Raw genomic sequence first — 57671 nt, forward strand, 5'->3', positions numbered from 1 at the left:
CTTTGGATTAGTCAAAGCCAGGCGTAAGCGCTATCGAGAGATTGACGCTTACACTCAACAAATTTGGGCTTTACCTTCTTAAGTTGACACCAATGAGCATTGCTGTGCCCCTACAGCGCGGGTAACAATTAATAAAGGCCTAAAAGACCTATTTTCGTGAATACATACCATGATTAACAGCGAATCATCTAGTTGCATTTTTCTCAATTCCTAGTGCCTTATAGCTCTGTGCTAACTGCTGCCAGAGCAACTCAATCTCCTCGTAGCACTCCTGTAAAGAAAGTTTTTCTCTACTCTGTAGATTGAAGATGTAACAAACGCTTTGAGAAAATTCCTGAAGATTAGCATTGAATACAAGGTTCTGGGGTGTCAATTCACCCAGGTATCGATGGCGGTGGTAAAGGAATTTGTTTTTGTCTACCTGCTTGTAGTCACCCATATAAAAATCCTGATAGCGAAAATCCAGCTTTTTGACATATAAACTTGGTATTGTTTGATTTTGTGAATGAGTTGATTAACTTCAACACAAAATGTAGTCAAAATCATTTTTGCAATTCAAACCTCTTTGAGGAATTAACCAAAAAAATTAAGCTAATGCGCTTACAATTGAGAGTGCAATTTAAATGCGTAACAGCTTATTGCCATTCCCTGTCCTCAAGTTCTTTTATCGGCAACAATAAGGTGGCTTCAATTTCCTGTCTGATAGCTGGCGTTACTTCCAAATTGCTATGCAGGCAATCGAGTAATAACTGATTGGCATCATAGTAGCGTTGCAGCACTTGCTGTTGTTCAGAGCTAAACTGCCACTGATGGTTAATGTTGCGATAATTAGTCACCGTTATCTTTAACTGTTCAGCCCAGGCTGAATAGTTCGTCTGCCACCATAGCTCAAATCGTTCTTGACTTTGACGAGAATTTGGAAATTGGTCAGAGAGTAGTTGCAGGGATTTATAGAGTCCAACATCTACAACAATGCCCAGAATGTTCGAGAGAGAATCTCCACAGGCGTGGATATGGGCGAAGTCCTGGCTCCCATCAATTGCACACTCCAGCAGCAGGTCATCTAATGCCGCATCCAGAAACATCCCCTGGTCGAGGCTGGCGGCTAGGGCAAAGTGAGGAGCTACATAAGGAGTCCGACTCAAGGCAAGGTAAAATGCTCTAACTGTCGCATCTTTTGGTTGGGTGGGAATAGTGCGAGATTTTTGGCTAGCCCACGTCAAAAACTCTTGTAAATAAGGGTCTTCGGCAACCAGTGCATCAATCTGTTGCTTCATCAACTGTACTAGAGAGTCTGCACTCCGAAGCATGGTAGCGGTTAACAAGAAGATTTCGCGCCAGCTCGGGTCGGTGATATGACTGACCAGTCCTTCCAGAGCTTGCTCAAATGCCTGTAGGCTATGGCTAGCAACGATTTTTCTCGCTGTGAAATATTCTTGAAAGACCAGATAGGAAAAGGAAAAAATTCCCCGTGCCCGTTCTGCCAGTAGCCCATGTTGAGCCTCGATTGACTTCAGCGCTGCTTCGCTTTCTATTTCCAGTTCCTCTGCATCTATTGGCACGTTGCTTAGATTCTGAATATAGTTACCAATGTATTGCTCAATGATGCGTTGTTCAAAAAAGTACTGACCCTGCTCAAATGCCGCTGCTGCAATTTGACTCAATAACTTGAGCTTTTGTGGTAGTAAAAACCCTCGATAAACGTTATCCCGTTCTATGCCTCTGGCTTCATCCCATTTGCCCAACAGAAGGTCTAAACCTTGCTTATAAAAGTCAGTCCGCTTAGTTGGAAATTTTTCTTGACCGTGAAACAGCCAGCAGGCAAGGTGCAGAAATAAGGGTGTGACGACAAGTTGGCGAAATTGCCAGTTTTCAGGTAAGTCTAGCTTTTGAATAAACTCAACGGACTGCGCTTGACCATCTAGAATGTTGGTCTTGGTAAAGGCCACAAACCATTTTTGAGCGAAGGCTCGGATTTGTTCTGAGGTAAATGGGGCAATTTCAACATCGGTAAAACCTCGGAGTCTAAGTCTTTGAGCTGCTGTTCGACAAGTGGCCACTAATTGATTTTTGTGATACTTGTCTAAAAATCTGCGAATTTCGCTTAAGACAGTATTGCTTTGTTCGTTAAGAACTTCATCCATCCCATCAAGCAACAATAATACTCTGCCTGCATTCAGCAAGGTTTCGATGACTGAGGGATCTGAAATTCCAGATGTAATAAACTCCTGACGGATGTACTTTAATAAGCTGAACTCGTTGCTGACTTTAGATTCTTGGGCAAAATTTCTCAGTGTGATGAAGATTGGCACCTGCTTCGGCGCAAATGTGTCTTGGTTACACTGAATGGCGAGATGCTGCAAAAAGGTGGTTTTACCTACTCCTGGTTTGCCTAGCACCCTGAGCTTGGAGTATGTTTCAACTGCCTGTATACCAGGTATCTGTCTCTGGTCAATCTCACCTAAGCCAAAACGGTCAAATTCTTCTCGCTCAAGGTTTTGCAGTTCAGTGATTTCTAGCCACTGTTGACTGGCAATTTTCTCCAAAATATTTACATCTATATATATGTCATCGATCGCAACGGGACGGCTGATATCCAATAACTGCAAAATACCACACTGGTCTTGAATTTTGTCGAAGCGTTGCGATCGCACTTGTTGCACTAATGTATGAATATCCACCACAGAAGACTGGGTGTATTCTTCTCGTTCCAAGAATTCTGCCGGAGGATTGGTAGCAATCTCCCGCCAATTCAGTTCCAAAACCAAGCAAATTTCAATAAAGGTATGACGTTCAACCGGACGACCACTGAAAAACCGCCAAATTGGTTGTCTAGTCTTGAGGTTGACTTCTGCTGCTAGATTGTCTTGTGTCCATCCCTTATAAGCAAATACTCTTTTAGCCTCTTGAATTCCAGTGAGTGATGCTTGGAGCGATCGCTTGGCCATAGGACAAAAACCCTGCTCCTCAAATCATGAACTTTAACTTTTATAAATATCTGCAATCTTATAGCTTTTTCTGTGATAGTAACATTCTACTCATTTAAAGTTATACAAAACCCAAGAACTACTCTCAAGTTTTTAAATTTTTATCACAAACTCAAACGTTATACGTTCATCTTATACATTTCAAGCTTTTGACAAGACTTGAATTTAAACACGTGTTTGTAATACTTAAGTAAGATCGCAAGATTTACTTAGTAATTACTTGCTAAATTCTAAATTTAGAATTTAATAATATAGATATTCTCTCAGTATCTCTTAGTACTGAGAAAGCTTTAGTATAAAATAGCTAAGTTATCTTGATTATTTGATTTGTGCTTATTGCCTCCAACCTTAATATAAAAATATGAATTACTTATCAATCAACAAAATAAATAACGTTATTAAAATTGCTCAATTAGTTTATGGATCAATAGGATATTGGAGAAAAAACCAACTAGAAATATTTGTTGTAGATCAATTATCTAATGATTTAGAGGATTTTAATATAGCAAAAAGATATTCAGTAAATATATTACACAAATATATAGACAAATTTTCCCAGGAAGAAAAAGCAGAGTTAATAGCTCTGATGTGGCTTGGTCGAGGTATATCAGATGGACGGTTGGAAAGCTTCCAAAAACTGCTTAAACAAGTAGTAGAGTTTATACCTAAAAATTATGCCACCAGTTATATTATTGAAAGACCCCTTTTAGCAAAATACTTGCGAGACGGACTTCAAAAACTAAATGTTTGCACTTCTGCTTTATCTTAAAAAATTGTTATAACAACAGAGAATTAGAGTTAAGTTACTTCAAATATATTTAGACGAATAATGAGGTAGTGACTATAAATAGTTTCTACCCCAACTCACATAAGCCGTTTTATATATTTTATTTACCGAGGAATCAACAATGATGTGGATGACACTGTTATCATCAGCAGCATCGGGTTTTGAGTCTGTGGGGCATAATCTACCTTAACATTATGGAAAGGGTCAATTTTCAAAATTGAACCTTGAGTCGGCTTTATGGGCATCACCTTGCCGGAAACGACATGATAGGTCAGGAGTTCTTGGATCTTATTAATATTCTGAAGCAACGTCTCTACAGTACCTGGTGGAAGCTTGGCAAAAGCTTGATCTGTAGATGCAGAGGCGATAAACGAGTCAACACCTTTGAGAGTATCTATCAAATTGGCAGCCTTGATAGCATCAACCAGGGTGCTAAAAGAACCAGCGGTAACGGCAGGATCAAGAGTATCAGCCATTTATTTTACTTGATTTTACTTAATTTGGCAATTATTGTTAGAATGACATCCTAGTGTTAGAAATCATGGTTGAGTAACGTATAAGTTGTATGATATAAGCTAAAAAACTTAAATATTAAGTAAAATACAGCAGAATTTAGGAGTTAGGAGTCAACCCTTTCCCTACGGGACGCTACGCGAACGGGGAATTCAAAATTCACGCATTCAAAATTCTTGCATTATTATCCCCATAAATAAATTTAGTTAGGGGCTTGAAATAAGGACACATTATTTCTCGTGCTTCGCATCTCGAAATAAATCTTTTTTATTGTCCATAAATTAATTTAGTTGCTCTGTATTATGAGTCTGTTTTGGTCAATTGAAAAATCTTGTTAGCGACAATCCAAAATTGTTTACCCGGTTTGCAGTGCATTGCATAAACCGGAACAGATTATACATTCTCTGCAATTATTTTCGCCTAACTACTTCTCATATCATGTCCGCTTGATTACTTATCAAACCCGAATCAGCCCACCCCGCCAAAGCTACGCTTTGTCTCCCCTCCTGAAGAGTGGGGAGGGGATTAAGGGGAGCCAGCGCGGTCTTCTCCCAAAGGGAGAGGCTAGTGCCAAGGGGGTTTCCCCCATGAGCGACTGGCGTATGGGGTGCAATGACTGTGGGAATCATAACTAATTATGCAGACATGATATTAGCCCTGCAATTGATTGCAAGGCTAATTTAGTAGAGGTTTTAGTTATTTCATTTTTTCAAAACCACATGGAAGGAATTTAAATACCCAGTGATGGTTTTAGCTAATATCTTCTGCTGTTTTTTTGTAGTTACTGCCATTACTTGATATAATCTTCCTTCGGCAACATACATTCTACTTCTAGTGATTTTCCCTCCAGAATTGATATACTCAATTTCTTTGCCAGGATGATTATTGGAACTACGAATATTCCTTTGACTGATTAAATTGCTTTTCGTAGTTTTTAAAGCCATATCCCGTGCATTATTAAGTACAGCTTGGGGGTCAGTTATTTGACCATAACTATAAGGAAAATCATTGTAAGCAACTAGATAAGCTACTTGCTGTTTTGGTGGTTGAGCAACAAATATTTCTAAGGTGATTTCTCCCATGTAAGTTTTTTGATATTGAGTATTTCTGTTGGGGTTTCCCGGCATTAAAATACTAAAGCGTCCATCTGGAGCGGTGAATAACTTCCATTGTGGCTGCACGGGTTGAGAAACCTTTGGTTTGACAACAGCCGCTGGAGGTTTGGGTTGACGCGCTTCCACAAAAACAGAACCACCACAGACAAATATGGCGGCAATTAATGGCAACAGACTTTTAATTGTCATATTTTTTGCCTTTTGAGATGCTGATCTCACTGATGATGCTAGCTGTTATAACCTAGCAGCACATAAAGCAGCACCTATTAGCCCCACTTGTGGGTTGAGGATAACATACACGGGGATCTCTTCAAGCAGGCGGCGCATCCTGCCTTTTTGGGTGAAGTTTAATAAGAAACCGTTGTTTTGAATTAAGGGCAGGATTTTGGGCGCAATTCCACCAGCAATGTATAAACCACCATAAGGTAGGAGTTTAAGGGCAAGATTGCCAGCTTCTGCACCGTAAGCCTCTATAAATAATTGCAAAGTTTGTTCACAGAGGCGATCGCGTTTTTCTAGTGCAGCTGTACCAATAACAGCACCAGGATCAACACTTTTCTCTTCTTGTCCGGCTTCTTGTTCCCAAGTTCTGACGACTTGGGCAATATCTGGTGATTCGGCGGCAAATTTGCGATCGCGCAGAAATTGGTAAATTGCCACAATTCCCATTCCAGAAACCACACGTTCCACAGAAAGGCGCTGGATATCATGTTTACCCAGCAGGTATTTTAACAGTTGAAACTCGATCTCGTTCCGAGGAGCAAAGTCAGCGTGTCCTCCTTCTGAAGAAAAGACTTGATAATCGTTTCCTTGTCTAATTAAAAATCCTTGGCCTAAACCAGTACCAGCACCAATAATTGCAATCGGGGCTTCGGGTTGAGATTTGCCAACTTGCAACGTTAGCAAGTCTTGTTTTTGTAAACCTAAAATGCCGTAACCAATGGCGGCAAAGTCGTTAATCAAAGAAATGTGCGGGATACCCAATTCTTCTTGTAGACGTTCGGTATCCAGAAACCAGACTAAATTGGTTAGTTTGGCAGTATTTTTGACAATGGGACCTGCGATCGCAAAACAAGCTTTTTCTGGTATTGGTGTATTAGCTTTGAGCAGAAACTGCTGCACTATGGGTACTAAATCGGGAAAATCAGCACTGTGGTAACTTTCCTGATAAATAGTATGTATTGCTGATAAATCTGATGTTTCAACCAATTGCAGAATAGTTTTCGTCCCACCAATGTCTCCTGCTAGTAATAAAGTCATAGAATTTATTCGCGAATTAATTACTTTTTTTGTAGGATATACCCAACGTACCAGAAGCCATGAACGTAAATCTCTATCAGAGGTTTAAGCAAATCGAATAACTTCTTCTATATGGGTTAGATGGGAAGTATCTCCCGTTAGTTCTAATAACCATTCTGGGTCTTCGCGTACCACTTTTACTAGAGAACATAAAGAAGCTTTAACTTCTGTTTTGGCAATTTCCCCCACTAGCCCCATTGCTCCCCCCAACACAGATGCACCATGTGCTACTAGCAGGATATCCTCTGGAAGGAACTCAGTAGCTAAACATCTAGCAGTTTGTCCAGAACGTTCTCGCACTTTTTCGCGAGTTTCAGGATAATTGGCGGCGATGCGCGAAGTATAGCTGGTGTCAATCCTGGGAAATAACTCTGCTAATGCTGGAGTTGAGAGTCTTTCGGGTTCTTCTGTCATCCAAACTGGATTTAGCCATTCACTCAAGCCTGTTTCAAGTTTAATTGGCAAGTTGAGCACTTCTGCAACTGCGTTTGCCGTTTGTACGGTTCGCAGGAAAGGAGAAGCGAAAATATGGGCAATATTTTCTCCTTCAAATCGTTTAGCTAACTGTTGTGCCTGCACCATACCATCATCAGACAAAGGTGGATCGTAGCGTCGTTCGGCGGTGAGAAACCAATCAGGGTTTACGAAGTCGAGGCGGTTGGCGTGTCTTGCGATCCAGACTATTTGACTCATGGGTTTAATTATTCCGGTGAATAGAATTCGCCGCTAAACAAATATATAGATATCTGCAAGGAGGGCTACAAATATTAATATATGACAAAAATCGTAATAATATTTAATAATACTAATAATTAGGCAAAGTTATAAATGCTGTCAATGTAGCTTTTCTTAAAGCCTTTTTAGCCAAGTTTCTAAAGCAATATCGACTAGTTCATTCAAAGTTTTTTGAGATTTAATGGCATTTTGATACTCTTGATGTCGTCTTTTATCTTCGTTGATATATTCCGCTTCACTGACTTCTTTACTACCTATTTTGTACCTTATACCTCCTGAATGACTCCATAATATTTTCATTTCAACTCCCCTTTGACGCTGTTTTTCAGTTTTACTAATTGCTTTTGTACGAATTCCTTTTGGTACATGGCCTTCAATTAAAGTATGATTTTCCCAATCTGTCCAAATTTTCATTCTGCCAATCTTTTTACTATCAGAATAATTTAAAGGCAACCGTAAAAATAATACTGGCTGTCCCTTACTATCGGAGCAAATTTCAGCACAGAAACAACTTGTTGCTTTTCCATATTTAATGCTTCCAGGCACAGAAAATTCTTGCATACGTCTATCAAATATAAGAACTTTCTCCCGGATATTTATTAACTGTTATTGTTGCTGAAGATTACAAAAACTCAAAATTTTATCAAGTACTTTTGGTTGCTGAGGAAGATCCTCAATAGAAATATTCTTTTCTTTATAATGAATTTCTACCTCTGAAATTTTTTGATTATCAATATTTCTTAAATATAGATAAAATCTTTCATCATCTGTCAAAATTTCAAAACGTAAAAACTCAATAGAAAGAGAGTTATACTTTCTATCTGTAAAATTATCTCGATGAAATCTGGCTGTAATCGCTATTAAATCAATGGGTTGTCCATAATCAACCTCTTCCTGAAAGGGTTTATTCTCAAGTAAAGCTTCATAATATCGAGTTAGTTGCTGAACAATATATCTGTCTTCACCGTTTTTCAATTCCAGCACTACTAACTGTCTCTTCTCATTCAAGGCTAAAATGTCGCAAATTTGACCTTTAATATAATATTGTCGCTTTAGTGGAATTAACCCGAAAAGTTCCTTTAAATTCGCCCAGACAAAATCTTCTAAATCAGCTTCAGTCGCAAATCTCCAACTATTACCTGTTTTTATTAAATTCACAAAATCCATTATCTGGCTCTAACTTGAGTAAATTACTACCTTTAGTATTCCCAAAGCTAGATATGAATTTATACAATTGCTTACAACTTCAACCATTCAAATAGTTGCCCTACAGTTAATTGAAAGCCGCTAACTAAATCTGGAACTGGTAATATTTCTTGTGATTCTTGTAAAAGTTCCGGTTGCTGCTTTGGTGGATAAACTAAAACAGAACGCTCATCTGGATCAATCAGCCAACCAAAGCGACTACCATGCTTTAGACAATGCAAAATATTTCCGGTTACTTTAGTCTGGCTTTGATCTGGCGAAAGAATCTCAATTGTCCAGTCTGGATGTGTCTTGAAGACATTAGCGACATCTCCACGCTCATCTAAGGGAATCCGTTCCCAAGCAAACACCGCTACATCTGGCACAATTGAACGTCCGCCAAAAGTACACCGCAGTTCTGGGAATGCAAGGGCAATTCTTTGAGGTTTAGCTACAGAATTGATATTAGTGACTAGTTCACCCTGAAGAATACTATGTTTTCCCTGTGGCATTGGCTTTTGAATAATTTGACCATTGATGTATTCTGAGCTAGGCTTTGTTTCTGGTAGTTTCAAAAACTCTTCTAAAGTTAGGGGTTTAGTTGGTGATTTTACCATATGCTTGTACCTTCCTAGTTTTCATTTAATTAATTACCCTAAATAAGCTTTTTTAACTCGCTCATCACTAATTAATTCTGATGCTGTGCCTGTTAAGGTAATAGAACCAGCTTCCAAAACATAACCGCGATCAGCAATTTTTAGTGCCAGATTAGCGTTTTGTTCAACTAACAGAATAGTCACACCTGTAGCACGGAGATTTTCAATAATAGAGAAGATTTCCCGGACGATCGCAGGTGCTAAACCTAAGCTAGGCTCGTCTAAAAGTAACAGTTGTGGTTTACTCATGACAGCACGAGCGATCGCTAACATTTGTTGTTCACCACCGCTGAGGGTTCCTGCTAGTTGATTGCGTCTTTGGGACAAGCGGGGAAATAGCTCAAATTGGCGCTGAATGTCTGCCTTTATCTCAGCTTGATTGGAGCGAATATAAGCACCCAAAAGTAAATTATCGAATACAGTTTGCCGCGCTAATACTCTGCGTCCTTCTGGACAATGGGCAATACCAAGTTGTACAACTTCGTGAGTTTGGCGGCGGGTAATATTATGTCCATTATAGATAATTACACCACTCTTAGGATTAACTACTTTAGATATGGCGCGGAGTGTGGTAGTTTTACCAGCACCATTAGCACCAATTAGAGTAACTACCTCGCCTTTTTGAATAATTAAATTAATCTTTTTCAGAGCTTGGATACCGCCATAATTAATATCAAGTTCTTGAACTTCTAAAATTGTATAGTTTGGCTTACTATCGGCTTTCATGGGCGGTTTACATCCAGAAATGTTGATTCAAAACCTAAGATACATCAATCATACATTTCTTAAAACAGTGCGTAGACATTGCTTAAACTTAAAAATTAACGCCAGAATACTGCAATCTTTATGATGTACTATTAATTACTGATAAAGATATCAAGCGTCCTGTGGGAAAAGTAGCAGATATTGGTAGCAAGCGACTAATTAATTTAGCTCCCGATGCGTGGGTAAAGTGGGTGACACAGCGTCCTGAAGTCGTGGCGAAAGAAATTCTCGGCTCTGAGTTTCATTGGATTAGCCGCGAAACAGATGTGTTGGTGAAAGCATACAGTGCTACTCACGGAGATTTTCTGGTACTTAACGAACTACAGTTGCGTTACACGGCACAGATGCCTCTACGGATGAGAGCATATACTGCCTTAGCACAAGAACGCTACCGATTGCCAACTTACCCAGTACTGATCAACATTTTACCGCCTCCATCCACCTTAACTATTGTCAGTAGTTACGAGCAGGAATTTTTGGGATTACGTGCCATCCAAGATTATCGTGTGATTAATTTGTGGGAAATCGATGCTGAGATAGTATTTCAGCAACCATTACCATCGTTGTTACCCTTTGTGCCAATCCTCCGAGGAGGGGGAGAGGTATCAGTTGTGCAACGCGCATTACAGGCCCTACGAGAAGATGTACAGTTGAACCAATTAGAATCATTGCTGGCATTTTTTGCTAGCTTTGTGTTAGATACGCCTTTAGTACAACAAATCATGAGGTGGGATATGGCAGTATTACGAGAATCGCCTTGGTATCAAGAAATTGAGCAAAGAGGTATTCAGCAGGGTGCGCGACGGCAGCTAATCCGGGTACTAGAACAACGTTTTGGCGAAATTCCCCATGAAGTGGAAGTCAGGTTTGAGGGCGAGAGTGTGGAAAAATTAGAAAGCTTAATGGATAGTGCGATCGCAGTGAATTCTTTAGAGGAATTTGTGGTGATTTTGTCTGCTTAAATTTTACAGGTGCGATCGCCTAAAGCCATTGTGCTATCTTAAAAGCAGGATTATCCTGCTGATGGCACTGCCTCAAATAAATATGACAAAAGTGGAAGCAGATCAAGCACAAGAAAAGTTTTCTGAACTTCTTGCCCTTGTGGAAGAAAAACAGGAACGTATTGTGATTGAATCACAAGGACAAGTTATTGCAGCAGTCATCAGCTATGCCGACTTAAAACGATTGGAAGCATTGGAAGATTCAAGAGATGTCGCAGATTTTAAACGTGCAATAACTGAGAGTGACGGTGAATCTTATTCACTAGAAGAAGTGATTACTGACTACAACGAACTTCATGGGACTAATTTCACAGTTGAAAATATTTTGAATGGCTGAATCTGGACTGCTTGCTCTACGTATTACAAAATCAGCCCGGAAAGATTTAGTCGATTTGCAGCCAAAGTTTTTTAAGCAGGTGATGACTAAAATTTTGCTGCTACCGGAAAATTCTAGACCTCAAGATTGTAAGCACCTTAAGGGATATTCAGGTGTTTATCGAGTTGATCAAGGTGAGTATCGTATTCTTTATACAATTTCATAAGATGTAATCGAAGTTTTTCGAGTTGGCAAGCGCAATGATGATGAGGTATACGAAAATCTATAATGCCATTAGAATCCCGAAATTAATTTTTTTGTAACTCATTCTCAATCACTTATTCATTTCCCAAATAAGCTTCAATGACAGCCGGATCATTTCTAACTACAGATGGTTTGCCCAAAGCAATCAATTGACCAAAATCTAACACAGCAATGCGATCGCACAAACCCATAACCAATGGTACATGGTGTTCTATAAGAACGATCGTCAAATTGAAATCATTGCGAAGGCTGCGAATAAATGCACTGAGTTGCTGCTTTTCGTTGGGGTTCATTCCCGCCGCCGGTTCATCGAGAAGTAAAATTTGCGGTTCTAATGCTAAAGCGCGGGCAATTTCTAAACGACGCTGATCGCCGTAAGCAAAGTTTTTGGCTTTTTCGTCAGCGCGATCGCTTAATCCCACCAAATCCAATAAATCTAAAGCTTTTTGCTTAGTCTTCAATTCTTCACTAGGGGCTGGTGGTAATCCTAAAACTCCTGTAATCATATTACTTTTAGTGTGTAAATGTCGGGCAATTATCACATTTTCTAACGCCGATAATTCCCCGAACAACCGGATATTTTGGAAGGTACGAGCGATACCTAAAGCCGCAATTTGATGAGGACGCAGTTGAGAAACTTTTGCACCTTGATAAATTAATTGACCGCTAGAAGGTGGAATGAAGGCAGTAATCAAATTAAACAGTGTTGTTTTGCCAGCACCATTAGGGCCAATCAGTCCAAAAATCTCATGTTTATTTACACTAAAAGATACATTATTTACCGCCACCAGACCACCAAAGCGGCGAGTTAATGCTCTTGCTTCTAAAACAATATTGCTGTTAGCTGCTGGAATACTATGTGCCATTTCTGCATATTATGAATAATAACACTTATGCAATAACTCTCTGAAACTTTTATTCCTTTGCGCCCTTGGCGTACTTGGCGGTTCGTTTTTTCCTTTGAAAAATATCTGGAGTAATTAGTCCTTGGGGGAAAAAGATTGTACCTATTACTATGAGGAAGCCAAAAATAATTAATCTACCATCTTGCAAAAATTGTGCTAACCAATTAGGTAAACCACCAGTATCAGCGAGGCTTCGCAGAATCTCTGGTAAGGCTGTAAATACCATACCTCCGACTACCGGGCCTAAAAAAGTTCTCGAACCACCAATTAAAACAAAAGTTAAGTATATAATACTGGCATCAAAAGTACCTTGACGAGCATTCCAGGTATTGAGGAAGTGAGCGCTAATTGCACCTACAACCCCTGCAAGTATAGCCCCTAGTGTAAATGCTAAAACTTTGTAATAAGTGGGAGCGATTCCCATTGCACTCGCAGCTAATTCATCTTCGCGGATAGCAATGAAAGCCCTTCCGACGCGGATGCGTTCTAAACGATAAAGTAGCACCATACTAATTAATAGTAAAGGTAGAGCAATCCATAAATATTCAAGTTGTGTTTGAAAAGGTTGAGGAATACCAAAAATTCCGACAGCACCGCCTGTAATATCTAGATTCAGGGAGATGACGCGCAGAACTTCCACAAAAGCAATAGTTGCGATCGCTAAATAAATTCCTCGCAATCTCAACGCTGGAATTCCCACTATTACACCCAATAAACCAGAAATTACACCAGCAATTAACATCTCTAATAACAATAAGGGAATAGGAAACAAACCACTACTAGATGTAAAAACTTTCGTAGATAAAATTGCTGCAATATATCCACCTAAAGCATAAAATCCTGGACTAGCTAAAGACAATTGCCCTGTCATTAGCGGTAAGTAAAGCGATAATCCTATTAGCGCCCCTAATACCATAGAGACAATTAAAGAAGCGTAAGTAGCGAAAAAATCAGTCATTTTAAAAATTTTGATTAAACTTAATCAAACTATCGCTTTTATCACCTATTAAGCTGTTAATATTTGCTCTGCCGTCAGCGCCAGTTCAGGAAAAGTTTGTGACACAATTCGTTCTGAACCTCTAAACAGTGTCCATTGGTATTTTCCCTCAGCATCTAATAAAAAAACAAATACAGCCGGAACTTTTGGATTTCCTAAATACTCTCTTAGTCCAATTGCTAAATAATCTACAATCCAATATTCTGTAATACCTAAACGTTGATATTCATCTAATTTATCAATGTAGTCATCTTCCCAATTAGTTGATGTTACCTCTACAGCTAACTGGATAGGTTCTTCAAGTGCAGCATAAGCAGAACGATTTGAGCGCCACTTATCTTTATCTATGACACTTACATCAGGCTTACGCCCTTGCTCTATGCTATTAGCAGTTATAGTTTTAAAGACTGCTGTATTTTTTACTACGTAATTAAGATTTAGACGTTTAATTTCATCTTTGAAAGAGTCAGCCGTAAAGTCAGCGACATCATCATGATTTCTGGTTGCACGCACTTCTACAATTTCTCCATCCACAAGTTCATATAAACCTGACTCTGGACACTGTTCTAAAAATTGGTCAAAAGTTAACTTTTGTTTAGTGTATATTTTCATAGCGCTACGTCTCTTTAAACTTTCTGAATAAACCGCCGCCCTAGCAAACCTTGGGGTCTAACTAATAGCATGATAAACAAAATTGCAAAGGCTACTGCGTCTTTATATCCAGAATAATCAGCAGGGACAAACGCCTCTACTAATCCAATTACTAAGCCTCCCAGCACTGCACCAGGAATACTACCTAAACCACCTAAGACAATTACTGCTAAACCCCGCAAACCAAAAGCAATGCCGAAATATGGCCCAGCAATACTAACACTAGAGGCGACTAAAGTTCCTGCTAATCCTGCTAAAAAACTGCTGATGAAGAATGTTAGGATGATAAAGCGATCGCTATTAATTCCTAACAAACTAGCTGTAGTTGGATCTTCTGCGATCGCCTGCATTGCCTTACCATATTTAGTTCTATTGATAAAATAGGTAAGAATTGCCACAATCACCACTGATACAGTAAAAATTACCACCTGAACAGTGCGAATCGGAATTGGGTTTTCTGGACTACCAAAGTTAATCGCAGGTGGCAAATTACCGTAAGTATCTGCGGGATATGTGTAACTTTCTGCACCTACTAAATACTGGATTAAGTTCACAATTACCACTGCTACTCCCAAGCTGGAAACAACAGTTAGTAAAGGGTCAGATCCTTGACGGCGCAAAGGTTGAAAAGCAACGCGTTCCATCACTACCCCGACTAATCCCGCCAAGGTGCTTCCTAAAATCAAGGATATAGCAAATGGTAATTTTATCGGCAAAGCTGCATTAGCTAGCAAGCCGTTAAATCCAAAGTTTCCACCCATGAGTGCATAAGTGAAATATGCACCCAAGGCAAAAATCGCACCATGAGCTAAATTAATGATGCCCAAAATAGAATAAACTAAGGTGTATCCCAATGCAAAAATTGCATAAATACTACCTATAGATAATCCGTTCAAAAATTGTTGCAGAAATAGAGTTATATCCATGTTGCAACTATTTTATAAATACGAACTTTCCAGTGTTTCCATCTTTATCCATCTTAATTTGGGCGACGTAAAATTCTTTTTGAACCACATCACCTGCTGGTGTAAAAGCAATCTCGCCTAAAGGAGTATTATACTTTCCCGCGAGTAATTGCTTGTTCAATTCTGTACGCAGTTTATCAAGAGATAATGTGCTGATTTTAGACTTTTTATCCAACTCTTTAAGAGCTTCAACATACACCTGCACCGCAGCAAAAGATTGACCAGTGAATTGGGCTGGTTCTTTCTTATATTGCTCAATATAGGTTTGGCGAAATACCTTATTAATCTCACCAGGATATTCAGGACTGTAAGCTTGAGCAATCAGCACACCATCGCAAAGTGCTTTACACACTGATAAAACATTTGGTGTATTTAGACCATTGCCACCAATAATTATACCTTTATAACCTAGTTCTCGCATTTGTCGCACTAAGTTACCACCATCAGCAGCTAGTCCCGAAATAATTACCAAATCTGGTTTTAAGTTAATTGCATTGGTAGCTTGGGCTTGAAAGTCTGTATCAGTAGTTTGGAACTTTTGAACTGTTAATAATTCTAGCCCTTGATCTTTAACTGTTTGTTGAAAAATCTCCGTTTCTGATTTGTTAAATGCATCATTTTGGGCGTAAAAAACTGCCACTTTTTTAATTTTAGGATTCTGCTTAAGTGCAGCTTTCACCGAATTAGGGGCAACAATAGAGACGGGGGCAGATACACGAGCTACATAATCACCAATTTCTGGAATTCCTTTTGCAGTATTTGATGCTCCAATAACTGGCACTTTAGCACGTTCGGCGATAGGGTCAGCACTAAAAGCTTGCTGTGACAAAGTAGGGCCAACAATACCGACAACTTTATCTTTATTAATTAAAGTTTGAAAAGCGTTAATTGCTCCAGCTTCATCACCGCTAGTATCTTGGTTTACCAATTTAATCGGAGTACCATTAATACCACCTTTACTATTGAAATACTTCTCGGCAATTCTGGCTCCAACAAATCCCTCTTGACCAAGTAATGCGACGTTGCTGGTTTGTGCTAAGGCAATACCAATGGGAATAGCACTTGATGTAGTCGTTGTCTGGGTAGTGTTAGTTGTAGTAGTATTTGGAGAATTTGTCACAGTTACAGATCCACCGCCGCCACCACAGCCTGTTAGTAGCAAAGCACAAGTTGATAATAATGCTGTTGTCTGAGTGATCGCGTTGTTCATCGTTGGATAATCATCTAGTTATGAGATATTCGGCAAGAGTTAATAGTAAAGTTCATAATCTGCAAACAAAATGATGCAGATTTACACTTTTGCACGAATTCTATTAAATCATTCTTATTTCACCATGCAAAGAGAAATATTCAAAGTGCTTGTAAATACAAATTATTATAATTAGTAATGATTTTATCATTCCCTGGTTTTAGTGCTATGAAGTTGCTGGAAAATTATCTGCATCAGAGCGTCTGTGTTAACCAGGTAATTTTAGGTGGGTTAAGTATTGAGTCAGGAATCTTAAGTGCTTTTTTCATTACCAGTTAATTCTCTAGGTTCGTAGTGACGGCAACCGTTACATGGGCCTTCGGGATTGATAGCACAGCGGATATAGCCAGATCGAGCATTAAACTTGCAGCTGATATCGCCAATTAAATAACCCACCCCTTCTAAATAATAGCGATCGCCTTCCACAGGTCTGACGTTTTGCCGTCCCTGTACCACTGAAAAATTCATGGCTGCTTGCCTCATCCGCAAGCGCGATCGCTGGGTTCTACGGATCATCCACAGGGAAAACAGGGACGGTAAAAAACCAACGGCAATCACTAAAAGTGTCTTTAACACCTTCTTTTTACCTCTTCTGGGCGCTGATTGATTGTCCCTGATGTTACACTCTGGTTTTACGGAAGTGCAAATATTAGGGCGGCTTTGTTTCTTTGTCACCAACTATGGTTGCAAAGAAATAATGGCAGTGTGGTATCTAGCAATTTTGAGGAATAAGTTCCTTCTGCCACTTCAATCAGCATAACTGTTACAACCTCAAGGGTGAGATGCCGTTGAATGTTGATAATTTTAAGATTTGTTGACTAATACCTTTTTGAAGAAGCGTTTTGTGTCAGCTTCAGCCCCATTCTTGTTTTTTCTGTGTCGCTGCGATGCTAATCTTTTTTTGGTTTGCTGACGAAGTTGCTGTGCTAGCAGTGCAGCTTCCCTTTCGGCTCGCAATAAATCAACTTTTCGCCTTGTCAAAATAAATGATTCGTCAGACTTTCGTTTTACCCAAGGGATGCTAACTGCAAAATACTGACAAATATTTTTGCATAGCTCCTTTATCAAGAGTGGGTAACGTTTTTGAGTATTCATTTTGTTAGCGATCACTTTCAACTCTAATATCGCTGCTTCTAACTCTTCCGCCATCTGATTGATGCGTTCAACTTGTGTTATAAAACGCTCTCCTTCGCTGATGATTTTTTTCTCTTGGGGTCGTAGTGGCACTATAGCAGTAGTTACTAATGTAGGCTGGAACAGCAAAATGGGCTTTTTGTCCGTGTCTGGGATTTTTTTCATAATACCTCAAGCAAGGCTAGCTGACTTTTAAAGCATTTTAGCAGCTAGTTAGTATATTTGTACTATACAATGATGATGCCTAAGAGAATAAATGTAACCAAAAAAGTCCCTTAATATGGAGTGCTAGTGCCTTCAATGAACTCTAAAGGCAACACATCACTAAACAATAATTGCTGTAACTCGACGCCTTCGGGACGGCTCCAATCCTTAAGCAACTCAGCAATCAAAGTGATCGTAGCAGTTAGCACAACCTCAGAATCACGCATCCGTTGCCGTGCTAAATCTTCCGAAAGATGGAATGGTGAACCAGAAGCATCCATAACTGCTTGAACGCTGTAGCTTTCGTGCACTGCACTGATAGCCGGATAAACTAAGCAAACGTCCGTAGTTATGCCAGCCATAATTAAATTAGTACGATTTGCAAAAATTAAATAGCAGTTCTATATTGCAATCAGGCGAGAAGCGCGATATTGAATTCGGGCAATCGTTTCTTGAATTCGGGCGGTCGTTTATTGGATTCAGGCAATCGTTCCTTGAATTCGGGCGATCATTTCTTGAATTCGGGCGGTTGTTTCTTAAATTTGGATAACTATCAATAAATTCACGTAAAAAATATAATAGTTTTTGTATTAAATACTTTAAAAAATGCTGAATATTGCGGGTGTTAATCACCCCGATTTTGTTTATCCTAATGGTGTAAAGACAAGGATACAAGTCAGTTTTTATCCTAGTGCATGATTAAAAAAAAGAAAGTTATTTATGTCACGCCCAAAACGTGGATCTAAAGTACTTGATAGAGCACACCGTCGGATTGCGGGTTTGAAATCAATTAGTCCTACCTTAGATTTAGGTAATGGAGTCACTATTGACACCTTTGCCGCCGCCATCAAAAAAACACAAGACAAGTTGGAAGCTTATAACTCCAGCCTCTCCACCGTGGATCTAACTCAGGGAGCTTTAGAATTAACCGAAAAGTCGCTGATGGAACTAACAGAACATATGTTAGTCAGCGTAGCTGCAAAGTATGGCAAGAATAGCGATGAGTACAAAATGGCAGGCGGCGTTCGTCGCAGCGAACGCAAGCGTCCAGTGCGGAAGCCTAAGCAAGAGGTTGTTACTTTATAAAGACAATACATTTGGGTTTTTTGACACTCTCCCGAATTCAATTCGGGAGATTCTTGGTTAGATGGTGAACCAATAGAAAAAAGATAACATTTAAATAGCGATCGCTTGAGTTTTAGAGAAATATGGTGTAGACAGACGCATAGCAGGTTGTCGTCAGACATCGCTCGGCGTTAAACCGGAAGCTATAAATGGAAAAATGACCCGTACTTTTAATCCAGAATCTTATGGTAAATTCCTAGCCGAGTATCAGCCAAAAATTATTACTACGGATGCAGAAAACGAACAAGTGATGTCAAAGACAAGCCGCTTTGCGTCTACGCACTCGCATTAACCTTAGAACATCGTCCCCATCGTACACCAGAAGCAGAAATGCTGTTGCAACTGTTGGTGACTTTAATTGAGCAGTTTGAAGAAACCCATTACCCAATTCTCCAAGGTACACCCAATTCGATGTTAGTACATCTAATGGACGCACGCGATACTACAACCGAAGCATTAGCTGAGGTAATTGGTTCATTGGAAATTGCCTTGCAAATTGTTAATGGCGATTCTCCTTCCCTTCGAGACGCTGCACGAACGGAGACGCTTCGTGAACGCACCATTAGTAAAACTCAAGCAGAAGCGTTGGCAGACTATTTTAATGTAGATATCAGTTTATTTACCTAGCTTATCTTCCATAACAACGCTCTTAAAACCAGCGCTTGGTATTGAGCCGGAAATTTAATATTTTGCTATGAGGTTAAAGGTGCATAGATGCGTAGCAGCTTGTTGTTAGACATCGCTTTTCTACTCGATACAACAGCTACAAAATCTTTTGTCATTTAGCTTCTAGAGCTTGAGTAAGCTATGAACCTATCCCACTAATAATATATGTGCTACAAAGCTTAAGCTTATTAAGAACTGAAAACGAAAAACCAAGGTTTTCAAGCGCATTTTACGAAAAGAAGTAGGGATTATTAGAATAGTGGGATAGGTTCACGGAAACTTTCCGTATAATAAATAGTTGGGCGGCACGGAACGAATGAACGACTATAAAGACTCAATGCAGAACTCCCTGAAGCTCGGATTCTTCATCCAGCCCGTCCACCCGCCGTCCCGTTCCTATGGGGACGTTCTGGGCGAGGATCGCGAAGCGGTTATGCTCGCCGACCGGCTCGGCTACCGCGAGGCCTTCATCGGCGAGCATCTCGTCGACTCGGCCGAGACGATCACCTCGAGCCTCGCTTTCATTGCGAATCTCGCCGATGCGTGCCCGTCGATCACCTTCGGTACCGGCGTGCTTCCGCTCGCCAACTACCACCCGGCGATGGCGGCGGCGCAGGTCGCGATGGTCGACCATCTGGTGCAGGGTCGATTGATCCTGGGAGTCGGACCCGGCGTTCGCGGCGACGCAGAAGCCATCGGAGATTTGGGCTCGAACCGCAACCGCAAGACCCAGGAGGCGCTCGAACACATGTGCCGGATCTGGAGCGAAGAGCCGCCGTACCGGATCGAAGGCGAGTTCTACCGGACCACCACGGAGCACTCGCTTGATCGGCAAATCGGAGTGGGTGTCGCTGTCCGACCGCTGCAAGAGCCCCATCCGCCCATCGCCATCACCTCGATCCGAGCGGATGCCCAGGGACCACACGCCGCGGGAGCGCGCGGCTGGTCCGGAATCTCGTCGACCTACGTGGGTGCGTACGTCGTCCAGGCCCACATTAAGAACTACCTGGAAGGTCGGCGATCGGCGGGCCTCTGTGCCGATGCTTCCGGGTGGCGCGTGGCGCGCAGCGTTTTCGTGGCCGATGACGAGGCCACGGCACATCGCTACGTGCATCGCAAGGACGGCGCGCACGACTTCTACTTCCACGTTATGAGAACCAAGCTTGCGAAGGCCGGCGCGCTAGACGTCATGCGCGACTTTCCCGACCAGCCGGATTCCGAACTCTCTACGAAGCGGTGCATCGAGCGTCTCGTAATCGCGGGAACCCCTGAGAGCGTCGCGGACCAGATTCTTGCATTCCGCAACGAGGTCGGTGCGTTCGGCACACTGCTCTACACGGGCCACGACTGGATCGATCCAGCGCTCGCCCGGCGCTCCATGGAGCTCATGGCGAACGAAGTCTGGCCCCGGATTGATCGGGCCGCGCATGGGACGACACCAAAAGGTCAAACTGACGGTAAGGCATTTTCAGTCTGATGGATAGCCCAACCATTGCGTGCAGCCGACGCCTGTCAGCGGGCGCGGCTGATGCAGGCGTTAGACCGCTTCGCGTGACGCAAGATGTTCGCGCCTGATTGTATGAACACGTTAGCAATGCCGTTTCGCTCATTTGTATGATACCAAAATTCACCATCACCGTCCGCCATGAACGATCCGCAGACTTCGCCGCCACGGAAGCCATCGCCACCGCAGCCTTCGCCCACAACACCTGCGTCACCGAACTCGTCCGCCGCTTGCGCTCATCGCCCTCGCTCATCATAGGAGTAACTTTCTCTACATGAATTAGCTTCTGGCGATAAGTATCATTACCCGTTAGTTGGGCGATCGCACCAGCAATAAATCGAGCGCAGCGATCGCCATTCTGATTTTTCACCAAATAAGTAATGCCAAAGCGTCCTCTTCACAACTCTTTTTCAATGGTGTATTTTCCACCTTGCAAGCGATCGCCAGCTACCCAAGCCATCTTTGCAACTCCTAAAATGCTTAGATTAATTCTCACACAAGAGAGCCTTAATAACTTGAGCCTAGCTTTGTAGAAAGACTGCGATCGCTTTTCTCTCATCCATAATGATGGCTCTCTCTAACCTACAAAAAATGAAATTCCGATTCTTTTTACAGTGATGTGTACTTAGTCAATTTACTTCTTGACTAAGTATAGCGTGGAATGAGGTTAAAACTGTTAGAGGTGCAGCGTCTTGTTGTCAGATATTGCTCGGATTTTACCAGAGGCGATCGCTCGGCATTGAGCCAGAAGCATAATATTGATCAAAAATCAACTACTTATTCACATCCATCAACCGCGAAGTTTGTAACCTACTCATCCACTTCTCTAAATAAACTCGATTACCTTTTTGCTTGGTGAATTGCATAGAGAAATTGAAAACGTCTTACAACGAATGCTAACTCGTACTCTGCGTGATTTAGAGAGATGGTCTTGTGAAGCGTAAAGTTTATCCTACTAATCCTCCCACTGTAGAGTATTCCTTGACAGCATTGGAAGAAACGTTAGTTGAGCCACTTCGGCTACTATGCCACTGGTCAATAAATCATTTTCATGAAGTAGAAACTGCCGGAGAAAGTAAAGACAATCATATAGACAGATAAATTGTTATTGTTCGATTCCTCAAGCACTTTTGGGAAAGCCTTCACCATTAAGAAATTCTTCATTGATCGGCAACATAATTTTATATGTATCTTTTTCTTTATTGGCTAATATTTATAGTAAAGTTATTTGTGATTAATTACCTTCTTTATGAGATTAAGAATATACGAAATAGCTGATAGCGAAGAAGTTATGAAATTGTTCTACGACACTATTCATGAAGTGAATATTCATGATTACATACAAGAACAAGTAGATGCTTGGGCACCAGCAAATATGGATATTGAAGTTTGGATTAAAAGTTTAGGAAGTAAGTTTACTTATGTAGCAGAAGAACAAGACAAAATTATTGGTTTTGGAGAATTAGAGGCTAATGGTCATATCGATCGTTTCTATTGTCATAAAGATTTTCAAAGGAAAGGTGTTGGTAAGAACATCTTAGAACAGATTGAATTAAAAGCAAACTCTTTAGGGGTGGAAAAGTTATTTACAGAAGCCAGTATTACAGCTAAACCTTTTTTTGAAAGTCAGGGATTTCTTGTTATCAAAAAGCAAGAAGTAGAGCGTAGAGGGCAAAAGCTGATAAATTTTGTCATGGAAAAATACTTCAAAAATTATTAAATTCAAAAGTTGTTCTAGCTATATGGTTTGTAAGCTAGAGTCAGCATCACAGAAGCGGGAATTTCCACACCCTTTTCTGTGACATACTTTGAGGCTCCCTCGATAATTGCATTTTCAATATTGCGCCGTTGCTCATCGCTTTGCATTGCCAATATCGACCCCAGACGCACCGAACTTACAACAATCTTTGGCATCACATCTTCAGGTGTAGAGAAAGTCCACTTGATGGGCAGTTCGGTGACAGATACCTGAGTGAATCCCTCGGCGCTTAAAACCATTTTGCATTCAGTGGGGTTGCCAAAGCGAAACAGGGGTGGCCCAGAAGGTAGATCCACATCCATGCTGCCATAAGTCTGCACCGAACCCAGTATCAGAGCCATAAATGGATTATGCGTTGGCGGTGTCCAGCAGGTGAAAGCGTAGCGCCCTCCCGGTTTGAGTACACGAAAGGATTCAGCGATCGCTTTTTCTGGGTTTGGGAAATGGAGAATACCCAAGCTACAAACCACTGCCTCAAACTGGCCAGACTCGAAAGTTAGGTTCTCAGCATCCCCATGATGGAATGACCCTTGAGGACATCGCACTCTGGCAATGGCCACCATATTCTCTGCAAAGTCTAATCCTGTGACTATAGCCTGCCGCTTTTGTGCTGCGGTACTAAGCCAGCCAGTGCCGCAAGCTACGTCTAACAATCGAGTACCAGACTTAGCTCCGACCACATCCAATATGGCTTCATCTACCTGAGAAGTCACAACAGCGATACCTCCGGTGAGCTTCGCTAACGCGCGATCATATTCTTGAGCTACAAGAGAAAATTTGTTGCGCTCGAATTGCTTGAATGCCTCGTGAGTAATGGTGGAATCATCTGTCATTTATTCACATCCAGCAACCGCGAAGTTTGTAACCGACTCATCCACTTCTCTAAATAAACTCGATTATCTTTTTGCTCATTTGGATCTTTAGTATCTAAAGGATAAGGCATCAGTCCCAAAATCGTTGCTGTCGTCACGCAAAACATCGATTTTTGGAAACTCATGCAAATTTGGACTCGCAAATCATCTTCACCCCGAAGACTGCGACGATAAATTTCGTGCAAATATTCTGGAAGATAATGACGCATATCTTGCATCAACAAGGTAGGAGGAATACCCGCACCACCGATGGGTAAAGGATCGGCATACAATGCACCATATTGAAATCGACTTTGATCTGGGGGAATTTGATATCCTTGGGCATTATATGAAACTGTGCCGTGGAAAGGAGTTCCCCGGAAGAATACTGCTTCTACATAAGGTATTGCTGTATCAGCTAAGAAGGTCAAGCCAACGCTTTTGGGAATGATTTCATAGACCTTACCTCGAATTTTAACAGCGTAGGTAATTGGGTTTGATGCATTTGCCACTAACCCGGCTTTAATGTGGTCTACAACTTGGGGAATCGATTTGATTTCGCCTCGGTCATAGCGGTCTGATAAGTTGAGGAACATATCAGCCATGACTCGCCAGAATTGACCTAAACCAGTGTAGTAAGCAGAGACGCGCAACTGTTCTGTTAAGAAATCTGGAAACAGTTGGTTAATAGCCAGAATCAAGGGATTATTTTGAAATTTTGCAGCGATAACGGCTTGCACTCTTTCTTGAAATTCTTGTGTATCTAAATACGTATCTAGTCCACCACCACCGTGCCACATCATGCCTTTCATGCAATACTCAGCATATTCAAAATTAATTCGGTCATGCCACCAGTGACGGAGTAATTTCTGAAAAGAAACCTTTCCATTAAAGTATTTAAAAAATGGGAAAAATACTAAAAACTGATGTTCAGCAATATAGTTAAGATTTTTTGAGTAAGCATCTAAAACTACCCCATAGCTTTTAAGAATACCAACAACTTCCAGCACATTCTCTGGACTATCGGGGAGCAATGCATCTCCTTTTTGTAGACGTTCAATATACTCAGCTAAGGGATTGTGAATAGCTCTTTTTTTAATAGTTACCATTGCCATCTCTCCAAAAAGTTTAGTCATTAGTCATTTGTCATTTATCATTTGTCATTGGGCATGGTTATTCTCCTTGTCCCCTTGTCCCTAATCCCTAGTACAGCACGGCGGAAGTAAACCACCCCTTCGGGTTCGGCAGTTCCTCATGGGGGGAACCCCCATCGCCCTTGGCGTCTCCCTTTGGGAGAAGACCGGACTGCCTCACCATTTCAAATCTATGAAACGCTTATGCTGTATTCATTTTTAATTTTTAATTCCGCCTTGTGGTACTAGTCCCCATTGCTTTATCTAAGGACACTACTACTACGTTTTGGGTATTTACCATTGCTGTAATTGTTGGTTCAGTCCAACGCACTAACCAACCAGGTTGAATACCGAAAATCACAATCAACACAGCTAAAATTGCAGCTGGGATACGATCGCTCCAATACACACGCGGTAAGTTGGTAACTGATGCAGACAGGCGTCCAAAAAAGGCGCGGTTGACAAGAATTAAGAAGTAAACTGCTGTTAAACCTGTACCAAGCATACATAACAGGGTTTGTACTGGAAAAACTGGAAAACTTCCCCGATAAACTACGAATTCGGAAATAAACCCTAGCATTCCCGGTATACCAGCGCTGGCCATGACTCCGACAATCATCAAGCTACCGATTACTGGCATCCCCCGTTCTGGGTTCAGTAATCCTTGAATAATTGCTAAATCACGGCTACCGGCTTTTTTATACACAACTCCTACTAGCAAAAACAGCATTGCCGAAATCAAGCCGTGGCTAATCATTTGCATCACAGCACCCAATACACTTAAAGGTGTGGCCGCTGCTGCCGCTAAAAGCACGTAACCCATGTGTCCAATGGAGCTGTATGCTACCATTTTTTTCATATCGGTTTGAGCGATCGCACAAGATGAACCATACAGTACACTCACTACTGCCCAAGTCGCCAACCAAGGAGCCAGATAATTCCAAGCTTCTGGTAACAAGTTCATGCCAAACCGCAGTAAGCCGTAAGTTCCCAACTTCAACAGCACCCCAGCCAATAGCACGGAAATCGGTGTGGAAGCTTCAACGTGAGCATCTGGCAACCAAGTATGGAAGGGAACCAAGGGAATTTTAATCCCAAAACCGACCAAAATTCCCGCTAGCAATAAAAGCTGTGTTGCTAGAGGTAAAGTTGTCGTGTTCAAGGTTGCTAGTGCAAAGTTAGAGGAACCACTCAGCCAAACCATGCCGAGAAAACTTGCTAAAATCAGAATTCCCGAAACGGCTGTATAAATGAGAAATTTAGTCGCAGCATAACCCCGTTTGGCGCCACCCCAAATAGCTATCAGCAAATACAGCGGAATCAGTTCCAATTCGTAAAACAGGAAAAATAGCAGTAAATCCTGTGCTAGAAAGGCTCCTGTCACCCCAGCGCTTAATAATAGTATCAAAGAGTAATAAAATTTAGGACGCTGTAGCGATTCATCGCTGCTGTAGATGGCAATGGAAGTTAACAATCCATTTAAAACCAGCAACGGCAAAGATAAACCATCTATCCCAAGGTTATAGTTCAAGCCTAAAGCATCTACCCAAGGGAGAGACTCGGCAAACTGTTGAGTAATTTCCCCTGGATGAAACTGAATCGCTAGTACGATTGTCCACAACAAAGCGATACTGGCAAAGAGCAAAGCCACCCTACGGGCAAATTTCCCACTGATGCCAGAGGGTGAGAAACCAATTAAAGCTGCGCCGATTAACGGCACTAGAATTAAAACACTAAGCATAGACTTTAGGTAAGGGGAGCAGGGTAAGCAGGGGAAGCAGGGGAGAAATAATAACTCCTGTACAGACAAGGGTTAACCCTTGTCTGTACTTCTAACTCCTTTAAAAAGGCAATTTATCTAGTAAACCCAATGACCAACTGATGAAAAAACCCAGGACGCTGACAACTGCTAGGATGGTCAACATATAGCCCTGAGATTGCCCAGAAATGCTGTACTTTAAAGTTTGTCCGCCGAGAATGGTCGCAAACCCAACCAAGTTTACTAAACCGTCAACCAAGTAGCGATCGCTCCAAGCAGAAATTTTAGATAGCAGTCCTACTACACTTACCACGGTTACATAATAAACTCGGTCAATATAAAAATCATAACCTAACAGGTCTTGCAGAAATCTCCACGCCAAGATTCTGGATCTGGACCAAGCTTTGTGCAGATAAACTGTACACCCTATACCTACCCCCACTACGGTAGAACTAAACAAGGCTAAGGCCACATACCAATTAATACTTTCCCAATCTGGTAGTAAGTACCATTGCTGTAGCATTAGAGGTAGAAGCAGAGTCAGCACTGTGAGAAACACCATTGGTAAGGCCATCTGCCAACCAACTTCTGGGGTGCGACGGGTCTTTTGTTGCGGTTTCCCCCAGAAGACTAATCTAAATACTCTCGTCAAATTCAATGCTGTCAAACCATTGACTAATATTAAAACCCCAATTACCCAAGGGCTAATATTCACGAAACCGTCAGCCCATGCTAACATTGCCCAGAAACTTCCTAGTGGTAGCAGTGTTACCATCCCGGCTGAACCGACCACAAAGGCCGTGGTGGTAGCTGGCATTCGTGACCACAAACCGCCCATTTCTGTTAAGTCCTGGCTTTGGGTAGTCAAGATGACTGAACCTGAACTCATAAATAATAATGCTTTGGCGATCGCATGAGCTAACAGCAATATCAAGGCTACGCCCCCTTGCTGTAACCCCACCGCCAAAAACACTAACCCCATGTATGCACTGGTAGAATGAGATAGCGATCGCTTAATGTCAATTTGAGCGATGGAGACTAATGTCGCCCCAATCGCTGTCACCGTACCCATGACTACCAAGGCATTCAAGGCAACTGGCGATAGCGCTAATAATGGTTGAAATCTATACAGTAAATAAGCACCACCAGCTACTACCAGAGAGTTCCGCATTACCGAGGCGGGATTGGGCCCTTCCATTGCCTCATCTAACCACAGGTGCAGTGGAAATTGGGCACATTTCCCAGCAGGCCCAGCAATTAATGCCAACCCTAGTAATGTCGATGTTATTGGACTTAAATTAGCTGTTTGCGCCCACTCATATAAATCCGAAAAGTTCAAACTCCCGGCTAAGGTAGAAAGTGTCACTACAGCCATCAGCAGCAACAAGTCTCCTACCCGTTTAGTCCAAAAAGCATCCCGCGCCGCCGTTACTACTAGTGGTTGAGCATACCAGAACCCCACCAGCAAGTAAGTCGAAAGCGTCAATACTTCCAAAAGCGCATAGCTGAGAAACAAAGAATCACTGATTGCTAGACCACATAGCGCTGCTTCAAAAAATCCCAGTAGCCCAAAAAAACGCGCCAACGACCAGTCCTTTTCCATGTAACCCAGAGCGTAAACTTGTGCCAGTAAGCTTAACCCTGTAATTAAAACTGTTGCCCCAATGCTGACTGGGGACAGTTCTAAGGAAAAAGATAAGTCTAAATCTGCTGCTTTGAACCAATTGATTAGTAAGTTTTCTGGTTCTCTATCCCAGATATTTTTAAATACAAACAGGCTATGGACAAAAGCTAAAACGGTCGTCAACAAGTTCAAGTATGCCGCAGGTCTTGGCCCTGTTCGCCGAATTATTCCTATTCCCCACGGCAATGTCAAAATTGCGCCCAATAAGCTATACAAAGGCACAAACCAACTTGTTGAAAATAGAAATTGATCCATTTAAATTTCCCTTGATGACTCAGCCTTGATTTTAAAAAAATTCAAACCAATTTTTATTTAATAAAATTAATTTATCAAAATATCGATGTTTTTTTACTATTATTTTAACTAAACTTCCAGAAGTACTTTTACTTAAAGTTACCCTATTAATTATAAGTAAAATATAACTTTACATAAGCAAAAGCATTTACTTGCCTTAACATCACCGACCTTTTTACATTTGTATTTCTACTTTGACCAGAGTAATTTATACGATATATTTGAAAAAATTATATATGTTTCACCTAGTCCTTGTACACTTAGGAATATTTGAGGAAAGATAGATACAGCAAAACATACAGCCGCTGCTTACCGCTCATCAGATAGGATTAGCCTTGGTTATGAATGTCGTTTTGTAAATGTGATAAAGAAATTATAAAGCATAAGTGCCTGCTCAAGGAATTAGTAAACTTTAATTGATCAAAAGCCTATATAAATTTATGTTAAGTTTTTTAAAACTTTCTTATCATAAACTATTATAGTAATTTATATTGCCAGGAACGCCAAGCTTTCCTATGCTTAAATTGGAAGTGTTTTCTTAGCTATAAGATCAGGCTCTCCCCGTCAAAAAATTCAAACGACAGTACAGATTGCATTAATTTTGTAGGAGTTCTGCGATGCCAATTGCAGTTGGAATGATTGAAACGAAGGGCTTTCCAGCAGTGGTGGAAGCTGCTGATGCGATGGTGAAAGCCGCCCGTGTCACCTTAGTAGGGTACGAAAAAATTGGTAGCGCTCGCGTCACCGTGATAGTTAGGGGAGATGTATCGGAAGTGCAAGCTTCTGTAGCAGCTGGAGTTGAAGCGGCAAAAAGAGTCTTTGGTGGTGAAGTGTTATCCACTCACATCATTGCTCGTCCTCACGAAAACCTGGAATACGTCTTGCCGATACGTTACACAGAAGCGGTCGAACAATTCCGTACTTAAAAGCTGTTTAAACAAAGTAATTAACGCTCTTTGCCTGAAAAGAGCATGACTTTTGTCCAAGACTAAAAACTTTGAAATAGGGATTAAAACTAATGTCAATTGCAGTGGGAATGGTTGAAACGCTAGGCTTTCCAGCAGTGGTGGAAGCTGCTGATGCAATGGTGAAAGCTGCCCGCGTCACTCTGGTAGGTTATGAAAAAATCGGTAGTGGTCGGGTGACGGTAATTGTTCGGGGTGACGTTTCGGAAGTGCAAGCTTCTGTGGCTGCAGGAGTTGAATCTGTAAAGCGAGTCAATGGTGGGCAAGTGCTGTCTACTCATATCATTGCTCGTCCTCACGAAAATTTGGAATACGTCCTTCCAATTCGTTATACCGAAGACGTAGAGCAATTCCGGGAAAATGTGAATGCAATTCGTCCTTTTGGTAGAAGACCGTAATTTGTAATGCAAGTTGCCAAAGTTCGCGGCACAGTAGTTAGCACCCAAAAAGATCCAAGTCTTAGAGGTGTAAAACTACTGTTGTTACAATTAGTGGATGAAGACGGAAACATCCTGCCACAATATGAGGTAGCAGCAGATAGCGTGGGAGCAGGAGTAGATGAGTGGGTACTTGTCAGTCGTGGCAGTGCTGCTCGTCAAGTCCTTGGAAATGAACAACGTCCATTAGATGCAGTAGTGGTGGCGATCATAGATACCATTCACGTTGAAGATCGCCTCATTTACAGCAAAAAAGATCAATATCGGTAGTCATTGGTCATTTAGTCATTGGTCATTAGTCATTAGTCATTAGCTCTCGACAAATGACAAATGACAACTGATAAATGACAACTGACAAATGACAATACAGGAGGAATCTCGCGATGGCAGTCCGCAGCACGGCGGCACCCCCAACCCCGTGGTCAAGGAATTTAGCTGAACCCAAAGTCCATGAAACTGCCTTTGTACATTCATTCTCCAATGTAATTGGAGATGTACGAATAGGTGCAAATGTAATCGTTGCTCCGGGGACTACGATTAGAGCGGATGAAGGCACACCTTTTTATCTGGGTGAAAACACCAATATTCAAGATGGTGTTGTCATTCATGGGTTGGAGCAAGGCCGAGTAATTGGCGATGACCAAAATAAATACTCAGTATGGATTGGTAAAAACGCTTGCATTACCCACATGGCTCTAATTCACGGGCCAGCTTATGTAGGTGATAATTCCTTCATTGGCTTTCGCTCTACGGTGTTTAATGCCAGGGTGGGTGCAGGTTGCATCGTAATGATGCACGCTTTGATTCAAGACGTAGAGATTCCCTCTGGTAAGTATGTACCTTCGGGAGCAATAATTACCAGCCAGCAGCAAGCTGACCGTTTGCCAGATGTGCAAGATCAGGATAAAGAATTTGCTCATCATGTGGTTGGGATTAATCAGGCATTACGAGCTGGTTATCTCTGTGCTGCGGATACTAAATGTATAGCACCCATCCGGGATGAGAATGCTAAATCTTATACAGGTAATGGTATTACTGTTTTAGAGTTGGAAAGGAGTAGTGAAGTGTCGAGCAATAGCTTGGGTGGAGAAACAATAGATCAGTTGCGGTATCTATTGGGGCAAGGGTATAAAATTGGTACGGAACATGTAGACCAAAGACGTTTCCGCACGGGTTCTTGGACTAGTTGCCAACCAATCGAAACAAGATCGCTCGGTGAAGCGATCGCAGCATTAGAAAGCTGTCTACAAGAGCATAGCGGCGAGTATGTCCGACTGTTTGGCATTGACAAAGGTAGACGGCGTGTGCTAGAAAACATCATCCAACGTCCGGATGATGATGTAAAACCAGCTACCAGCTTTAAAGCGCCGGCTAGTCGTGGCAATAGCAGTTACAGCAGCTACAGCAGCAGTAATGGTAATGGTAACGGTTCTAGCAGTGGCAAAGTCAGTGGCGAAACTTTAGAGCAAATCCGCCAACTATTGGCAGGTGGTTATAAAATTGGCATGGAACACGTAGATGAGCGTCGTTTCCGCACTGGTTCCTGGACTAGTTGCAAGCCAATTGAAGCAACTTCCACAAATCAAGTAATCTCCGCCTTGGAAGAATGTATAGCAAGCCATCAAGGCGAGTATGTGCGTTTAATCGGCATTGATACCAAAGCTAAACGGCGGGTATTAGAGACCATTATCCAACGTCCAAATGGTCAAGTAGGTTCCTCTGGTGGTCAGAAATCATTTACTACTAGTGCAGCACCCTCTGGTACGGGAACAGCTAGCAGTAACCGCTTGAGTTCTGAAGTAGTAGACCAACTCCGGCACTTATTGGCTGGCGGGTCTAAAATTAGCCTTGAACACGTGGATGAGCGCCGCTTCCGTACAGGTTCCTGGACTAGTACAGGTCAAATTCAAGCCTCCTCAGAAAGAGAAGCGATCGCAGCCGTAGAAGCACAACTCGGCGAATACCAAGGGGAATATGTACGCTTAATTGGTATTGACCCCAAAGCCAAACGGCGGGTATTAGAAACCATTATCCAGCGTCCAAACGATCAAGTAGCCTCATCTGGCAGTCAGAAATCATTTACTAGCAGTGCATACTCTACTACTACTACTACAGCAACAGCTACCAGTACCCACTTGAGTTCTGAAGTAGTAGACCAACTCCGGCAATTATTGGCTAGTGGCTCAAAAATTAGCATTGAACACGTAGATCAGCGCCGCTTCCGTACAGGTTCCTGGACTAGTACAGGTCAAATTCAAGCCTCCTCAGAAAGAGAAGCGATCGCAGCCGTAGAAGCACAACTCGGCGAATACCAAGGGGAATATGTGCGCTTAATTGGTGTTGACCCCAAAGCCAAGCGTCGCGTATTAGAAACGATCATTCAACGACCATAGCAGTGCTGAGTTAAAAGTGCTGAGTGCTGAAGTTAACACTTTAAAGACACCAGTCACACCAACTGTAAACTCAGATTTTGGAAAATACTAATTACTCAGCACTCAGCACTCAGTACGGGCTAAACGCCCCGAAGAAAGCTAACAGCACTCAGAATTACATCCGGCTTCCGAGGTTAAAATTTCCATGTCTGTGCCGCTACTGCGCCTCAGCAATAACTTTGATACTTACATTAGTGGTGAGGTAACTATTCATCCAAGCGCGGTACTTGCACCTGGGGTGATCCTCCAAGCGGCTATAAACAGCAAGATCGTCATTGGGCCAGGGGTCTGTATTGGCATGGGAGCAATTCTCCAAGTCCATGAAGGCACCCTAGAGGTAGAAGCAGGTGCAAACCTGGGAGCAGGTTTTTTGATGATTGGCAAGGGCAAAATTGGCGCAAATGCTTGTATTGGTTCTGCGACTACAGTTTTTAACTATTCGGTTGAACCTGGACAAGTAGTACCACCTGGTTCAATTTTAGGAGACACCAGTCGGCAGATTGCTCAAACAAAGCAGCTAGAACCATCTACAAATACACCACCACCGAAGGAAGGGGAAAATGGCTCAGGTGGAGTTAAGGAAAAGGAAATTTCCTCAACTAACTTCTCAGCTTCGGCTTTTGTAGATTTCAAACAAAACAAGTCGATTTCTTACTTTAAATCTCCCGCCACTCCCGAAAGTCAGTCTCCTCCCGTGGAGGAACCGACCAATGATGTTGACTCCAGCTTGGAGTCAGCCGCCCAACCGTCTACAGAACATAACTTAGACCCCAGTCAGCCCGCTGCAGAATCGCCTAACGGTTTTGGGACTCAAATTTATGGACAAGGGAGCATAAGCAGACTGTTGACTACATTGTTTCCTCATAGACAATCCTTGAGCGACCCAAACTCTGACGATTAGTCTGAGTAAGTGTTAATTGTAAGTTGTCGGCTTTTTCCGTATTTTGGAGAATTCATCATGGAAACATATAATCAACGTCCTATTCGCACTATCCAGGGAGCGAGTAATCAAGAAACCTATCAGGATACTGCTTTGGGTTTAGTTTCTACCCGCAGCTTTCCGGCGATCGTGGGGACGGCGGATATGATGTTGAAATCAGCAGGAGTTCACCTCGTTGGCTATGAAAAAATTGGTGGGGGTCATTGTACTGCAATCATCCGGGGTGGAATTGCTGATGTGCGTCTGGCGGTAGAATCAGGTGTGCAAACGGCTGAACAGTTTGGTCAGTTGGTTTCTAGTTTGGTAATTCCCCGACCTTATCCCAACCTAGATATAGTGCTTCCCATCACAACTCGTTTCACTAAATTAATGCAAGAGGGCAATTCCAGCCGTCTGAGTAACCAAGCAATTGGTTTGGTAGAAACGCGAGGATTTCCCGCGATGGTCGGAGCGTGTGATGCCATGCTCAAAGCTGCTGATGTTCATTTAGCAGCTTATGAGAAAATTGGTGGGGGTTTGTGTACAGCAATTATTCGTGGTTCTGTAGCAAATGTGGCAGTAGCAGTGGAAGCAGGAATGTTTGAAGCAGAACGCATTGGGGAATTGAATGCAGTGATGGTAATTCCCCGACCGCTGGATGAAATGGAGTTAACCTTGCCATTAGCAAGCTGCTGGATAGAAGAACGCGAGCCGTTAAACTTGCCAGTGAATATTAAAGAACAAGTTGCGGAAATCGAGGTACTAAGATTACCAGACTTAACCAAGCTACCTACAAAAGTTCAAGAAGAATTATGGAATGATGAATGATGATAGATGAATTTTGAAAAATCATCTATCATCATTCATCGTTTAGATGGAAGGCATCTTACGCTTTAGCTATTCTGAATAATAGCTTCTTCAATCCATAAATAAAATACCTTTATTTCAATATGAATAATAGAGTTTTATCTATGAATGAAACTCGTAACTTTCTGTGAGCATCACTATATCATTTGCCAGTGTTCAGCAATACTAGTTTTATATCTATATAATCGCTATATACAGGAGAATCACCTTTGAACCAAGCGACGCTGCACCAGTTAAAGGTATTCGAGGCGGCGGCACGGCACAGTAGCTTTACTCGTGCTGCTGAGGAATTGTTTCTCACCCAACCTACTGTTTCTATGCAGATCAAGCAACTAACAAAATCGGTAGGTTTGCCATTATTTGAGCAAGTGGGGAAGCGATTGTATCTGACAGAGGCAGGACGGGAATTATTTACTACTTGTCGGCAGATTTTTCACAATATAGCCCAGTATGAAATGAAGGTAGCAGATTTAAAAGGGCTAAAACAGGGACAATTACGTTTGGCAGTGATTACAACAGCAAAATATTTTATCCCACGTTTGTTAGGGCCATTTTGCGAACTTTATCCAGGAATTGATATCTCGCTGCAAGTAACAAATCACGAACAAATTTTGGAACGGATGAGTCAGAATCTAGATGACTTATACATTATGAGTCAAATTCCAGACAATATAGATGTGACTTGTGAACCATTTCTAGAAAATCCTTTGATAGTCTTTGCACCAGCTAATCATCCTTTATCCAAAGAAAAAAATATTCCTATACAACACCTGTCTAACGAACCTTTTATTATGCGGGAACCAGGTTCAGGAACTCGTCGCGCCGTCCAAAAGCTATTTGAAGAAGAAGGGGTGACGGTAAAAGTCAAGCTAGAATTGGGAAGTAACGAAGCAATTAAACAAGCGATTGCAGGTGGTTTAGGTATTTCTGTTTTATCTCGTCATACCTTACTGTCAGACACTTCAGAGTTTAGCATTTTAGATGTACAACACTTCCCAATTCAGCGACATTGGTACATGGTTTACCCATCTGGCAAACAGCTGTCTATCGTCGCTCGTGCCTATTATGAGTATCTACTAGGTGCGGCGAAGAATTTCGTCGAGCAAAATGCTGATCCTGCTTCTAGCACGCTTGAACCAATTCACGGGTAAGATAATTCGTAATTTGTAATTACGAATTACGTTAGCGAGTCCGCGTTCGCTTTTAGCGTCTTGTAGAGAGCGTCATTACGAATTACGAATTAGCTAAAGGGGTTGACTGTTAGACCGGGAAACATTGACAATTAACCAGCAGAATTATTAAAAATGGGGGAAAACTGGCAGTGGTTAACCCGGAAATACCGTCTTGGCACAAAACAGTACAAAGCGAGATTGTAGCTGTTACCGTGTATTCTGACAGAGCATTGGTTACACGGCGGGGTGTAGTTGATTTAACAGGAATTGAACAGGAATTAGTAATTACCCCAGTGCCAATGACTCTAGAAACTGAGTCTGTTCGGGTTAGCGGTACAGGTACGGTAGGGGTGCGCTTGGTGGGAGTTAGTAGCGATCGCATCTACACTACTGAACCTGTAGCGGAACGAGTAGCACATTTGACAAGGCAAATTCAGCAATTAGAGGTAGAAAAACGCCACCTGCAAGCCCAGGTGGATGCTTTAGCATTGCAATCTAGTTTTATCGCTGGCTTACGTGAAAAAACAGAAGAACCCTTTTCACAGAGTTTGTCTCGAAAAAATCTCAGCCTCAGCGAAACATTGGATTTCCTCAACTTTCTCGGAAGCCAGTATAGTGAATATGCGATCGCATCTGGAGAGTGTAAAACCCAACAGCAGGAATTAGATAAACAACTGCAAGCACTCTACACCTCATTGCAAATAATCCAAACACCCCATTCTAAAGAAAGTTTTAGCTTAGTTGTAGCCGTTGAAGTCGCGGGTGAAGGTGAATTTGAATTAGAGGTGTCTTACATAGTAAATCGCGCTAGCTGGAATCCGCTTTATGACTTACGCTTTAGCACTACCAGCGATATTGTACATCTGAGTTACCTTGCAGAAATCACCCAAAGCACTGGCGAAGATTGGATTGGTGCAAATCTTACCCTTTCTACTGCTAAACCGGGATTAGGTACACTTCCACCCAAACTTGAACCCTGGTATATTGATACCCCACGTCCCCATAGAGTGCGAGAACGACGATCTCGGCTAGCTGCCCAGCCACCACTACTGCCTAGCATAGCAGAGCCACCTGCTTCTGCTGCCAGAGCAGATTGGCAAGAAGAAGATGAAGTTGCAGAGGATAGTCTCATCCCGGCAGAAACTGTTACAGCAGAAGTATCTAAAGAAGGGAGTGTAGTTACCTTTAAATTGAATGGTGGTGGTAATATTCCCAGTGATGGCGCACCCCATAAAACTACGATTTTCAACGATGATTATCCTTGTAGCTTCGATTATGTAGCAATGCCGCGCTTGGTAAGCTTTGCTTATCTACAAGCTAATGTAAAAAATAATCCCAACGGTGCAACTTTGTTACCAGGTAAAGCGAATATTTTCCGGGACAACGTTTTTGTCGGCACTACTGGGTTAGAAAATATTGCACCAGGGCAAGAATTCAAACTGAACTTAGGAATTGACGAAGGTTTAAAAATTGAGCGCGACTTAGTTGAACGCCTGGTAGATAAAAGATTAATTAGCAACCAGCGCCGGATTACTTATAGTTATCGGTTGATAATTACTAACTTACTCGACAAAGAAGTAAATCTGAAACTAACTGAACAATTGCCAGTTAGCCGCAACGAGCAAATTAAAGTACGCCTCAGTCGCAGCAACCCACAAATTCAACTTGGTGAAATGGGAATTTTAGAATGGCTGTTAACTCTTCCACCCCAAGAGCGGCGAGAGATATATTATCAGTTTAATGTTGAACATCCGCCTGATTTAATGGTAGTTGGGTTAGATATTTAGAGAATCATAAAAAATAAATTCTCCAATATTAGTAGAATATGTTACTTCGTTCTATTTCAAAAAACTACTCTGGTGGACGTCCTGGTAGATCGAGATAGCGAGTCAGCCATAACGCTTCTTGGTTTTTTCGTTCAACATAGGCAATTACCGTGAACTCTCCCCAAATATTTAGCCACAGTTCAAACTGATTATTATGTGACTCAGTAGCAATAATTTGCTTTTTAAAAGAGTCATGTAAGCGATAGGTAACGCGAACACAATTATTAAAATCAACTTCTGAATCAGCCTCTAACCAAACCTTAACCCGATAAAGTCCACGTTTTTTAAAGTTTTGGGTACAATCACTTCAGATATATGAATTAGATAAACACTCTCAGAAACACTCTACAAGAGTTTCTGATAATTCAAAACTTTTTCATTAATATCTTCAGGAACAGTTATACCACTCACACCTTCTGAAGTTGCAGTCCTTACCTGTGCATTTTTGATAGCTAGTGGAGCATCTAGCTCCATAAAGTTTCCGAATTTAACTGGAGAACCATCTTGGATTCTTGTGATAAAAACATTGAATAAGCTACTAATTTGTTCGCTAAAATTTTTATTAATATATCTGATTATAAAAACCCAAAATACTAACCAGACTATGGTTTGTCAGAAAGGAACCCAACTCGCACCTAGCAGGTTTACTCCTCCCGGTTCCCGTTTTAGAATTGGGGATGGCGATGGTTCAGAGGTTTGTGCGATATAAATAGTCTGAAAATTCGTGATTTTCATTATGTTGTATTACCTGTCATTATGATGCGATCGCTATTTTTCCTCTGTCTAGAGTGGTAAAAGAGGGCTATATACAAGCTGCTTTTATTGCCTAGAACCGCTTCCTCAGCATCTGCGATCGCAGATAAGTTAGCTTTATATCTACCATCAGTCTTTTTTGTCAAGTCATGTTGACAAGTTGTAACAAAAGTATTAAATTTATTTACATAATTAAACAAATGAAGAAAAAACTATGCATACCACCACTAATGAAGACGGCATTCTCAACAACTACGCAGCAGAACCCCAAATCTACTACGCTGAGTACCCAGCAATTTGGGAACAACGTAAATACGTTTTACAGAGTCTTTTTGCAACTTTAATCGTTACCGCTTTAGTATTGGTTGGTTTTAGTGTTAGCTAAGATTTTTTGATTTCAGTATCGCTGTATCTCATCGTCATTCATACTTCTCTCTGTTACCTCGGTTAGTTTCGCCGAGGTTTTTTGTGTTTTACGTATCTTAAACGGCAGTGGTATGCTGATAAGTCAGATTTATATTTACCATAAGTCTTTTTTTGTCAAGTCTTATTAACAATATGTAACAAAAATGTTATATTTAGTTACATAAGATAACAAAACAAAGAAAAGAAAAAACTATGTACATCACCACTAATGAAGAAGGCATTCTCAACAACTACGCAGCAGAACCCAAGATGTATTACGCTGAGTACCCAGCAATTTGGGAACAACGTAAATATGTTTTACAGAGTCTTTTTGCAACTTTAATCGTCACCGCTTTAGTTTTGGTTGGTTTTAGCGTTAGTTAAGATTTTTTGATTTCGCTATCGCTGTATCTCATCGTCATTCTCACTTCTCGACTTTACCTCGGCTAAATTAGCCGGGGTTTTTTGTGTTTTATCCATCCCAAACGGTGAGTGTATTATATTGTCAAACAAGTGCGTTAGCGAGTCTTCTCCCTTCTCTACGAGACGCTCCACATTCGCGTAGCGTTCCGTTCGCGCAGCGTCTCGTAGAGAAGGAAAGGCGTTAGCCTCTCCCTTTGGGAGAAGGTGAGACACCAAGGGCGTTATTTTATCTGTATGCCTAGCTTTTTTTGTCGCCCCGTCAGCAACAAACCACTGGTCAGCCATAAAATAAAGACAAATCAATAAAAGGGGGTGTTTATGACAACCCAACTCGGTGAAGCTAAATCTTCAACAGAACTGGTAATATCTTGGGAAACATTGCCCGCAGATTTTCACTTAGAGGATGAACCAGTGGAAAATACAGGTCAGCCACTATTGGCTGGTGCTTTGCGCGAAAGCCTTGAGATAAGTGGTTTCATCCAACCGCAGATATTAATAGCCTCAAATTTTGGACTTTGTGCGACGGTAAACGGACAATTTGTTGCTAAAGCACCCGACTGGATTTATGTGCCATCAGTAAATCAGGTTTTAGGAGAACGCAAAAGCTATACACCCAATTTAGATGGAGATATTCCAGCAATTGTGATGGAATTTCTCTCTGACACTGAGGGTGGAGAATACTCTTTTAAACGAACCTATCCACCAGGAAAATGGTTTTTTTACGAGCAGATTCTTCAAGTCCCAATTTACGTAATTTTTGACCCAAATGGTGGTTTGTTGGAATTTTACCAACTCGAAAACAGGCGCTATGAGTTAAAGCAACCTGATGAAAATGGTCGCCATTGGATTGATTCAATAGGTTTATTTTTAGGAACTTGGCAAGGAACAAAAGAAGCCAGAACTGGTTATTGGTTGCGCTGGTGGGATGAGGGAGGTAATTTGTTACTTTGGGCTGTGGAACAAATTGAACAGGAACGTCAGCAAAAAGAACGGCTAATTGCCTATTTACAATCTCAAGGTATTGATCCAAATAATTTGCCTTAGCATATACAAATAAAATTTTCAAGTATTTGAGTGATTCAGTTTAAGCAAATAAGTGCTACAACCGTTACATCTACAAAGAGTGGAGCGTCATACAGAAATTCAAGCACGGGTGAAAAAGCTACTTGCAGAGAAAAAAGCACGAGAGAAAAAAATAAGTTTTTGCTGAATCAAAAGCCAGAATTATTCGTCTACTTAAACTATCAATTCCCTACTTAATTTATCCTGGAGGATGATTTATGTCATCACAAATGCTGCGGTTGATATCTTTGGGCAGTCTTGGCTTATCTTTGTGTCTGGGGAATTCGGCAGCAATGGCGCAATATGATTCTACTGGCGATGGTGTAGTAGTACCAACAGTACCATCAGACGGCACATCAGCACCAGTCCCAATAGACACATCGACAGGTGTACCACCTTCACCCTCAGCTGATGGTACAACTCGGTTTACCTGTCAAACTTATAATGGACAGTACACTGTCATGTATCAGCCACAAAGTCAACCAGGACAATTCTTTGCTTGGGCAGCGCCTGCGGCTTTAGGTGGGGGTTGGGACGCACAAAGACGTTGTACAGCAATTGCTAGTCGTTTAGAACTTTATCGCCCAGATGGCTTACAAGAACTTCAGACAGCCGTAGAAAATAACGAAAATACTGTCTGCGTCACAACTGATGCTAATTCAACCTGTAGAATTGTGCTGACAGTCCCCCCTGGAAAAGATCCTGTTGTTATCCGCAATAGCATTTTTCAGAACTTGACTACTGCTGACAGCGGACAACAAACAATAGCCGTTAACACTTATGGCGATCGCAGTAGTGGAGGCAACGAATTATATAATTTAGGACGCACACTTCTAGGCGGTGGCAATAATCGGGTTAGTTCATCTAGAAGTGGGATTAATCTGAAACCTTTCCTCGATCGTCAAGATGGCGGTACTGGAAACAATTTGCGCAGTGCAGCAGCAATTCGTCGTCAGTCTCAACCTAACAGTGTTCGTCTAAACCCTGGTAAATTCCGGTAAGTAAGAGTGGTTTTTAATACAAAATGACTTTCAAAGAAAAAATATCCAACTACTTATTGTGGGGCGGGCATCTTGTCCGCCTTTTTTTATGGGCGTAAAATTCTTGCCCCCCGGACTTCTTCGAGAAGTCGGGGATCTAAATCCAGCTGTATATTCTGAAGGCAACTCAATACCAAATATTTGTTCTTTTAACCTTTTGCTAGCAGTTTCTTAACGTTGTTGAGATAACTTGAGGTTGTCAAATATAGATTAATACGCTTGGGTTAGCGCCAAAAATTTTAAACTGTGTAGGTTGGGGAGCCACTGCGCCCTTGCGGTTTCCCGACTTGTTCGCGCAGCGTCTCCCCTTGGGAGAAGCAAGTGGCGTTTGAGGAACGAAATCCAACATTTCCTGAGCTTTGTTGGGTTGCGCTTTGCTTAACCCAACCTACAATTTTTCTTAACTGAACTGTATTGGAATATAGATTAATACTAGTAAAATCCGTAGCTTTATTAACCAAAAAATACTTGTTTTGATAGTGATATTGCAAATTGTCAATGTGACTTTATTATGTTTGCAAATTATTACTTAACATCAGCTTTTTAAGCGATTGTTTATCAAAAAAACCTCTGCGTCCCCGCGTTAGCCCTAATGATAAGTATTCGACCGGACTTGATCTCACGCAGAAACGACCATTCCCAATTTCTAGAATCTATCTCACAATTAAACATGGTAACTACTAATACAATTCGCTTTTCCCAGTTCAATGCTTCCCTAAATCGGAACGCTGAAGGTCAGTTAGTTAGTGATTTGTCTACTCCTGACAATGCTCAAGCAAAGGCAGTTGCAGAAATCATCCAGCGTAATAACCCGGATGTGTTGCTAATTAACGAGTTTGACTATTCGCCGGAGGCAGTTCAACTATTCCGGCAAAATTACCTAGCCGTCAGCCAAAATGGTACAACTCCCGTTGACTACCCTTATTTCTACATTGCTCCTTCTAATACAGGTATTGCCTCTGGGTTTGACTTAAACAACAATGGCACAGCAGTTACAACCCCAGGTGCAGCTGGATATGGCGATGACACTTTCGGATTCGGAAATTTCCCTGGTCAATACGGGATGTTGCTGCTGTCCAAATATCCCATCGACACTGCCAACATCCGCACCTTCCAAAATTTCCTTTGGAAGGATATGCCCAATGCTTTGCTTCCTGACGAGCCAACAACACCACAGCCAAATGATTGGTATTCTGAGGAGGAATTGGCAGTTTTACGCCTTTCTTCTAAAAGTCACTGGGATGTACCCATCCAGGTAAACGGCAAGACAATTCACATCCTCGCCAGCCACCCCACGCCCCCAACCTTTGATGGGGCGGAAGACCGCAACGGTAAGCGTAACCACGACGAGATCCGTTTTTGGGCAGACTACATAACCCCTGGTAATGCTAATTACATTTATGATGACGAGGGTAAAATAGGCGGGATTGATGCTGGATCAAGCTTTGTGATTGTCGGCGACCAAAATGCAGATCCTTTGGATGGTGATAGTTTTGACAGCGCTATTCGCCAACTATTGCAAAATCCCAATATCAATACTAATGTCATCCCTACCAGTCCGGGTGCGCGCCAACAAGCAGATTTGCAGGGTGGTGCAAACGCTAGCCAAAATGGTAATCCTAGCTTTGACACCGCAGACTTTGCTGATAATACTCCCGGAAACCTGCGGACTGACTACGTGCTACCCTCCGCTGACCTGACAATTGCCAACTCAGGAGTATTTTGGCCGCTGAATACTGATTCAACGTTTCCCTTGGTAGGTACTTTTCCTTTCCCCAGTTCTGACCATCGCTTGGTGTTCGCAGATGTGCAAACCGGAGCAACGGAACCAGGTAAAACCATTCCCAATATAAGATTTGTGGGACAAACTACCTTTGTTACTGGCTTTATTCCTGCTGGCGCGGCGGGAACTGTGAATGGAACACCGACTCTACTAGGGGGACTATCTGGTGTCACCTACGATGCAGTTAACAACCGCTACTATGCAATCTCAGACGATCGCTCCCAAGTTGCCCCTGCCCGCTTTTATACCTTTACTGCCACCGATTCTGGGGTGAATTTTACTAATGTTACCACCCTGAAAGATACCAATGGCAATTTTTTTGCAACCAACAGCCTTGACCCAGAAGGTATTGCTTTTAGCAACAAAGGTACAGTCTTCATCTCTTCCGAGGGCGAAGTAAACCCTGGTGCTGGTCGCGTTAGCAATCCCTTTATTAAAGAGTTTTCGCTGACCACAGGGCAAGAAGTACGCTCACTATTTGTTCCCAGAAAGTTTTTGCCAGTAGTAGAAGATACCAATAGCAACGGTATTATCGATGCAAGTGATACGCAGATATCAGGCGTTTATAATAACTTAGCCTTTGAAAGCCTCACCATTACACCCGATGAGAAAACCTTATTCACCGCCACTGAAAACGCGCTGTCCCAAGATGGATTAAAGGCTTCGCTCACCAGTGGCAGCCGTTCCCGGATTCTGCAATACAATCTGGTTAGTGGACAGCCAGAAAAAGAATACCTCTATATTACTGATGCAATACCCGAATCGCCCAACCCTAGCACAGGTTTAGCTGACAATGGTTTGGCAGATTTATTAGCGATCGATAATCGTGGCACTGTCCTAGCGTTGGAACGCTCCTTTGCTCAAGGTGTAGGCAACACGATCAAAATCTACGAAGTTTCTTTGCAAGGTGCAACTGATATTAGTTTCTATGATTCTCTCAACAATCTGAGTACTGAACAACTAGCTACTATCAAACCCGCTCAAAAACGTCTGCTGTTGAATTTAAATAACTTAAACCTGCCTAACGGTACAGATAACATTGAGGGTATTACCTTTGGCCCCAAACTAGCAGATGGTAGCCAGTCGATTGTGCTGGTAAGTGATAACAACTTCAACCAAAGCCAATTTACCCAAATCCTCGCTTTGAATGCAGACTTAGTTCCAACTGCTGCACCCACAGTTGAAACTCGTCCCGATTTATTGGACGATGAAACCCTACCAGTGGATCAACGTGCTGATGCTGATGATCCTGCTATTTATGTGAACGCCACAAATTCTGCTGATAGTTTAGTACTAACTTCAGTGAAAAATGCTGGACTGCGGGTTTATGACTTGTCTGGTAATTTGTTGCAAACAGTTAATCCTGGTGGTATTCGCTACAATAACATTGACCTGCAATACGGTTTTAAATTAGGCGAGCAATCTGTTGATATTGCCGTAGCTAGCGATCGCGGCAATGATAAACTAGCAATCTTCAAAATTAACCCCAACACCCCCGGACAATACTTGGAAGATATCACTGATAGCAACATTGGTACTATCTTCCAAGCATCACCTTTTGAACCTCCCTATTCCGCATCAACTCGCAGTTCTTACGGACTTACATTATACCGTAGCCCCATAACTAATGATTACTATGTCTTTACCAGTCGCCGACAAACTGGAGATATAGCTCAGTTCAAATTGATTGACAAAGGTAATGGCAAAATTGGATCTGAACTGGTGCGGGAGTTCACCATTCCCTCGCCCACGGCAGCAGGGCGTTCTTCCCAAACAGAGGGTATGGTGGTTGACCAAGAAACCGGTTTTCTCTACATAGCCCAAGAAGATGTGGGCATTTGGAAATTCCAGGCAGAACCGGACGGTAGCACAACAGGTAAGCTGATTGATCACGTTCGTTTTGAGGGTGGTTCTCACCTCACCGATGATGCTGAAGGGTTAACCATCTACTACGGCAAAAACGGCACAGGCTACTTGCTAGCATCCAGCCAAGGCGATAGCACCTTTGTAGCCTACACTCGTGAAGGTAACAACGAATACGTGGGTAACTTTGCCATTGGTAACAATGGGTCAATTGATAGCGTGCAAGAGTCAGATGGTGCTGATGTCATTAACGTGCCACTGGGGTCTAACTTCCCATTTGGTTTATTTGTCACCCAAGACGGCTCCAATGAACCTGCCAAGACCATTGATGGCGAAAACGTCAGTTCTAACTTTAAGCTGGTGCCTTGGGAAAATATTGCCAATTCTTTCCCCAATTCTTTAAATATCGACACTACTAGTTACAATCCTCGCAATCCTACCGCCCAACCCAAACTGACTATCTATGAATTTGAAAACTTACCCAAACTAGGCACAACCTCTGAAAATCAAGATATTTTCTTGGGTGGTTTTTCTGGGTTGTATTTCCAAGGGTTTGCAGCAAATGGCAACCTGAAATTTGTCACCAACACAGACCGTGGCCCCAATGGAGATTCTAATGGTGTAAACAGACCATTTTTATTACCCAATTTCCAGCCAGAAATAGTTAGCTTTGAACTCAACCGCACCACAGGTGAAATCAGCATTACCAACAGAACAGAACTATTTCGCCAAGATGGAACGACCCCATTAACGGGACTACCTAACCTGCAAGGTGTAGGAAACAGTTTAGCCTACACAGATGAAATTGCCGTTGACTTAGACAACAAGGTTCTAGCTAACGATCCTTTGGGCGCTGACTTAGAGGGAATTGTAGTTGCAGAAAATGGTGATTACTGGCTGGTAGATGAGTATCGTCCGTCCATTTACCACTTTGATGTTAATGGTAAGCTAATTGACCGCTTTATCCCTCAAGGAACTGCCACTGCACCCAACCCAGATCAACCAGCAGCAACTTTTGGTACTGAGGTATTGCCAGCAGTTTATGCCCAACGTCGCAATAACCGAGGATTTGAAGCTATAGCACTGCAAGGTAATAAATTATATGCCTTTATTCAGAGTGCGATCGATAATCCAGATGTCGCCAATGATGCGACTTCTAAAGCTTCTCTCAACTTACGAATTCTGGAGTTTGATATTGTCAGCAAGCAGGTAACAGGAGAGTATTTATATCGTCTAGAAGGTCTACCAGGAACCGATAAGATTGGCGATGCAGTTTCTTTGGGTAACGGCAAATTTGCAGTAGTTGAGCGAGATGACAATGGTACATCTGCTGGCAATAAACTAATTTACCAAATTGATTTAGCTGGGGCGACTAACATTAACAACCCTGCTAACTTCACCTTGCCAGTTGGTAAGACAATTGAACAACTGACCCCTGCGGAGTTAGCTACTGCCAATATTAACCCTGTCAGCAAGAGTTTAATTGCTAATGCTGCTCAGTTGGGTTACACCGGGGTGGAAAAATTAGAAGGTCTAGCATTGGTGGCACCCAATACTCTAGCCTTGATTAACGACAACGATTTCAACATTACAGGTAATACGGCTGCTGAAAAACTTGGCATTCTCGAATTACCCAATAACCTGACAACTATACAACCTACTTTTCCGAACGGTTTTGGTTCTAGCAATAGCGATACTGTCAATCTTGAGCCAAGACAATTCTTTAGTGCAGGTGACGGAGCAGACTTTGTAGAGGGTACTCAAGGTAACACAATCCTAGCTGGAAACGGTGATGACACTGTGCTTGCAGGGAGTGATTCTTCAGTTTCCGGGGAAGATGGTAGCGATCGCATATTTATTGGTCAAAATGGCTCGGTTCAAAATACCAGTGCCGATGGTGGCAGTGGTGATGATGTTATTACTGTGGTAGAACCCAGTGGTAGTAATAATTTGTTTGGGGCGACAGGTGATGATAATCTCACAGTAATTGAAGGTTCTTGTCAATCATTATTCGGTGGCTCAGGTAACGACACCCTCACGAGTAACGGTAGCAATAACCGTCTCTACGGTGGTTCTGGAGATGACAGACTCTTGTCTAATGTCAATGACTCCCTGTTTGGTGGCGATGGTGATGATGTGCTATTTGCTGGTCAAGGAGGTAGTAATAGGATCACTGGTGGTACTGGCGCTGACCAATTCTGGATTGCTAACGCCAATCTGCCAACTAGCAAGAACATTGTGACTGATTTTACAGTTGGCATTGATAAAATCGGACTGGGCGGTATTGGTGTTACTCAGTTTAGTGCCCTGACACTATTGCAACAGGGTAATGATACTATCGTGAAAATCGGAAATAGCGAGTTAGTTTCATTGCTAGGAATTACATCAACTAGACTCACAGCAAATGACTTTGTTTTCTCTGTCAGTGTTGTAGGTTAAATAACTAATTAGTCGGACATGATATAAGTTTCCATTATGCTTTTGTTATTCGGCACGCAAAACATTTAAAAGCTTGCTGTCCTGAAAGATTGTCATAGTACTTTTGGTCAATCAAGACATTAGCTGCTTCATAGTATGGTGTGCCTAAATCTTGAGCCATTTGTTGTTGGGAACCAAACCAATTAGGCACAAAAATAGTATCTTCTCGAATTCCCTGCCAAAGCAATGCTGTGCCTTTGATCGATCCTCTGGGACTTTCGACAATAATCTCATCACCATTTTCAATACCAGCAGTTTGTGCGGTTTTTGGGTGAATTTGTACTAAGCGAACACCATTTTTTTGCTTGCCTGTGTAAGTCCAGTGAGTAACAGAATGAAAATGAACTATACTAGACCTGCCAGTAGTCCCCATTAGTGGGTACTTTTTATGTATTTCACTAGTCGAAAGTTTTCCCAACTTCACATTGTGAGTCAGTGCGTGGGGATTTACCGGATTTTTTACTAGTTCTGCTAGATACTCGATTGTAGGATTTCTACCTGTAACTTCTGGGTGGGTATAGAAAATAGGTAATGCAGAGTGTCCTGCTTTTGTCAACTGCTTTTGTAACTGTGAAGTGTAGATTTCCACTTTTCCACTAGGAGTTAGAAATCGCTTACCAATATTATCAACATTGAGGCTTTCTGCGGCCTGATACCAAGACGAATGATCCAGATAAAGAGTGCTGACACCAGGATGATCTACTGTTGGGCAAGGCCAACGTAAGGGTTCGGTGCGTTCACTCAGCCTTTGTTGAGTCATACCAGCCATGCCTGGAGTGTTCGCCACAAAAGTTGCCCACAGATGGCGGTAGTCTTTCCACGCTAAAGGAAAGTTGTCCTGCCAGTATTGCGGTGGATTACGTTTGTCTAATTTAGCTGTGGCGTGTGCTAATTCAATCCAAATGTACCAATCTGGTTTTGATTCACCTACAGGCGCAACTACTTGTTGTTGCCAACGAATTGCCCGATCGTCTCGTCGCATATAAACAGTTTCCATCTCAAAACCACTGGTGACGGGCAAGATGATGTCGGCATAATAAGCCGATTCCTCCATAAATAATCCCGTGTAAACATAAAATTCTAATTGGCGGTAAGCCTGTTGTACTTTAGTTGTGTTGGAACAAGCTAGCAAAGGATTGCCTTGAGTTATGAGTGCTTTGAGTTGATAAGGTTGACCGGAGATGATAGCTTCGCTAAGATAATCCGGCCCAACTGGTAAAGCTATATCTTTTTTAGGTATCTTGCCTTGAATCGGTGGTAGATTTAATCCCCCTGGCCAAGTGTTGTGCATGAAATTGCAGCCACCACCAGGAATACCAATATTGCCCGTAATCGCCGCCAAGAATGCCAGACAGCGGTAAGTATCAAAAGCATTCAGTTGATGGGAAATGCCTGCATTGCAGAAAATGGCAGCAGGCTTGGTTTTAGCATAAGTTTCAGCTATAAATTTGATTTTTGATACTGGAACATCCGTAATTTCTGCCGCCCATTCTGGTGTGTAATTATTGCTCTTGAGGTGTTTTTTGAGTTCTTCAAAACCCAGCACCCACTTTTGTACAAAAGCAGCATCATATAAGTTATGAGTAACTATGTGGTAAAGCATTGCTAAGACTAAAGCCAAGTCTGTGTGTGGTTTGGGTGCAATCCACTCATCAGCTTGCGCTCCTGTGGGAGTTAAGCGTGGGTCGATGACTACTAATTTGGCTTTGGTTTTCGCTCGGCTTCTCAAAAGGTAAGTAAAGGTAACAGGATGAGTTTCTGCTTGATTCGTACCCAAAAACAGGAAGAATTTAGCCGAGCCTAAGTCTTCTTTTTTAGTCGCGCCATCAATCCCATAACCATTGGTAAAATTGCCTAATCCAAATGTCCAAGCCAAGGCATTGCCACCAGCATCATTACATACAGGCCCGACATCAGTATCGTTGGGACTGCCCAACAAATTGAAATAGCGTCCGACCAAAGAACCTGTTCCCCGTGGTAATCTACCAGAAGTTTTATTTGCGATCGCTCTAGCTTCTCCAGCATCTCTAAGTGCCAAGAACTTGCTGGCGATGATTGAAAGAGCTTCATCCCAAGAAATCTGCTCAAATTGTGAATCTGGTGAACCTTTCTCTCCTGCAACCCGCTTCATCGGGTATTTTAGCCGAAAGCGATTGTAGACTAGCTCAGTCATCATTGGCCCCTTGATGCAAAAACCACCAGCCTGTACTGGATCGTCCGGTTCACCTAAGACATCTACGATCCGTCCGTCTTTGACATGAACTTTCAGACGACACAGAGAATTACAAAATTGGCAAGCACTATTAACAATCTTGTCTGGCTGTAAGGCTGCTGATTTCTCGGTAAAGTCAAATTCAGTGCTTTGAGAAGGAATCTCCCCGTAATGCACTTCACTTGCTGCATCTGCTGCATCTGCCACATCTTTTTTTAGTAATTCAACTCCAGTAACCGCAGCTGTGCTAATGGCTACTCCTTGGAGGAAACTACGCCGTGAGGTCTTTTTCCTGCTCTTTGATGTCATGGAGATAGTCTCTTTATTATTTTGCACTGACTACAGCTTTTCACAAAAACATAGCAAAGTCGGCTTTTTATTAAAAACTAAATACTTGGGCAATTTAATCACTAACACGGAAGTGCAAAAAAAAATTATATTACCAGAAATATACACAAAATTTTTGACAACATATTAAGCAAAAGATTGCAATACATACAACATTTCTTAACCAGTCCACAATTTTTTCACAACTTTTGCTATGTATGTTAATTAATATGCAATTAAATTTGTTAATTTTGATACCTTAATCCTCTAGTGAGATGTCAATTATAGTGGTTGATATTTAATAGTTCAGACTCAACAAGTTTACAAGTCAACTACATCTCTAGATGTCTATAACTACAAATTTTGCTTTAACGATACAGCAGATTTCAAGTTGGTGAGGTACACAGGCTAAGTCTGTTACCCAGGTATAAAGCGTGTTTTACTCCTGAATTCTGTATTCTGAATTCTGCTGTATTACTTTTTTGATTCCACTAGAGCGAAGACCATCTCAACAATTAAACACAGGGAGATTCTCTTTCATGGCTAAGAACGTCATTGCTTCAATAGTGCCAAAAGTTGAGTTAGTCGGTTTTGCCTCTTTGCCTGCTGATACCTTTAGTGATGGGCCAGCTTCTGGTAAAGATGTTTCAGCTAATGGCAGAACGGGACCTTTCCTAGGACAACCAATACAAGGCTTTAGCGGTGTTCAATTTGCTAACAGCAACTCTTTGTACTTCCTGTCAGATAACGGTTACGGTAGCAAAGATAATAGTGCAGACTTTTTGCTACGAATCAATCGTCTAGACCCTAATTTTAAGGGAACAGAAAATGGAGACGGCAGCGTTAAAGTTTTAGACTACATCCAACTGTCTGACCCTAACAACAAAGTTCCTTTTGAAATTGTTAACGAAGGAACTAATAACAGATTACTAACTGGTGCAGACTTTGATGTAGAGTCATTCGTCTTTGATAAAGACGGGACAATCTGGATTGGAGACGAGTTTGGCCCCTACTTGCTGCATTTTGATGCTACTGGTAAGTTATTAGAGGCTCCCATTACTACACCCGACCAATTCAAAACGTTAGATGGAGAAGCACCTAAAGTCATTGGTCACAGAGGTGCAAGTGGCTATCGTCCAGAACACACCTTAGAGTCTTATAAACAAGCAATTGAGCGCGGTGCTGACTTCATTGAACCTGATTTGGTTGTGACAAAAGATGGTGTGCTAATTGCCCGCCATGAGCCAGCGTTAGCAGTTTTAAATGCTGATGGCACTGTCAATTTTAACAACACAACCACAGATGTTTACAAACATCCAGAGTTTGCCGATCGCAAAAAAACGGTAAGTTTAGATGGAAACACAATTACAGGTTGGTTTGCTGAAGACTTCACTTTAGCTGAAATCAAGACTTTACGAGCAGAAGAACGTCTACCTTTCCGCGATCATTCCTTTGACGATAAATTTGAGATTCCTACCTTTACGGAAATTATCAATTTAGTTAAGCAAGTAGAAGCCGACACAGGTAAAAAGATTGGTATCTACCCTGAAACTAAGCATCCAACCTATTTGGCCGATGAAGCTACTTATGTAGGCACGACGGAAAAAATAAACAGAAACATCAGTCAGTTACTCATTGATGCGCTGAAGGCAAATAACTTCACTGACCCCAGCCGGATCTTCATCCAATCCTTTGAAGTGAGTAACCTCAAAGAACTACACGATGTCATTATGCCTGCGGCAGGAGTGGATATTCCACTTGTCCAACTTCTAGATGCCAGTGACATTGATATCAACGGCAAGATCGTGGAAAGTCAGCCCTATGATCTAAAGGTAAGTGGTGACACTCGCACTTATGGCGACTTACGAACTCCAGAAGGCTTGACTGAAGTTGCGACTTATGCTGATGGCATTGGCCCTTGGAAGCGGATGATTGTTAGCGTCAAAGGTACTGATGCTAATGGTGATGGCAAAGCCGATGATGTGAATGGGGATGGAGCAGTCAATGATGCTGATAAGACAACATTACCTCCCTCTACCTTAATTCAAGATGCTCATAACGCAGGGTTGCAGGTTCATCCTTACACCTTCCGGGTGGAAGATCAATACTTAGCGGCAGATTATAAAGGCAAGCTAGAGCTAGAGATCCAACAGTTCTATCAATTAGGCGTAGATGCACTATTTACAGATTTCCCAGATATTGGGGATAAAGTACGAGATCAACTCAGAGATGATCCTCAGTATAATGTAGTGCGATCGCCACAAAACCCAGATGTACTTTCAGGAGATGCTTTTGCTAACTTGGCTGGTTCCAAAGGTTTTGAAGGTGGAGCAATTAACGCCAGCAAAACCAAGCTTTATTTCCTCCTAGAAGGTACTGTTCAAGGTGATACTCCTGGTGCTTTGCGGATTAACGAATTTGATTTAGCCAGCCACGAGTACGCTGATAAAAAGCTCTACTACAGATTGGATAATCCGTCAAATTCCATTGGGGATTTAGCAGTCATTAATGATAATGAGTACCTAGTCATTGAACGGGATAACAATCAAGGGGCTGCGGCTAAATTTAAGAGGATCTACAAAATAGATTTGTCTAAAACAGATTCTAATGGCTATGTCGCTAAAGAAGAAGTTGCAGACTTGTTAAATATCAAAGACCCCAACGACCTGAATGGGGATAGTAAGACCACCTTCGATTTCCCATTCCAAACTATTGAGAATGTTCTGGTTGTTGACAAAAATACCATTTTGGTAGCTAATGACAACAACTATCCCTTCTCTACAGGTCGTCCTGGGAACGATCCTGAAAATCCAGTCATAGACAACAATGAAGTTCTACTGCTGAAACTGGAGAAGCCCCTTAATCTTGCTCCTGGCTTAGGTCAGCTAAAAGCTGAAGAAATTAATTTTGGCTCCACTACTAGCAATGATATTACCGTTCAGCCCAATCAAACCTTATTCACAGGTGACGGAGCAGATTTTGTAGAGAGTACTAAAGGTAACACAATTGTGACTGTGAATGGTGAAGACACTGTGGTAGTCGGTAGTGACTCCTCGGTGTCCACAGGAGACGATAACGATCGAGTTTTGATTGGCGCAAATAGCCCTGCTAACAACACTAATGCTGATGGTGGTGCTGGTGATGATGAAGTTACCGTAGTAGAAGCCAATGGTACTAATAATTTGCTTGGGGCAGCAGGTAATGATACTTTGACAGTAGTTGAAGGTTCGCGTCAATTATCCTTCGGTGGCTCAGGTAACGATACTCTCAAGAGTCAAGGTAGCAATAACCGTCTCTACGGTGGTTCTGGCGATGACAAACTCTTCTCCAGTGTCAATGATTCCCTGTTTGGTGGCGATGGTGATGATGTGCTATTTGCTGGACAAGGGGGTGGCGATCGCCTCAGTGGTGGTACTGGTGTCGATCAATTCTGGATTGCTAACGCCAGTCTGCCAACTAGCAAGAATATTGTGACTGATTTTGCGATCGGCATTGATAAAATCGGGCTGGGCGGTATTGGTGTTATTCAGTTTAGTGCCTTGAAACTATTGCAACAAGGTAGTGATACTATCGTGAAAACTGGAAATACAGAGTTGGCTTCATTGATGGGAATTACATCAACTAACCTCACAGCAAATGATTTCGTTTTTTCTGCTAGTGTCGTTTAGCCGAAAGATAATTACAGCTTAGATTCAACATTCATTCATTAGTTAAGCCGTAGCGATTTTGCTAATGCGGGGGAATTATATTCCCTCGCTTTTTATATCTTATATAGTAATTTTGTCTTTAAAAATCTTTCTGGTTTTTGTCCCAAATCTTAACTTATTTATAACTTTCCTTAAACATTGAACAACTATCTTTTGAAACAGTAACCAGATTTAAGTTCATTTAATTGTCTCTACTAATTTGTGTGGACACTAAGCATTTTGTCACCAAATACTACTTAGGTTTCTGTAACCAAGAATTTTTTGCTTGGGTTGAGTGTAATTAATCGCTCAGTCTATAGACACACAATTGCTGCGTAGGCATTGCTCGTAGCTCACAATACTTAAGGAGTAATCGGTATGGCTGATACAAATGGCAACGGTAGAAATGTGATTATTTTTGTTGCAGATGGCTTGCGTAACGGTTCTGTAAACCCCATTGATACCCCAACTTTATATAGCATCCGTCAGCAAGGAGTTAGTTTCGCCAATAGTCATTCGCTGTTTCCGACATTTACCACTCCGAATGCTGCTGCGATCGCCACAGGGCATTACCTTGGTGATACAGGTGATTTTAGCAACACTATCTATACTGGTTTTCCTAGCCCTAATGCCAATGGTAGTGTAACGCCATTCATCGAAAATGATGCGGTTCTGGGGGATATCGATGAAAAGTTTCCCGGTAACAACTTTTTAGATGAAGAGTCACTATTAGCTTACGCGCGATCGCAGGGTTTCAACACCGCAGCCGTTGGTAAATTAGGGCCAGTTGCCATCCAAGATGTCACACAAGTTAACCGAGAAGGTGGTACTACAGGTACTATTCCTACTCCCGATACAATTATTATTGATGACACTACAAATGGTGCAACACCGCCGACTACAGCCGCTGGTTCACCTTCTGCTGTTCCACTCGATCCAGATATTGTTGCTCGCTTACAAACGGCTGGACTAGATGTAAAACCGACACCGCGAGTCCAGCCAGCTGGTAACAACACAACTCCAGGAACCCTGAATGCCAACGTGGCTCAACAACAATACTTTGCAGATGCCACAACCAAGGTAATTTTACCCAAGTTTCAGGAAGACGGTAAACCATTTGCATTGGTGTACTGGTCAAGAGATCCTGATGGTAGTCAACACAATCAGGGTGATAGCTTAAACACCTTGACACCAGGTATTAATGGCCCTACTTCCAAAGCTGGGGTGAAAAATGCTGATGATAATTTAAAGCAACTTCTTGACTATCTCAAGAGTACAGGTTTAGACAAGACTACTGATGTCTTTGTTACTTCCGACCACGGTTTTTCTACCATCAGCAAACAAGTTATTGATAGCCAAGGCACAAAAACTACAAGTTATGCTACCACCCAAACTTATGCAGGTGTAAATCCGGGATTTCTACCAGCAGGCTTTGTTGCGATTGATTTAGCTCACGATCTAGGTCTACCCTTATACGATCCTAACCCTACGACTCTTCCCCCAGACCTGAACCACATCCAGTATGCCACTGTTGATGCTACACAAGGTCAACGTCCTATTTCTGGAAATGGTGTAATTGGAGGTACAGGTCAGGTAATTAATGGCCAACTTGACCCAGCTACAAAGATAGTTGTAGCTGCCAATGGTGGTTCTGACCTGATTTATCTGCCTAATGGCAATGCTGATTTAGCTAAACAGGTAGTGAATTTGCTTTCGCAAAAAGACTACATTAGTGGTATTTTCGTAGACGATGCTTATGGAAATATCCCAGGTGCTTTACCATTGAGTGCGATCGGGCTAAAAGGTGATGCTCAAACACCAGTTCCATCTATAGTGATCAACTTCAAAACCTTTAGTACCGACCCAAATAACCCAAACAACCCTCAAGCTCAAGTAGAAATTGCTGATACAACTTTGCAGCAAGGGCAGGGGATGCATGGCAGCTTTGGCCGAGGTGATACCTTCAATAATATGGAGGCTATTGGCCCTGATTTTAAACAAGGTTATGTGGATTATGCACCCGTCAGTAATGCTGATGTAACACCTACACTTGCTCGTATTTTAGGGTTAGAAATTCCCAGTAATGGTGATTTGAAAGGTCGTTCCATTACAGAAGCACTGGTGGGAGGCCCGGATGTAGTTCCCTCGACGAAAGAAGTCTTGACTTCGGATGAAACTACTAATGGTCAAGCAACAATTCTCGATTCTCAGACTGTAGGTAATACTCATTACTTTACAGCCGCAGGGTTTGATGGTCGCACTGTTGGATTAACAACACTAGACCTTCAATTTGGTACCAATAGTGATGATGTCACCCTTAAGCCAAATCAAACCTTATTTACAGGTGACGGAGCAGACTTTGTAAACGGTACTAAAGGTAACACAATCCAGACTGGAAGCGGTGATGACACGGTGGTAGTCGGTAGTGACTCCTCGGTGTCCACAGGAGAGGGTAACGATCAAATCTTGATTGGTGCAAACAGCCCTGCTAGCAACACTAGTGCCGATGGTGGTAATGGTGATGACGAAGTTACTGTAGTTGAAGCCAATGGTAGTAATAATTTATTTGGAGGCGCAGGTGCTGATAATTTGACAGTAATTGAAGGTTCGCGTCAATTATCATTCGGTGGTTCAGGTAACGATACCCTTACCAGTAACGGTAGCAATAACCGTCTCTACGGTGGCTCTGGAGATGACAAACTCTTCTCTAGTGTGAATGATTCGCTCTTTGGTGGCGATGGTGATGATGTGCTATTTGCTGGTCAACAGGGTAGTAATAGGCTGAATGGTGGTGCTGGTGCTGACCAGTTCTGGATTGCTAACGCCAGTCTGCCAACTAGCAAAAATATTGTGACTGATTTTGCGATCGGTATTGATAAAATCGGGCTGGGCGGGATTGGCGTCACTCAGTTTAGTGCCCTAACCCTATTGCAACAGGGTGCTGACACGATCATAAAAACCGGAAATACAGAGTTGGCTTCATTATTACAAATTACCTCAACTAGCCTGAGCGCAAATGACTTCGTTTTCTCTGCTAGTGTTGTGGCTTAGTCTGTTCGGCTAGCGCAGCGTGGCAGAAATAACTATCAGTTGAAACAGCGGTTTTCAATTACGTAGACTACAGCAAATAGTTCGTTATTGTGGGGTGGGCATTGTAATGCCCACCCTATTGTCGTTTCGCTGGAGTCAACCTACCTTGAAGGGTTTACATTACTTATTAGTCGCTAAAATCACTGTATTTTTTCTTTCTCAATGTATTAATTGTTCTTATTATCTAAAAATAAATCTACGTATAGTTAATATTCCCATTGCAAACATCTCTAAAATTTTAATTTTCAATGAAGATGTAGTGAAACTACCTACGATTTTGAGGAAATAGGTCAGAATAAGAGAACTAGATCTTAGAGTCAGTGCCCTTTCACACAAATATTGTCGGATTGCGGCATAATTTGTTGTCAAATTAGTGTTTTAATATAATTTCAAAGCTAACAATGTAACTATTGCCTCTAAGTAAAAATACTAGGATCTAAACATATAAAAATGCTTTTTCGCTTTTTATTTTATCTGTTTATCTAAATACGGAAAATAATAAATTCATCTTAACTTTAAATACACTCAATTCCTTATTAATCATTGATTTCATAACAATATCGTGCTCGAATTACATGGTTCACTGGTTTAGCTAAAAATCTAGATCGTTAATATACTTTTGTATATTCCATGTAATTCTGGAACAATCTTTAATATTTTTCAGTCAGTGATATTCTGGTATTGTATATTTTAGTAGTAATATTAACTGCATCGCTAACCCATAAAATTGTTAAGTTAAAATCAGCGCTACTTAAAAACCAAAAACAAGCTTTTTGTAAGAAGTTTATTTTTACTTCCAGTTAAATATGAAACTAATAACTAATTCATTGGCTCAAAATAAAAATGAATTTCTAGCAATCAAGGATCAAACTTCATTATCAGAAAACAAACTAGAACGAGATAATTTAACATTACCTATTTTGAAAGAATCCGAAAAACACCTAATAATCGAGTGGAATTATACTCAAACTAATTATCCTCAGCAAGCGTGTATTCATCAGTTGTTTGAAGCACAAGTAGAGAAAACACCTAATGCTGTAGCACTAATTTTTAATAATCAGCATCTCACCTATAGAGATTTGAATAGTCGTGCTAATCAATTAGCAGAACATCTACAATCACTAGGGGTAGGCACAGAAACTATTGTAGGAATCTGCATAGAGCGCTCCTTAGAAATGGTTATAGCACTTTTAGCTATTCTTAAAGCAGGTGGAGCTTATGTACCATTAGATCCAGGGTATCCACAAGAACGTTTAGCTTTCATGCTGTCAGATACCCAGGTATCTGTATTATTAACTCAAAAAGAACTAGTTGCCAAATTACCTACTCACACAGCATTTGTAATTTGCCTAGACGCAGATTGGAATACAATCACCCAAAATAAAAAAGATAACCTCAGCGCTAATGTCACTGCTGATAACTTGGCTT

At 41.8% G+C, this 57671-nt stretch carries 50 protein-coding genes and 5 pseudogenes (1 of these 55 running past the window's edge); 27 read left to right on the forward strand and 28 right to left on the reverse strand.

What is annotated here, in order from left to right; translation table 11 throughout:
• Positions 1-184: 184 nt before the first annotated feature.
• The gene (locus tag V7K60_RS28380) at positions 185-439 is read right to left on the reverse strand and encodes a DUF7219 family protein (RefSeq protein WP_334930563.1); all 255 of its coding nucleotides are present in this window, start codon (positions 437-439) and stop codon (positions 185-187) included.
• A 196-nt stretch (positions 440-635) separates the two neighbouring features.
• Entirely contained in the window at positions 636-2948 is a 2313-nt protein-coding gene (locus tag V7K60_RS28385) for an NACHT domain-containing protein (protein ID WP_334930565.1), read from the reverse strand.
• A gap of 400 nt (positions 2949-3348) precedes the next feature.
• Between V7K60_RS28385 and V7K60_RS28390 the strand changes: the two genes are divergently transcribed.
• Positions 3349-3756, forward strand: a complete 408-nt coding sequence (locus V7K60_RS28390) for a DUF3775 domain-containing protein (RefSeq protein ID WP_334930567.1) — start codon at positions 3349-3351, stop codon at positions 3754-3756.
• A gap of 72 nt (positions 3757-3828) precedes the next feature.
• On the opposite strand, the pseudogene V7K60_RS28395 reads toward V7K60_RS28390, so the two are convergent.
• From V7K60_RS28395 to V7K60_RS28430, 8 genes and pseudogenes are all read right to left on the reverse strand, one after another.
• Positions 3829-4250, reverse strand: a pseudogene (locus V7K60_RS28395) (fasciclin domain-containing protein).
• Positions 4251-4988: 738 nt separating this feature from the next.
• The gene (locus V7K60_RS28400) at positions 4989-5591 is read right to left on the reverse strand and encodes a hypothetical protein (RefSeq protein ID WP_334930569.1); all 603 of its coding nucleotides are present in this window, start codon (positions 5589-5591) and stop codon (positions 4989-4991) included.
• Positions 5592-5636: 45 nt separating this feature from the next.
• Positions 5637-6662, reverse strand: a complete 1026-nt coding sequence (locus tag V7K60_RS28405) for a glucokinase (RefSeq protein ID WP_334930571.1) — start codon at positions 6660-6662, stop codon at positions 5637-5639.
• Between the two features lie 84 nt (positions 6663-6746).
• A complete protein-coding gene (locus V7K60_RS28410; RefSeq protein ID WP_334930573.1) occupies positions 6747-7394 on the reverse strand; it encodes a histidine phosphatase family protein in 648 nt (215 codons plus the stop codon).
• A gap of 156 nt (positions 7395-7550) precedes the next feature.
• Positions 7551-7997 (reverse strand): hypothetical protein, encoded by a 447-nt coding sequence (locus tag V7K60_RS28415; RefSeq protein WP_334930575.1) that lies wholly within the window; start codon positions 7995-7997, stop codon positions 7551-7553.
• Between the two features lie 45 nt (positions 7998-8042).
• Positions 8043-8603: an endonuclease NucS domain-containing protein gene (locus tag V7K60_RS28420; RefSeq protein WP_334930576.1), complete on the reverse strand. Its 561-nt coding sequence runs from the start codon at positions 8601-8603 to the stop codon at positions 8043-8045.
• Positions 8604-8674: 71 nt separating this feature from the next.
• Positions 8675-9238, reverse strand: coding sequence for a Uma2 family endonuclease (locus tag V7K60_RS28425; protein ID WP_334930578.1), 564 nt, complete (start codon positions 9236-9238; stop codon positions 8675-8677).
• A gap of 33 nt (positions 9239-9271) precedes the next feature.
• Complete coding sequence (locus V7K60_RS28430) at positions 9272-10003, reverse strand: ABC transporter ATP-binding protein (protein ID WP_334930580.1); 732 nt, start codon at positions 10001-10003, stop codon at positions 9272-9274.
• 161 nt (positions 10004-10164) lie between these two features.
• On the opposite strand from V7K60_RS28430, the gene V7K60_RS28435 reads away from it, so the two are divergent.
• The 3 genes and pseudogenes from V7K60_RS28435 to V7K60_RS28445 all read left to right on the forward strand — a co-directional run bounded on the left by V7K60_RS28435 (position 10165) and on the right by V7K60_RS28445 (position 11648).
• Entirely contained in the window at positions 10165-11004 is an 840-nt protein-coding gene (locus V7K60_RS28435; RefSeq protein ID WP_334930582.1) for an Rpn family recombination-promoting nuclease/putative transposase, read from the forward strand.
• A gap of 61 nt (positions 11005-11065) precedes the next feature.
• A complete protein-coding gene (locus V7K60_RS28440) occupies positions 11066-11380 on the forward strand; it encodes a type II toxin-antitoxin system Phd/YefM family antitoxin (RefSeq protein WP_334930584.1) in 315 nt (104 codons plus the stop codon).
• Positions 11373-11648: pseudogene (locus V7K60_RS28445) on the forward strand (type II toxin-antitoxin system RelE family toxin). The gene V7K60_RS28440 and the pseudogene V7K60_RS28445 overlap by 8 nt, the downstream one beginning before the upstream one ends.
• Before the next feature lie 49 nt (positions 11649-11697).
• Here the strand turns inward: V7K60_RS28445 and V7K60_RS28450 are convergent.
• The 8 genes from V7K60_RS28450 to V7K60_RS28485 form a co-directional block, all read right to left on the reverse strand.
• Positions 11698-12489, reverse strand: coding sequence for an ABC transporter ATP-binding protein (locus tag V7K60_RS28450; RefSeq protein WP_334930586.1), 792 nt, complete (start codon positions 12487-12489; stop codon positions 11698-11700).
• Positions 12490-12538: 49 nt separating this feature from the next.
• The gene (locus V7K60_RS28455; protein WP_334930588.1) at positions 12539-13486 is read right to left on the reverse strand and encodes a branched-chain amino acid ABC transporter permease; all 948 of its coding nucleotides are present in this window, start codon (positions 13484-13486) and stop codon (positions 12539-12541) included.
• 48 nt (positions 13487-13534) lie between these two features.
• Positions 13535-14137, reverse strand: a complete 603-nt coding sequence (locus tag V7K60_RS28460; protein WP_334930590.1) for a Uma2 family endonuclease — start codon at positions 14135-14137, stop codon at positions 13535-13537.
• Positions 14138-14151: 14 nt separating this feature from the next.
• Positions 14152-15102 (reverse strand): branched-chain amino acid ABC transporter permease, encoded by a 951-nt coding sequence (locus V7K60_RS28465; RefSeq protein ID WP_334930592.1) that lies wholly within the window; start codon positions 15100-15102, stop codon positions 14152-14154.
• Positions 15103-15109: 7 nt separating this feature from the next.
• Entirely contained in the window at positions 15110-16351 is a 1242-nt protein-coding gene (locus V7K60_RS28470) for an ABC transporter substrate-binding protein (RefSeq protein ID WP_334930594.1), read from the reverse strand.
• Between the two features lie 291 nt (positions 16352-16642).
• The gene (locus V7K60_RS28475; protein ID WP_334930597.1) at positions 16643-16966 is read right to left on the reverse strand and encodes a DUF6464 family protein; all 324 of its coding nucleotides are present in this window, start codon (positions 16964-16966) and stop codon (positions 16643-16645) included.
• Between the two features lie 228 nt (positions 16967-17194).
• Positions 17195-17689: a hypothetical protein gene (locus V7K60_RS28480; RefSeq protein WP_334930599.1), complete on the reverse strand. Its 495-nt coding sequence runs from the start codon at positions 17687-17689 to the stop codon at positions 17195-17197.
• Positions 17690-17799: 110 nt separating this feature from the next.
• Complete coding sequence (locus V7K60_RS28485; RefSeq protein ID WP_334930827.1) at positions 17800-18117, reverse strand: isochorismatase family protein; 318 nt, start codon at positions 18115-18117, stop codon at positions 17800-17802.
• A 331-nt stretch (positions 18118-18448) separates the two neighbouring features.
• Between V7K60_RS28485 and V7K60_RS28490 the strand changes: the two genes are divergently transcribed.
• The 6 genes from V7K60_RS28490 (at position 18449) to V7K60_RS28515 (ending at position 22743) form a co-directional block, all read left to right on the forward strand.
• Positions 18449-18814, forward strand: a complete 366-nt coding sequence (locus V7K60_RS28490) for a hypothetical protein (protein ID WP_334930601.1) — start codon at positions 18449-18451, stop codon at positions 18812-18814.
• Between the two features lie 196 nt (positions 18815-19010).
• Complete coding sequence (locus V7K60_RS28495; protein ID WP_334930603.1) at positions 19011-19145, forward strand: hypothetical protein; 135 nt, start codon at positions 19011-19013, stop codon at positions 19143-19145.
• A gap of 38 nt (positions 19146-19183) precedes the next feature.
• Positions 19184-19480, forward strand: a complete 297-nt coding sequence (locus V7K60_RS28500) for a helix-turn-helix domain-containing protein (protein WP_334930605.1) — start codon at positions 19184-19186, stop codon at positions 19478-19480.
• A gap of 355 nt (positions 19481-19835) precedes the next feature.
• Positions 19836-20996 carry an LLM class flavin-dependent oxidoreductase gene (locus V7K60_RS28505; RefSeq protein ID WP_334930607.1) on the forward strand — a complete coding sequence of 387 codons (1161 nt, stop codon included), beginning with the start codon at positions 19836-19838 and terminating at the stop codon, positions 20994-20996.
• A gap of 960 nt (positions 20997-21956) precedes the next feature.
• On the forward strand, positions 21957-22124 hold the full coding sequence (locus V7K60_RS28510) for a winged helix-turn-helix transcriptional regulator (protein ID WP_334930609.1): 168 nt from the start codon (positions 21957-21959) through the stop codon (positions 22122-22124).
• A 148-nt stretch (positions 22125-22272) separates the two neighbouring features.
• Positions 22273-22743 carry a GNAT family N-acetyltransferase gene (locus tag V7K60_RS28515; RefSeq protein ID WP_334930611.1) on the forward strand — a complete coding sequence of 157 codons (471 nt, stop codon included), beginning with the start codon at positions 22273-22275 and terminating at the stop codon, positions 22741-22743.
• Between the two features lie 14 nt (positions 22744-22757).
• Here V7K60_RS28515 and V7K60_RS28520 read toward each other — a convergent pair whose 3' ends face one another.
• From V7K60_RS28520 to V7K60_RS28535, 4 genes are all read right to left on the reverse strand, one after another.
• Entirely contained in the window at positions 22758-23615 is an 858-nt protein-coding gene (locus V7K60_RS28520) for a class I SAM-dependent methyltransferase (protein WP_334930613.1), read from the reverse strand.
• Entirely contained in the window at positions 23612-24742 is a 1131-nt protein-coding gene (locus V7K60_RS28525) for a CO2 hydration protein (protein ID WP_334930829.1), read from the reverse strand. Before V7K60_RS28525 ends, V7K60_RS28520 begins: the two co-directional genes overlap by 4 nt.
• Before the next feature lie 250 nt (positions 24743-24992).
• The gene (locus V7K60_RS28530; RefSeq protein ID WP_334930615.1) at positions 24993-26507 is read right to left on the reverse strand and encodes an NADH-quinone oxidoreductase subunit M; all 1515 of its coding nucleotides are present in this window, start codon (positions 26505-26507) and stop codon (positions 24993-24995) included.
• Between the two features lie 100 nt (positions 26508-26607).
• Entirely contained in the window at positions 26608-28464 is a 1857-nt protein-coding gene (locus tag V7K60_RS28535) for an NAD(P)H-quinone oxidoreductase subunit F (protein WP_334930617.1), read from the reverse strand.
• Between the two features lie 656 nt (positions 28465-29120).
• Here V7K60_RS28535 and V7K60_RS28540 point away from each other — a divergent pair.
• The 9 genes and pseudogenes from V7K60_RS28540 (at position 29121) to V7K60_RS28575 (ending at position 37082) form a co-directional block, all read left to right on the forward strand.
• On the forward strand, positions 29121-29429 hold the full coding sequence (locus tag V7K60_RS28540; protein ID WP_012410633.1) for a carbon dioxide-concentrating mechanism protein CcmK: 309 nt from the start codon (positions 29121-29123) through the stop codon (positions 29427-29429).
• A gap of 92 nt (positions 29430-29521) precedes the next feature.
• The gene (locus V7K60_RS28545; RefSeq protein ID WP_010995041.1) at positions 29522-29866 is read left to right on the forward strand and encodes a carbon dioxide-concentrating mechanism protein CcmK; all 345 of its coding nucleotides are present in this window, start codon (positions 29522-29524) and stop codon (positions 29864-29866) included.
• A gap of 6 nt (positions 29867-29872) precedes the next feature.
• Positions 29873-30175: a EutN/CcmL family microcompartment protein gene (locus V7K60_RS28550; protein WP_229460483.1), complete on the forward strand. Its 303-nt coding sequence runs from the start codon at positions 29873-29875 to the stop codon at positions 30173-30175.
• Between the two features lie 113 nt (positions 30176-30288).
• Positions 30289-31947, forward strand: a pseudogene (locus V7K60_RS28555) (ribulose bisphosphate carboxylase small subunit); the annotation flags it as partial.
• A gap of 96 nt (positions 31948-32043) precedes the next feature.
• A pseudogene (locus tag V7K60_RS35440) lies at positions 32044-32298 on the forward strand (ribulose bisphosphate carboxylase small subunit); the annotation flags it as partial.
• 184 nt (positions 32299-32482) lie between these two features.
• Positions 32483-33238, forward strand: a complete 756-nt coding sequence (locus tag V7K60_RS28560) for a transferase (protein ID WP_334930621.1) — start codon at positions 32483-32485, stop codon at positions 33236-33238.
• A 57-nt stretch (positions 33239-33295) separates the two neighbouring features.
• Entirely contained in the window at positions 33296-34084 is a 789-nt protein-coding gene (locus tag V7K60_RS28565; protein WP_334930623.1) for a BMC domain-containing protein, read from the forward strand.
• 248 nt (positions 34085-34332) lie between these two features.
• Positions 34333-35274 carry a LysR family transcriptional regulator gene (locus V7K60_RS28570; RefSeq protein WP_334930625.1) on the forward strand — a complete coding sequence of 314 codons (942 nt, stop codon included), beginning with the start codon at positions 34333-34335 and terminating at the stop codon, positions 35272-35274.
• Positions 35275-35444: 170 nt separating this feature from the next.
• Positions 35445-37082: a mucoidy inhibitor MuiA family protein gene (locus V7K60_RS28575; protein WP_334930627.1), complete on the forward strand. Its 1638-nt coding sequence runs from the start codon at positions 35445-35447 to the stop codon at positions 37080-37082.
• A 64-nt stretch (positions 37083-37146) separates the two neighbouring features.
• Here V7K60_RS28575 and V7K60_RS35445 read toward each other — a convergent pair.
• From V7K60_RS35445 to V7K60_RS28590, 4 genes and pseudogenes are all read right to left on the reverse strand, one after another.
• Positions 37147-37380, reverse strand: a pseudogene (locus V7K60_RS35445) (pYEATS domain-containing protein); the annotation flags it as partial.
• A gap of 86 nt (positions 37381-37466) precedes the next feature.
• Entirely contained in the window at positions 37467-37595 is a 129-nt protein-coding gene (locus tag V7K60_RS28580; RefSeq protein WP_334930629.1) for a hypothetical protein, read from the reverse strand.
• Between the two features lie 138 nt (positions 37596-37733).
• Complete coding sequence (locus V7K60_RS28585; protein ID WP_334930631.1) at positions 37734-37856, reverse strand: hypothetical protein; 123 nt, start codon at positions 37854-37856, stop codon at positions 37734-37736.
• A complete protein-coding gene (locus tag V7K60_RS28590) occupies positions 37856-38020 on the reverse strand; it encodes a hypothetical protein (RefSeq protein WP_334930632.1) in 165 nt (54 codons plus the stop codon). The genes V7K60_RS28585 and V7K60_RS28590 overlap by 1 nt, the downstream gene beginning before the upstream one ends.
• Before the next feature lie 68 nt (positions 38021-38088).
• On the opposite strand from V7K60_RS28590, the gene psb34 (V7K60_RS28595) reads away from it, so the two are divergent.
• Both psb34 (V7K60_RS28595) and psb34 (V7K60_RS28600) read left to right on the forward strand, forming a co-directional pair.
• A complete protein-coding gene (gene psb34, locus V7K60_RS28595; RefSeq protein ID WP_334930634.1) occupies positions 38089-38259 on the forward strand; it encodes a photosystem II assembly protein Psb34 in 171 nt (56 codons plus the stop codon).
• 233 nt (positions 38260-38492) lie between these two features.
• A complete protein-coding gene (psb34, locus tag V7K60_RS28600; RefSeq protein ID WP_334930636.1) occupies positions 38493-38663 on the forward strand; it encodes a photosystem II assembly protein Psb34 in 171 nt (56 codons plus the stop codon).
• A 15-nt stretch (positions 38664-38678) separates the two neighbouring features.
• Here psb34 (V7K60_RS28600) and V7K60_RS28605 read toward each other — a convergent pair whose 3' ends face one another.
• Entirely contained in the window at positions 38679-38987 is a 309-nt protein-coding gene (locus V7K60_RS28605; protein ID WP_334930638.1) for a hypothetical protein, read from the reverse strand.
• 33 nt (positions 38988-39020) lie between these two features.
• Between V7K60_RS28605 and V7K60_RS28610 the strand changes: the two genes are divergently transcribed.
• The 3 genes from V7K60_RS28610 (at position 39021) to V7K60_RS28620 (ending at position 46889) form a co-directional block, all read left to right on the forward strand.
• Positions 39021-39746, forward strand: coding sequence for a Uma2 family endonuclease (locus V7K60_RS28610; protein WP_334930639.1), 726 nt, complete (start codon positions 39021-39023; stop codon positions 39744-39746).
• Between the two features lie 236 nt (positions 39747-39982).
• Complete coding sequence (locus tag V7K60_RS28615; protein WP_334930641.1) at positions 39983-40765, forward strand: COP23 domain-containing protein; 783 nt, start codon at positions 39983-39985, stop codon at positions 40763-40765.
• 709 nt (positions 40766-41474) lie between these two features.
• Positions 41475-46889, forward strand: coding sequence for a phytase (locus V7K60_RS28620; protein ID WP_334930643.1), 5415 nt, complete (start codon positions 41475-41477; stop codon positions 46887-46889).
• Between the two features lie 34 nt (positions 46890-46923).
• Here V7K60_RS28620 and V7K60_RS28625 read toward each other — a convergent pair whose 3' ends face one another.
• Positions 46924-49449, reverse strand: coding sequence for a molybdopterin-containing oxidoreductase family protein (locus tag V7K60_RS28625; protein ID WP_334930645.1), 2526 nt, complete (start codon positions 49447-49449; stop codon positions 46924-46926).
• Positions 49450-50033: 584 nt separating this feature from the next.
• Here V7K60_RS28625 and V7K60_RS28630 point away from each other — a divergent pair.
• The 3 genes from V7K60_RS28630 to V7K60_RS28640 form a co-directional block, all read left to right on the forward strand.
• Positions 50034-53135, forward strand: a complete 3102-nt coding sequence (locus V7K60_RS28630; RefSeq protein ID WP_334930831.1) for an esterase-like activity of phytase family protein — start codon at positions 50034-50036, stop codon at positions 53133-53135.
• A gap of 396 nt (positions 53136-53531) precedes the next feature.
• Positions 53532-56204, forward strand: coding sequence for an alkaline phosphatase family protein (locus V7K60_RS28635; RefSeq protein WP_334930647.1), 2673 nt, complete (start codon positions 53532-53534; stop codon positions 56202-56204).
• An 845-nt stretch (positions 56205-57049) separates the two neighbouring features.
• Positions 57050-57671: the 5' portion of a non-ribosomal peptide synthetase gene (locus tag V7K60_RS28640; RefSeq protein WP_334930650.1), read on the forward strand. 1406 nt of this gene lie beyond the right edge of the window; 622 of the gene's 2028 nt are visible here — the first part of the coding sequence; its start codon is at positions 57050-57052; its stop codon lies beyond the right edge, outside the window.

Origin of the sequence: Nostoc sp. (assembly GCF_036917555.1) — a bacterium.
Taxonomy (GTDB): Bacteria; Cyanobacteriota; Cyanobacteriia; order Cyanobacteriales; family Nostocaceae; genus Nostoc.

Excerpts from the sequence above, each read along its gene's own strand:
- V7K60_RS28520 (WP_334930613.1), bottom strand. The coding sequence starts at position 23,615 with ATGACAGATGATTCCACCATTACTCACGAGGCATTCAAGCAATTCGAG.
- V7K60_RS28425 (WP_334930578.1), bottom strand. The coding sequence starts at position 9,238 with ATGGTAAAATCACCAACTAAACCCCTAACTTTAGAAGAGTTTTTGAAA.
- V7K60_RS28580 (WP_334930629.1), bottom strand. The coding sequence starts at position 37,595 with ATGGAGCTAGATGCTCCACTAGCTATCAAAAATGCACAGGTAAGGACT.
- V7K60_RS28465 (WP_334930592.1), bottom strand. The coding sequence starts at position 15,102 with ATGGATATAACTCTATTTCTGCAACAATTTTTGAACGGATTATCTATA.
- V7K60_RS28620 (WP_334930643.1), top strand. The coding sequence starts at position 41,475 with ATGGTAACTACTAATACAATTCGCTTTTCCCAGTTCAATGCTTCCCTA.
- V7K60_RS28615 (WP_334930641.1), top strand. The coding sequence starts at position 39,983 with ATGTCATCACAAATGCTGCGGTTGATATCTTTGGGCAGTCTTGGCTTA.
- V7K60_RS28400 (WP_334930569.1), bottom strand. The coding sequence starts at position 5,591 with ATGACAATTAAAAGTCTGTTGCCATTAATTGCCGCCATATTTGTCTGT.
- V7K60_RS28415 (WP_334930575.1), bottom strand. The coding sequence starts at position 7,997 with ATGCAAGAATTTTCTGTGCCTGGAAGCATTAAATATGGAAAAGCAACA.
- V7K60_RS28490 (WP_334930601.1), top strand. The coding sequence starts at position 18,449 with ATGTCACGCCCAAAACGTGGATCTAAAGTACTTGATAGAGCACACCGT.
- V7K60_RS28550 (WP_229460483.1), top strand. The coding sequence starts at position 29,873 with ATGCAAGTTGCCAAAGTTCGCGGCACAGTAGTTAGCACCCAAAAAGAT.
- V7K60_RS28560 (WP_334930621.1), top strand. The coding sequence starts at position 32,483 with ATGTCTGTGCCGCTACTGCGCCTCAGCAATAACTTTGATACTTACATT.
- V7K60_RS28535 (WP_334930617.1), bottom strand. The coding sequence starts at position 28,464 with ATGGATCAATTTCTATTTTCAACAAGTTGGTTTGTGCCTTTGTATAGC.
- V7K60_RS28500 (WP_334930605.1), top strand. The coding sequence starts at position 19,184 with ATGCTGTTGCAACTGTTGGTGACTTTAATTGAGCAGTTTGAAGAAACC.
- V7K60_RS28480 (WP_334930599.1), bottom strand. The coding sequence starts at position 17,689 with ATGAAAAAAATCCCAGACACGGACAAAAAGCCCATTTTGCTGTTCCAG.
- V7K60_RS28455 (WP_334930588.1), bottom strand. The coding sequence starts at position 13,486 with ATGACTGATTTTTTCGCTACTTACGCTTCTTTAATTGTCTCTATGGTA.
- V7K60_RS28430 (WP_334930580.1), bottom strand. The coding sequence starts at position 10,003 with ATGAAAGCCGATAGTAAGCCAAACTATACAATTTTAGAAGTTCAAGAA.
- V7K60_RS28495 (WP_334930603.1), top strand. The coding sequence starts at position 19,011 with ATGACCCGTACTTTTAATCCAGAATCTTATGGTAAATTCCTAGCCGAG.
- V7K60_RS28525 (WP_334930829.1), bottom strand. The coding sequence starts at position 24,742 with ATGGTAACTATTAAAAAAAGAGCTATTCACAATCCCTTAGCTGAGTAT.
- V7K60_RS28410 (WP_334930573.1), bottom strand. The coding sequence starts at position 7,394 with ATGAGTCAAATAGTCTGGATCGCAAGACACGCCAACCGCCTCGACTTC.
- V7K60_RS28390 (WP_334930567.1), top strand. The coding sequence starts at position 3,349 with ATGAATTACTTATCAATCAACAAAATAAATAACGTTATTAAAATTGCT.
- V7K60_RS28540 (WP_012410633.1), top strand. The coding sequence starts at position 29,121 with ATGCCAATTGCAGTTGGAATGATTGAAACGAAGGGCTTTCCAGCAGTG.
- V7K60_RS28405 (WP_334930571.1), bottom strand. The coding sequence starts at position 6,662 with ATGACTTTATTACTAGCAGGAGACATTGGTGGGACGAAAACTATTCTG.
- V7K60_RS28545 (WP_010995041.1), top strand. The coding sequence starts at position 29,522 with ATGTCAATTGCAGTGGGAATGGTTGAAACGCTAGGCTTTCCAGCAGTG.
- psb34 (WP_334930634.1), top strand. The coding sequence starts at position 38,089 with ATGCATACCACCACTAATGAAGACGGCATTCTCAACAACTACGCAGCA.
- V7K60_RS28440 (WP_334930584.1), top strand. The coding sequence starts at position 11,066 with ATGGCACTGCCTCAAATAAATATGACAAAAGTGGAAGCAGATCAAGCA.
- psb34 (WP_334930636.1), top strand. The coding sequence starts at position 38,493 with ATGTACATCACCACTAATGAAGAAGGCATTCTCAACAACTACGCAGCA.
- V7K60_RS28505 (WP_334930607.1), top strand. The coding sequence starts at position 19,836 with ATGAACGACTATAAAGACTCAATGCAGAACTCCCTGAAGCTCGGATTC.
- V7K60_RS28515 (WP_334930611.1), top strand. The coding sequence starts at position 22,273 with ATGAGATTAAGAATATACGAAATAGCTGATAGCGAAGAAGTTATGAAA.
- V7K60_RS28420 (WP_334930576.1), bottom strand. The coding sequence starts at position 8,603 with ATGGATTTTGTGAATTTAATAAAAACAGGTAATAGTTGGAGATTTGCG.
- V7K60_RS28610 (WP_334930639.1), top strand. The coding sequence starts at position 39,021 with ATGACAACCCAACTCGGTGAAGCTAAATCTTCAACAGAACTGGTAATA.
- V7K60_RS28530 (WP_334930615.1), bottom strand. The coding sequence starts at position 26,507 with ATGCTTAGTGTTTTAATTCTAGTGCCGTTAATCGGCGCAGCTTTAATT.
- V7K60_RS28470 (WP_334930594.1), bottom strand. The coding sequence starts at position 16,351 with ATGAACAACGCGATCACTCAGACAACAGCATTATTATCAACTTGTGCT.
- V7K60_RS28585 (WP_334930631.1), bottom strand. The coding sequence starts at position 37,856 with ATGAAAATCACGAATTTTCAGACTATTTATATCGCACAAACCTCTGAA.
- V7K60_RS28450 (WP_334930586.1), bottom strand. The coding sequence starts at position 12,489 with ATGGCACATAGTATTCCAGCAGCTAACAGCAATATTGTTTTAGAAGCA.
- V7K60_RS28635 (WP_334930647.1), top strand. The coding sequence starts at position 53,532 with ATGGCTGATACAAATGGCAACGGTAGAAATGTGATTATTTTTGTTGCA.
- V7K60_RS28565 (WP_334930623.1), top strand. The coding sequence starts at position 33,296 with ATGGAAACATATAATCAACGTCCTATTCGCACTATCCAGGGAGCGAGT.
- V7K60_RS28380 (WP_334930563.1), bottom strand. The coding sequence starts at position 439 with ATGGGTGACTACAAGCAGGTAGACAAAAACAAATTCCTTTACCACCGC.
- V7K60_RS28625 (WP_334930645.1), bottom strand. The coding sequence starts at position 49,449 with ATGACATCAAAGAGCAGGAAAAAGACCTCACGGCGTAGTTTCCTCCAA.
- V7K60_RS28605 (WP_334930638.1), bottom strand. The coding sequence starts at position 38,987 with ATGGCTGACCAGTGGTTTGTTGCTGACGGGGCGACAAAAAAAGCTAGG.
- V7K60_RS28385 (WP_334930565.1), bottom strand. The coding sequence starts at position 2,948 with ATGGCCAAGCGATCGCTCCAAGCATCACTCACTGGAATTCAAGAGGCT.
- V7K60_RS28460 (WP_334930590.1), bottom strand. The coding sequence starts at position 14,137 with ATGAAAATATACACTAAACAAAAGTTAACTTTTGACCAATTTTTAGAA.